This window comes from Micromonospora sp. NBRC 107095 (assembly GCF_030269705.1).
Classification (GTDB): domain Bacteria; phylum Actinomycetota; class Actinomycetes; order Mycobacteriales; family Micromonosporaceae; genus Micromonospora; species Micromonospora parva.
Map to the genome: position 1 here is coordinate 628,653 of NZ_BSTU01000004.1, position 41,380 is coordinate 670,032.

The window sequence follows — 41,380 nt, forward strand, 5'->3', positions numbered from 1 at the left end:
GGGGCGCGGGTGGCGGTACGGCGGGATCGTGCGGGTCCGGTGCGGCGCTCGGCGTTGCGGGTGGTGTCGCGGGCCGCCCTGACCGGGGGGTGGGGGGCGTTGCGGGTGTGGCTGCTTGTGGTGGGCGGGCGTCGACAGGTAGGCGCAGTTCCCAGCCGGGGTAGATGAGGTCGCAGTCGCGCAGGACACCGCCGACGGGAAAGTGGCGGTGCTTGTTCAGGCGGCAGACCTCTGGCCACCGACTCGCGTCGCCGAGCCACTCCTTCGCGACCTTGGACAAGGTGTCGTGTCGCTCGACCGTGTAGAGGTAGCGCTGGTTGGCGACGTGGATGATGGCGGGTCCACGGGCTGCGGCTTGCCGGGGAATATTGGCCCTCTCGGTCGCAGTGACGGGCGTAGACGCCCGATCCGCGTGCACCGCCGCGAGGGAGCCAGCGGGGGTGACAGCGAGCGCGGCGGTGCCGGCCAGACCGAACACGAGCCGGTGCAGCGGGGCCGGCAGCCGGGGTAAGGGGATACGCCACCGGGTCACTGCCGCGAGGATCTCGGCGAGCAGGAGCAGTGTGAATATGCCCCACAGTAGCCACATCGCCCAGAGGGCCGCGCCGATGAGGAAATCCGGGGTGAACCGCCCGCTGGAGCGCGCGAACCAGTCGGGGATCTGCGACCAAGCCGGCAGCCGACGGAGCGGGTTCCCACCTGCGGCCCACAGCAGCGCCGGAACGGCGACCAAGAAGAGGCCCCCGCCGATGACGCCGCGAACAGCCCCGCCGAGGGACGGTCGCTCACGCGGCCGTGAATCTGCTGGGATGCGGACGGTGGCTCGTGCACCGTACTCGGCGAGTTTGTCGTCTCTGCCTCGGTGCGGCTGCGGCACCTGTCCCCCTGCCGTTGATCCCCCGATCTTCTTCAAATACACGATGGTGAGTGTCTTCGACTATCCCATCAGGAGAGATTCTCACCATCCGCGTACAACGAGTCACGTTCTGAGGATCATGGTTGACACCTTGCCCTCAGGGGCGAGACTGCCCCTCATGCCAAGCGGGGGCACTGTGTTGTCGATCGACCTCAGCTCGTCGGCCATCGCGGCCACCGTCAGCCGGCAGGGTCTCAAGGTCCCCATCCTCATCGACGGTCGCCTCGTCATGCCGCCTGGCATCGTTATCGGGCCCGCAGGAGAGATCTACGTCGGTATCGACACCATGACCGTGACGTCGCTGCCGACAGACCACCGGTTCGTCGATAACCCGACGGACCTCCTCGGCCGGCCCATCAACACCGCTGATGAGGCGCGACCCGATCCGGTGGATCTACTCGCCGCCGTGCTGCGGCACGTCACCCATCACGCTGCCGTCCACGTCAACGGACCGATCACCGCGCTCACCGTGACCGTGCCACCGAACTGGGGACCACGCCGCTGCGGACACGTCAGCGAGGCAGCAACCCGCGCGGGATTTCCACCCCCAGCCCTTGTCAGCGCACCCGCCGCCCTCGCTGCCTACGCCACAATGCTCGGCGTCATCGCGCCGGAAGGCTCCTGCATGCTTATCTGCCAGGCAGACCGCGAACCGGCAACCCTCACCGTCTTGCAAACCGCCGCCGACGGCTACCGCGAACTGGCGACACAGCAGATCAGTCTTGCCCATGACCTCGACCACCTCATCGCCCACCACGTCGTCCAGACGGCCACCGCAGACGCCGACCCATCCCACGCGATGATCACTGCGCCCAGTAGCGACCAGGCAGACGTCGGACGTGCGCTCCTGGAATCTGTCCGCACCGCCAGGCAGCTACTCACGACCCAGGACCAAGCCGCGATCCTGCTGCCCGCGCCTCGCCAACCCGCCGTCATCACCCGTCACGACGTCACGGCCGCCGCGCGGCCCCTCCTCGACCAGATCCCTGGCGCAGTCGACGGACTCCTCGATGCGGCCGACGTCGACAAGGCGCACCTCGCTGGCGTCGTCCTCAGACCAGCCCTCGGCGTACCCGCGCTGGCCGAAGCGCTCGCCGTGTCCACCGGCAAACCCCCCACGCTCATCGACCACCCCCGTGCCCTCGCCGACGGCGCCCTCTCGCTCACCACCACGCACCAATCAGGCTCGGCAGCCGTCGCACGGCTACCCCGCGTACGCCTACGTATCAGCGACCTCACCGGTGCCCTGCTCCTCGGTGCCTGTTCCCTGGTCCTGCTCCTGCAAGCCGTCCTCAGCGCCTACATCACCACCTTCAGCACCTGGGTCGTCGGTGTCCGCACCTCCTTACCGCAACTCGGCGCTGCCGGCGCACTCGTGATGCTCACCGCGTTCGCCGTTGCGCACCTCGCACCCACCACCTTGCTCGCCGGGGCACCCACCGCATCAACACCCGAACCCACCACTGGCAGCCTCATTCGACGCGGATACCTCACGACCGCCGTCGGCGGCGCCATCACCGCAGCCCTCTATGGCCTCGCCACCGGCACCGCCGTCGAATACGGCTACACCCCCTATCTCAAATGGACCCTCGGCGCCGCCCTACCGTTGGCCGCCTGCGCCGCCGTCATCGCCGCGACCGCACCCCGCATCCCCGCCGACGCGCTACCCACGTGGCTCGCCCTGACCCGCCCCGCCGTCACCCACGCGATCACCGCCACCGTTGGCATCTACCTCATGCGCGCCGCAGTCACCCTCACCACACCCATCTCCACGAACGCCGTCGCCCCCATCGCTGGCAGCATCGGCGCAGCCCTCGTCGGCATCGCCACCGCCCTCACCATCAGCCGCCGCCGTACGATCCGCGCCATCACCGCACCCGGCCTCGCCATCGGCTACGCCCTCGTCTTCACCGGTGACACCACCGGCGCCCTCATCGTTGGCTACCTCGCCGCCCTCACCTGGTGGGGCATCCGACTCACCGCACACACCCTGCGGCTCGCCTTCCCCCAGCCAGGAACGGCGCTGCGCCGCCTCGCCGACCGGACCGACAACTGAAGGACCGCGAAGCCTCTCGGGCCGCCTCACTGCACCTACAACGCCGATGACAACGACGCCCGTCGCATCCACCCTCCGCGCAGCGTCTCCGTCGGCCAGCAGCAGATCCTCAACCAACTCGACCCGTTACTCGTCCGTGTTTTCCTACCTAATACTCCAGCAGGAGATCCGTTCGGGCCTGCCGCGGTGGTGTGGTTTTGTCCGTGGGCGTGGAGCAGCCACCGCTGAGTCTCGTGGTTGTGTGGACCAAAGATACGGCGGTGGCTGCCGCCTACAGAGTAGACGCCCGGCGATGGTTGGGGCTGTTTGACGAGCTGATGGACGTGGTCGGGTCGCGGTTCGGGCGGCCTGAGCCGCGTCGGCGGGTGCGGGACTTCGTGGCCGGGCTGCTGGCGCCGTTGCCGACGAAGAACTGTTGGACGATCGCGGAGCACGCTGGTGACGATGGCCCGGGTGGGATGCAGGATCTGATCGGTCGGGCCCGGTGGGACGACGCGCAGGTCCGCGCCGATGTGCGGGACTTCGTCGCGGTCAAGCTCGGGCATCCGGACGGGGTGCTGGTCATCGACGAGACTGGGGATCTGAAGAAGGGTGTGCACACCGTCGGGGTGCAACGGCAGTACTGCGGTACCGCCGGGAAGATCGAGAACTGTCAGCTGGCGGTGCACCTGTCGTATGCCTCCCCGGCCGGGCACACCCTGGTCGACGTCGCTCTCTACCTGCCGAAATCGTGGGCCGAGGACCCCGCTCGCCGGGCTGAGGCCGGGGTGCCCGACACGGTTGGGTTCGCCACGAAGCCGCAGCTGGCACGGCGGCTGATCGACACCGCCGTCGCGGGTGGGCTGCCGTGTCGGTGGGTTGCCGGCGACGAGGCCTACGGCGGTGACCCCCTTCTGGCCGCGGCCCTGCGCCACCACGAGCTGGGCTATGTCCTCGCGGTCGCCTGCTCGCACCGGGTCCCCACCGGACTGGGTGTCCAGCGATCAGACCAGATCGCCGCCGGTCTCCCCACCGGGGCGTGGCAGCGGATCTCCGCCGGTCAGGGGGCGAAGGGTCACCGCTACTACGACTGGGCGTTCGTCACCCTGCCCCTGGCCGTCGACGAACACCAGGGCCACCACTGGCTGTTGATCCGCCGCAACCGCAGCACCGGTGAGCTGGCGTTCTACCGCTGCTGGTCACCCGAACCGGTTCCGCTGCACCACCTGGTGGCCGTCGCCGGCCGACGCTGGAGCATCGAGGAATCCTTCCAAGCCACCAAAACCGGCCTCGGCCTGGACCAGCACCAACACCGCCGCTGGCGAGCGTGGCACCGCTGGACCACCCTCGTCATCGCCGCCCACGCCTTCCTCGCCGCCGCCGCAGCCAGCACCACCAGCCCGGACGGCCTGATCCCGATCACCGTCAACGAAGTCCGCCGCCTGTTCCACGCCCTGGTCATCGAACCCGCCCGACGCGTCGGCGACGTCATCGCCTGGTCCATCTTCCGACGCCAACACCAAGCCGCAGCCAAGATCAGCCACTACGCCCGACAAGCCCTCACCGAGCCCTGAAACGGATCTCCTGCTGGAGTACTAACCGCGTCAAGGCAACTGAGCCAGCAGTCCACCAACGTCAACAACCGACCAGAGAACTCCTGACACGCCCGCCGAGAAGGAGGCAGGCGAAATACCACGCCTACATATAGCGATACGTATAGCAGCAGACGAGTGCCGGTTGAGCGAAGGCTCAGCCGGCACTCGCATTTTCGAAAGGAGTTCCAAAAATCGCCAAAGCGCACCAACAGTCCTGGTCATCCAAATCTTGCCACCACGACGGTCGACTGAGCCCGAGACCGAACAACTTCGAGTGACCCAAGCAATACGAGACTTCGAGCCGACCAGTCGTCCCAACGCACGGGCCGGCAATCCGGCCAGCGCACCGATCTCAGGACCTCCAGCTCAGCCGCGCTGGCAGACACGCGAATGCCACTGCACCAACCCACCGAGCGAACGCGCCACCGCACCTCAGCGAAAGGGCACAAACATGGGAACGTTCCAGATTTTCCGGATCCGCATTGATGTCGAGCAGGCCAAGCGGGCGCGCCCTGCAACCTGCTCAACGGGCACGCACCAATCGCCCGCGTCAAGCTTCGAGATCCAGAGCAAGCATCTCCACCGAAACGAGAGGCAATGCCCGGAGCATCTCGCGGTAACAACAATCAACGAGAGGCTTGACACCATACGACCAAAAAGGGTGGATAAACAGCCACAGTCGATAAATCTCACGACCGCCTTTGGCAGTGATAGCGCCAAGGACCCCCGATACCAATCATGCTGGAACCCTGAAAGGACGCCCGATCCATGCCCACCCCACCCCCGCACCGCCGCCGGTTCCTCACCACCCGGTGGCCGGCAGCCTGCCGGCCGCGTCACGCCGCGCCGACTGCCCGGCTCCACCAGCATGTTGGGTCGCCGATGAACGTCTCAGCCGCCCTGGAATGGCGGCCAGACCCTCTCCTGAGCATCGACGACGTCGCCGCCTGGCTGGGCAAGCCCAAGAACACCCTCTACGCCTGGCACAGCCGAGGCAAGGGACCCCGCGCCATCCGCGTCGGCAACACCCTGCGCTACCGACGCAGCGAAGTCGAACGCTGGCTCGACGACCACACCGACGCGGAGCGCTGACCCCATGGCCCGACCTGAACTACCGCTGGGCACCTGGGGCAAGATCCGCACCCAGAAGCTGGGGCCCAGTCGGTTCCGCGCCCGAGCGCGGTTCCGCGATTACGACGGCAAGACCCGCGACATCGAGGCCACTGGCACCACCGGCCCGGCCGCTGAACGGGCGTTGAAGGTCAAGCTACGTGACCGCACGACCCCCAACGACGACGAGATCACCCGGGAGACCCGCGTCAGCAGACTCGCCGACCTGTGGATCGAAGAGATCACCACGGAAGAGCGGATCGCACCACAGACCATCCAGCGATACGAGACCAGCACGCGCAACGCGATCCTGCCCGCCCTGGGCAACCTCCGCATCAGAGAAGCAAGCGTCGGGCGCCTGGATCGGTTCCTGCGCGACATCGCCAAGGACCGTCCCTCGGCAGCCAAAGGCGCGAAAGTCGTCCTGAGCCAGATGTTTGCCCTGGCCGTCCGTCACGGCGCGATCCCCACTAACCCCGTTCGCGACACCGGTCGGCTTCGTAAACCTCGCCGCACGGTCGTCGCCCTCACCGACGAGAACCTCCAGGCCGTCCGGACTGCGATCCGCGACTGGCAGCGACCAGTCCCCGGAAAGCCTGGACCACGGCACAGCGGCGATCTGGCGGACGTCGTCGACCTGATGCTCGCCACCGGTGCCCGTATCGGTGAGATCCTCGCTCTGCGGTGGGAGGACCTCGACCTCGCCGCCGAACGCCCCACCCTGACGATCTGCGGCACGCTCGTCTTCGTCAAAGGCCAGGGCTTCTTCCGCCAACCCTGGACCAAGAGCGACGCCGGCTGGCGGATGGTCGTGCTGCCTCGGTTCGCCGTCGGCATGATCATGGCCCGCAAGCTCGTCGCCGCCGACAACCCCCACAACGCGATCTTCGCCTCCCGACGCGGCACCTGGCTGTCGCCCAACAACGTCCGCCGTCAGTGGCGCGAGGCCCGCGCCGACACCGACCTCGCCTGGGTCACCCCCCACACCTTCCGCAAGACCGTCGCCACCCTCATCAAGGAAGAGACCGACACGAAAAGCGCCGCAGCACAGCTCGGACACTCCAGCGAGGAGGTCACCGCCACTTACTACATCGCCAAACCCGCCCAAGCCCCCGACGTCTCGGACATCCTCGAGCGACTCGGCACCGACAGCAGGCGACGCCCCACACCCGCATTGCCCAACGATGCGCAGGGATGACGAACCTGGTTCCCGACCCCGGTAAATGGGGGGTTTTCGGGGGGCGGTTCAAAACCCCATAGACAAACTTAAAGCCCTGACCAGCGTTTCCGCTGGTCAGGGCTTTTTGTCTGTCGGGACGGCCGGATTCGAACCGACGACCCCTTGACCCCCAGTCAAGTGCGCTACCAAGCTGCGCCACGTCCCGCCCCCGCGTGGTTTCCCCCGCGGCAGCCGGTACAGCTTAGCGCAGCAGTCTCGGGTCCCCCACACAGGCCCCACCAGCGTTGCGGGGCAGGCGAACCACCCCACAACCCCTAAAGCATCCTAGGAGGATGGGGTGATGGGTGGGGCAGAGAGATGCCGGATGGGCGAGGCCCATCCGGCATCTCTTAAAAGAACTCTGGACGGGGTCAGCCGTGCGCCTTGCCTCGGCCGCCGGGGCCGAGCTTCTTTCGCGGGCGGACCGAGATCTCGATCGGGCTGCCCTCGTACCCGAATTCCTCGCGGAGCTTGCGCTCGACGAACCGCTGGTAGCCGGCGTCCAGCGGGCCGGTGGTGAAGAGCACGAACCGTGGCGGCGCCACCCCGGCCTGCGTGGCGAACAGGATCCGCGGCGCCCGTCCACCACGCACCGGGTGGGGGGTGGCCTGCACCAGCGCGGTCAGCCACTGGTTGAGGTGCGCGGTCGGCACGCGGGTTTCCCAGCTGGCCAACGCCTTGTTCAGGGCGGGGGCCAGCTTGTCCACGGCACGGCCGGTCATCGCCGACAGGTTCAGCCGGATCGCCCAGGGGATGCGGCGCAACTCCCGGTCGATCTCCTTGTCCAGGTAGTACCGACGGTCGGCGTCGACCAGGTCCCACTTGTTGAACGCGATGACCAACGCCCGGCCCGACTCGGTCACCATCGACAGGATCCGCTGGTCCTGCTCGCTGATGGGTTCGCTGGAGTCCAGCAGCACCACGGCCACCTCGGCGGCCTCGATCGCGCCGGCGGTACGCAGGCTGGCGTAGTACTCGGTGCCGCTGGCCTTGCCGACCCGCTTGCGCAGCCCGGCGGTGTCGACCAGTTGCCAGGTCTGACCGCCGATCTCGACCAGGCTGTCCACCGGGTCCACAGTGGTGCCCGCCACCGAGTCGACGACCGCCCGCTCCTCACCGGAGAACCGGTTGAGCAGGCTGGACTTGCCCACGTTCGGCCGACCGACCAGCGCCACCCGGCGTGGTCCCCGCGGACGGTTCTCCACGATCGCCGGCGCCTCCGGCAGTGCCGCGAGGATGGCGTCCAGCAGGTCGCCGGAGCCGCGTCCGTGCAGCGCGGACACCGGGAACGGCTCACCGAGACCCAGCGACCACAGCGAGGTGGCCTCCATCTCGATGGAATTGTTGTCGGCCTTGTTGGCCACCAGGATCACCGGCTTGGCGCTGCGTCGCAGCATCTTCACCGCGGCCTCGTCCACGTCGGTGGAGCCCACCATCGCGTCGACCACGAAGAGCACCACGTCGGCGGTGACGACAGCCGTCTCGGCCTGCGCCGCGATGGCCGCCGCCCGGTCCTTGGCGTCCGGCTCCCAGCCGCCGGTGTCCACCACTGTGAACGCCCGGCCGTTCCACTGCGCGTCGTACGGGACCCGGTCGCGGGTCACGCCAGGAACGTCCTCGACGACCGCCTGCCGGCGGCCGATGATCCGGTTGACCAGCGTCGACTTGCCGACGTTGGGGCGGCCGACCACGGCCACCACCGGCTGCGGGCCGCTCGGCTCCTCGACGGCGACGTCGGGCTCGCGCAGCTCCACCCAGGAACCCTCGCTCATGCCGCTCCTCCGCTTCGCTCCGGACCGCCATGAGACACAACCGCGCTACTCATGCCACGCCCCGCTCGGTGAGCAGGTCGCGCATCCGCGCCACGACCTCGTCGATGCCCAGCTCGGTGGTGTCCAGCACCACCGCGTCGGGCGCCTGGGCCAGCGGGTTGACCTTGCGGGTCGAGTCGAGGCGGTCCCGCCGCGCCAGGTCGGCGGCCGTGGCCGCCACGTCGGCGGCGTCCTCGGCGCTGCGCCGGGCCGCACGGGCCGCCTCGGAGGCGGTCAGGAAGACCTTCAGGTCGGCGTCCGGGGCCACTACCGAGCCGATGTCGCGGCCCTCGACCACCATCCGACCGGCGTTGGCGATCATCTCCCGCTGCCGGCCGACGAGCAGTTCACGAACAGCCGGTACGGCGGCGACGGCGGAGACCGCTCCGGTCACCTCGGCGCCACGGATCTCCGCGTCCACGCCGACCCCGTCGACGGTCACGCCGTACCCCTGCGGGTCGGTGCCGATGCGCAGGTCGACCTCGCCGGCGACCTTCGCCACCGACGCGGCGTCGGTGAGGTCCACGCCGGAGCGCAGCACGGCCCACGTGATCGCCCGGTACATCGCCCCGGTGTCCAGGTAGCGGGCACCGAGGGCGGCGGCGAGCCGCCGCGACACGGTTGACTTCCCCGAACCGGACGGCCCGTCCACAGCGACCACACATCGCCCGAACCGTACGTTTTCCTCCACCGTGTCCTCCTCAGCCCGTACCTCACGGATCGCCCGGTGAGCTGGCGCCGCAAGCGGTTGTCAATCGTCATCAATCATGCCCGGGTCGTCTGGCGAACCCGCGCGCGACGTCGCCGGAGGCGATTCACGCCACCCGGGCGACCGCGTCCCGGCCGTCGGTGGAGCCTACCGGCTGCCGTACCCCGAACTCGGGGGTCAGTCACCCACCGCGTGGAACAGGGCCGCGACCTCCGCGTTGGTCAGGCGCCGCAGACGCCCGGTGCGCAGGTCGCCCAACCGGATCGGACCGATGGAGGTACGCACCAGACGGGTGACCGGGTGCCCGACCTCGTCCATCAATCGCCGGACGATGTGCTTGCGCCCTTCGTGCAGGCTCAGCTCCACCTGGGCGCTCTTGCCCAGGGTGCCGACCACCTTGAACGAGTCGACAGTGACCGGCCCGTCCTCCAGCTCGACGCCCGCGAGGAGCCGCTTGCTCAGGTTGCGCGGGATCGGCCCGACCACCTCGGCGAGGTAGGTCTTCAGCACCTGGTACGAGGGGTGCATGAGCTTGTGCGCGAGGGTGCCGTCGTTGGTGAGCAGCAGCAGGCCCTCGCTGTCCGCGTCGAGCCGCCCGACGTGGTACACCCGCTGGTCCAGCCGCCTGCCGATGAAGTCGGCCAGCTCGTTGCGGCCCTTGTCGTCCGCCATGGTGGTGACCACCCCGCGCGGCTTGTTCATCGCCACGTAGACCAGTCGGGTGTCGACCTGGAGGCGCTCTCCGTCGACGTGGATCACGGCCTTGGCCGGGTCGACCTTGTCGCCGAGCTTGGCGACCCGCCCGTCCACCGTGACCCGGCGGCGGAAGATCAGGTCTTCGCAGGCACGCCGGGAACCCACGCCGGCGGCGGCGAGCACCTTCTGCAGGCGCTCAGCCCCCTCGAAGACGGGGGCGTCGGGTTTGGGGACACGGTTATCGGGTCGCATCAGCAAGCTCTTCTACGTCGTCGGGCAGGAAGGGTGCGAGGGGCGGCAGCTCGTCGACGGTGTTCAGCCCGAGCTTCTCCAGGAACAACGTGGTGGTCCGGTAGAGGAACGCCCCGCTGTCCTGTTCGGTGCCGCACTCCTCGACGAGGCCACGGGTGACCAGCGTACGGATGACCCCGTCGCAGTTCACACCCCGGATGGCTGAGATTCGCGAACGGGTCACCGGCTGCTTGTAGGCGACCACGGCGAGCGTCTCCAGCGCCGCCTGGGTCAGCCGCACGGACTGCCCGTCCAGCACGAACCGCTCAACATACGTAGCGTATTCCGGCCGGGTGTACAGCCGCCACCCGCCGGCCGCCCGGCGCAGCTCGAACCCGTGCCCGGCCGTGGTGTAGCCGGCGGCGATCTCGTCGAGCATCGGCCCGACCCGCTCGGCGGGCTGGTCCAGCACCTGGGCCAGCACCAGCTCGCTGACCGGCTCGTCGACGACCAGCAGGATCGCCTCCAACGCGCCGCGCAACTCGGCGTCGGACAGCTCGGGCGCGGGCTCCGGCGCGGCCGTCGCCCGCCGCCGCCCCGCCGACTGCCGCCGGGGTACGTCCCCCGCCGCGCCCGAATTACCGGCCGTGTCCTCCGTCACCGCGCCGAGGTCCGGCCCGGCCGTGGGCGGCGTCACCGCACCCAGGTCCGTCGCCGCAGGGTTCACCTCGTCCGAGGCCACCCCGTCCGGGTCTGGCTCAGCCGGGCCGAGGTCCGGCTCGCCGGGGCCGGCGGCGGATCCGAGGTCCGGTCGGGGCGGTGCCGCTCCGGGTTCGTCGGTGTCCGGTGCCGGCTCGTCCGGCGGCGCGGACGGGTCGGCGGCAGGCGGGCGAGGGCGGGCCCACGGGGGCACCCAGGCGGCGGCCTGGTCGGCCAGCGAGTCCCGGCGTTCCTCGTCACTCATCCCGCGCACCCTCCGTCGTCTCCGTCCCGTCCGGCCCGCTGGCCTCCCCCACCGACCCGAGCCCAACGCCCGCCGGTCCAGGCGCAGCCCGCGCCGCTTCAGGCGCAGCCCGCGCCGCTTCAGGCGCAGCCCGCGCCGCTTCAGGCTCAGCCCGCGCCGGTTCAGGCGCAGCCCGCACCGCTTCAGGTCCACCCGCCGTCGGCGCAACCGCAACCCCCGCCGGCTCCGGGTCGTCGGCAGGGGTGCCGGCGTACTCGTCGACGTGCAGCTCGGTGTCGCCGTCGGCCGGGCCGGTCCAGCGCACCGTCAGCTCCTCCAGGGCCTGCTCCTGCACGAACGTCACCAGGCCCTCCCGGTACAGCTCCAGCAGCGCGAGGAACCGGGCCACCACCTCCAGGGTGGCCTCGCAGTCGGCGCAGAGCAGCGAGAAGGTGGCCGTGCCGGCCCGGCGCAGCCGCGCGGTGAGGATGGCCGCGTGTTCCCGGACGCTGACCCGGACCATGTGCACGTGGGCGATGGACACCTCCGGCACCGGCTTCGGGGTCATCGCCTTCACGGCCAGCTTCAGCAGCCGCTGCGGGCCGATGCCGAGCACCAGGTCGGGCAACGCCTCGGCGTAGCGGGGTTCCAGGCTGACCGCGCGCGGATATCGTCGGCCGCCGACGGCCTCCAGCTCGGCGATGTGCGCCGCCGCCTCCTTGTACGCCTTGTACTGCAACAGTCGGGCGAAGAGCAGGTCCCGGGCTTCCAGCAGGGCGAGGTCGTCCTCGTCCTCGACCTCGGCGGCGGGCAGCAGTCGGGCGGCCTTCAGGTCGAGCAGGGTCGCGGCGATGAGCAGGAACTCGCTGGCCTCGTCCAGGTCCCAGTTGTCGCCCATCGCCCTGATGTAGGCGATGAACTCGTCGGTGACCGTGTGCAGGGCCACCTCGGTGACGTCGAGCTTGTGCTTGCCGATCAGTTGCAGCAGCAGGTCGAACGGGCCGGTGAAGTTGGCCAGCCGCACCGTGAAGCCGGTGGCGGCCGGGTCGGCGGGCTGCCCACCGTCGACCACGGCCGCGGTGGCGGTCTCGGGTGGGTCGATGGGTGGCGCGGTCACCGGACGACCGTAGTCCACGAGGCGGGCACCGGGCGTTCCGGCTACCGCTCCGACTGGGCGGCGATCACCTCGCGGGCCAGCTGACGGTAGTTACGTGCCCCGGAGGAGGCCGGGTCCATCGTCGTGATGGGGGCACCGGCCACGGTGGACTCGGGGAACTTGACCGTCTTGGTGATGACCGTCTGGTAGACCTTGTCGCCGAACGCCTCCACCACCCGCTGCAGGACCTGGCGGCAGTGTGTGGTGCGGCTGTCGTACATCGTGGCGAGGATGCCTTCGAGCTCCAGGTCGAAGTTGAGCCGCTCGCGCACCTTGTCGATGGTGTCCAGCAGCAGTGCCACACCGCGCAGGCTGAAGAACTCGCATTCGAGCGGGATGAGCACACCGTGCGCGACGGTCAGCGCGTTGATCGCCAGCAGGCCGAGCGACGGCTGGCAGTCGATCAGGATGTAGTCGTACTCCTTGCGGACCGTGCGCAGGACCCGGGCCAGGGCCATCTCCCGGGCGACCTCGTTGACGAGCTGGATCTCGGCGGCGGAGAGGTCGATGTTGGCCGGCAGCAGGTGCAGGCCCGCCACGTCGGTCTTGATCAGGACGTCCTCGGCGGTCACGTCGTCCTGCATGAGCAGGTTGTAGACGGACAGGTCGAGGTTGTGCGGGTTGACGCCCAGGCCCACCGAGAGGGCGCCCTGCGGGTCGAAGTCGACCAGCAGGACCTTGCGGCCGTATTCCGCGAGGGCGGCGCCCAGGTTGATGGTGGTGGTCGTCTTGCCGACGCCACCCTTCTGGTTGGCCATCGCGATGATGCGCGCGGGGCCGTGCCGGTCGGTCGGCATCGGCTCGGGGATGGGCTTGCGCATCGTGTAGGCAGCCGGGTCCGCGGGACCGAGGTCCGCGCCGAGCGTGGCCTGCTGCTCGCGGAGCTCCGACGTCCAGGTCTCGGCACGGTCACCGTTGCCAGCCATGTGCTCGTTGCCCCCTCCCGACGACCCACCCGGCGTCGGAGCCGTCCGACGTCCTTCGCGGCGCCGCTGCGCACCCCGGTCGTGTCGCTCCAGGAGGTCCGCGCCGATGCCGACTGTACGCCACCGACCAGCAGGGGGTTCGGCACCGGCCCGGCGTGTCGGCGCCGACCGCGACCGGTTCAGCCCCGGGCGCGGGGATGAGCGGTGGCGTACACCTCGCGCAACCGCTCCACCGTGACCAACGTGTAGACCTGGGTGGTGGTCACCGAGGCGTGACCGAGCAGTTCCTGGACCACCCGAACGTCAGCGCCCCCGTCGAGCAGGTGGGTGGCATACGAGTGGCGCAGGGTGTGCGGGGAGACGGCGGCGGGCCCGTCGACGGGCAGTCCGGCCCGGTCGGCGGCGCGGCGCAGGATGCCCCAGGCGCCCTGGCGCGACAGCGCGCCGCCGCGGGCGTTGAGGAACACCGCCGGGGTGCCCCGGCCGACGGCGGCCAGGCCGGGGCGGGCCCGGACCAGGTAGGCGCGGACCGCGTCGACGGCGTACCCGCCGATGGGCACCAGCCGCACCCGGCCGCCCTTGCCGCGCAGCAGCACCGTGCCCTCGTCGGTGTCGAGGTCGTCCACGGCGGCGCCGACCGCCTCGGAGATGCGCGCGCCGGTGCCGTACAGGAATTCCAGCAGCGCCCTGTCGCGCAGCGCCAGCGGCGCGTCGTCGCCGGTCGCGGTGATCGGGCCGGCGGTCTCCAGCAGCCGGACCACGTCGTCGACAGGTAGCGCCCGGGGCAGCCGCCGGGGCGGCGTGGGCGGGCGGACGTCGCGGCTCGGGTCGACGCCGGTCAGGCCCTCGCGCAGCGCGAAGCGGTGCAGGCCGCGGACCGCGCTGGCCGCGCGGGCGGCGGAGGAGACGGCGAGGGGCGGGTGCGCGTCGTCGCCCGCGCGCAGTCGGGCCAGGTGGGCCTCGACGAGGCCGGCGCCGACCGACGCGAGGTCGGTGACGCCGGCGTCGACCAGGGTGGCGAGATAACGATCCAGATCCCGCCGGTACGAGGCGAGCGTGTTCGCGGAGAGGCCACGTTCGACGGTCAGGTGGTCGAGGTAGCCGCGAACGGCGCGGCGCAGCGCCGACGTGGGTGCGGTGCCCACGCCGGCGCCGGCTAAGTCGTCGGTCAGTGCCATGCTCCTCGGCTCGCTACCGCTCGGCCGCCACCGTTCAGGCCAGCACGTCGGCCAGCGGGAGCACGTCCATGCCGTGCGCCTCGGCGACCGGGCCGTAGGTGACCTGACCGGCGTGGGTGTTCAGGCCCAGCGCGAGGGCCGGGTCGTTGCGCAGCGCCTCGCGCCAGCCCTGGTTGGCCAGTTCCAGGGCGTACGGCAGGGTGACGTTGGTCAGCGCGTACGTGCTGGTGTTCGGCACCGCGCCGGGCATGTTCGCGACGCAGTAGAAGATCGACTCGTGCACCTTGTAGACCGGGTCGGCGTGCGTGGTGGGGCGCGAGTCCTCGAAGCAGCCGCCCTGGTCGATGGCGATGTCGACGAGCACGCTGCCCGGCTTCATCCGGGACACCAGCTCGTTGGAGATCAGCGTCGGGGCCTTCGCGCCGGGCACCAGCACCGCGCCGATGACCAGGTCGGCGTCGAGCACGGCCCGCTCCACCTCGTACGCGTTGGACGCGACGGTCTGCAGGTGGCCCCGGTAGATGGCGTCGGCCTGGCGCAGCCGGGCGACGTTCTTGTCCAGCAGCAGCACCTCGGACTGCAGGCCCAGCGCGATGGCGGCGGCGTTCATGCCGGAGACGCCGGCGCCGATGACGACGGTCTTGGCCGCGTACACGCCGGAGACACCGCCGGGCAGCACGCCGCGCCCACCGCCGGTGCGCATCATGTAGAAGGCGCCCACCTGCGGGGCGAGCCGGCCGGCGACCTCGGACATCGGGGCGAGCAACGGCAGCGACCGGTCGGGCAGCTCGACGGTTTCGTACGCGATGCCGGTGACCCGGCGGTCGATCAGCGCGTCGGTGCACTCCTTGGAGGCGGCCAGGTGCAGGTAGGTGAAGAGCACCTGCCCCTCGCGCATCCGGTGGTACTCCTCGGCGATCGGCTCCTTGACCTTGAGCACCAGCTCGGCGGTCTCCCAGACCTCGTCGGCGGTGGCGAGGATCTTCGCGCCGGCGGCGGCGAACTCCTCGTCGGTGATGCTGGAGCCAACCCCGGCGCCGGACTCGACGAAGACCTGGTGGCCGCTGCGGGTGAACTCGTTGACGCCCGCTGGCGTGATCGCCACGCGGTACTCGTGGTTCTTGACCTCGCGTGGGATTCCGACCTTCACGATGCAGACACCTCTCTTCGGGGCTGCTCTCCCCCGACTGCTCGGTGCCGCGGTGGCCCCTTTGCCATCGCGGTACACCGGTCCCGCGGCGGCAGTCTAGGCGCGCCCGACGCCGCCGAGAGCCAGCACAGTGGCATCCGGTGCCCGGGTGTCCTGACGAAGTGTCAGGGCACCACCCGGATCGAGCGGTCGAGCGTCACCTCAGCCGACAGGACAGTGTTTCACCATTATCGTCCCATCTGCCGGGTGGCGGTGCGGACAGCCGGCGAGTGGATCACTAAGGTGTCCGGCCATGACCACTCCTCCTTATCAGCCCGGCTACCCCCAGCCGGGGTACCCCCAGGGCGTTTCCGACAAGAGCAAGATCGTCGCGGGCGTCCTCGGCATCCTGCTCGGCTTCTTCGGGGCCGGCCGGTTCTACATCGGTGACGTCAAGACCGGCGTGCTGCAGCTCGTCGTGAGCGTGGTGACCTGCGGCGTCGGCAGCATCTGGGGCCTCATCGACGGGATCCTCATCCTGGTCAACGGCGGCACCGACGCGCAGGGTCGTCCGCTGCGCGACTGACGGACCGGACAGCGACAAGGGGCCCCGCGGCTGACCGCGGGGCCCCTTTCGCGCGTACTCCCCCACCGGCTGGACCGGCGGGGACGCCTCAGCGCGGCAGCGGCGCTTCCGCCCGACGCAGCCGCGTGAAGCCGGTGTCCCGGGCGCGGGCGGCGGCCAGCAGCCCGGCCACGGCGGCGGCGTTGGTGACCTCACCGGCCAGGACCATGGCGACCGCCTCGTCCAGGTCGATCCGGACGACCTGGAGGTCGGCCTCCTCGTCGTGGCGCTCGTGCCGCTCGTCGGCCGGCACGTCGGCGAGGTCCCGGGCCAGGAACACCCGGACGATCTCGTTGGTGAACCCCGGCGAGCTGTGCAGGTCGACCAGCACGTCGATCCGCCCGGCGGTCAGGTCGGCCTCCTCGGCCAGCTCCCGCAGCGCCGCCGCCGGCAACTCCTCGCCGGAGACGTCCATCAGCCCGGCCGGCAGCTCCCACAGGTGCCGCCCGATCGGGTGCCGGTACTGGCGGATCAGCACCACCTGCCCGGCGTCGTCGAGCGCCACCACGGCCACCGCCCCGACGTGCCGGACCAGGTCCCGCAGCGCCGTCCCACCGCCCGGCATGCTCACCTCGTCGGTGACCACGTCGAAGATGCGCCCCTGGTACCGCTCCTGCCGGGACCGCACCTCGTAGCGGTGCTCGAGCCCGCTCACGCCGCCGCCCCGCTGCGCGCGGCGCCGGCGTGCGGCACCCGACTGAGCCGGCTGGTTCGCTGGCTGCGCTCCCTCACGACGGGGACGCCGCCTTCGTCGCGGCGCCGTTGCGGGCGGCCTTGCGCGTCGTCGGAGCCTCCGCCGCCACGTCCAGGTCCACCGGCAGCTGATCGGCCTGCGAGTACGCCACCGCGGCCTTGACGAACGAGGCGAACAGCGGGTGCGGGCGGGTCGGGCGGCTCTTCAACTCGGGGTGCGCCTGGGTGGCCACGAAGAACGGGTGCAGGCTGCGGTCCAGCTCGATGAACTCGACCAGTCGGCCGTCCGGCGAGGTGCCGGAGATGTGCAGGCCCGCCTTGGTCAGCGCGTCCCGGTAGGCGTTGTTCACCTCGTAGCGGTGCCGGTGCCGCTCGCTGATCTCGGTGCTGCCGTACGCCTCGGCGACGATCGAACCCTCGGTCAGCGTCGCCGGGTACGCGCCCAGCCGCATGGTGCCGCCCAGGTCACCCCGGCCGGCGACGATGTCCTCCTGGTCGGCCATCGTGGCGATGACCGGGTGGGTCGCCTGCTCGTCGAACTCCAACGAGTTGGCGCCGTCCAGACCGGCCAGGTGCCGGGCCACCTCGATGGTCATGCACTGCAGACCGAGGCAGAGGCCGAGCAGCGGGATGCCGGCCTCCCGGGCGTACCGGGCGGTGCCGATCTTGCCCTCGATGCCGCGGACGCCGAAGCCGCCCGGGATGAGGATGCCGTCCACGCCGGCCAGGGCCGCCGCCGCGCCCGCCGGGGTGACGCACTCGTCGCTGGGCACCCACTTGATCTGCACCCGCGACCGGTTACCGAACCCGGCCGCCCGGATCGCCTCACTCACCGACAGGTACGCGTCGGGCAGGTCGACGTACTTGCCGACCACCGCGACGGTGACCGTGTGGCGGGGGCGGTGCACCCGCTCCAGCAGGTCGTCCCAGCTGGCCCAGTCCACGTCCCGGAACGACAGGCCGAGCCGGCGCACCACGTACGCGTCGAGCCCCTCCCGGTGCAGCACCTTCGGGATGTCGTAGATGCTCGGGGCGTCCGGGGCGGCGACGACCGCCTCGGCGTCCACGTCGCAGTACAGCGACAGCTTCTCCTTGAGCTTCTCCGGGATCTCCCGGTCGCAGCGCAGCACGATGGCGTCCGGCTGGATACCGATGTTGCGCAGCTGCGCCACGGAGTGCTGGGTCGGCTTGGTCTTCAGCTCGCCCGACGGCGCCAGGTACGGCACCAGCGAGACGTGCAGGTAGAAGCAGTTGTCGCGGCCCAGGTCGTGGCGGACCTGGCGGATCGCCTCCAGGAACGGCAGCGACTCGATGTCGCCGACGGTGCCGCCGACCTCGGTGATCACCACATCGGGGAGCTGACCGTCCTCGTCCGGATCACCCATCCCCACGATCCGGGACTTGATCTCGTTGGTGATGTGCGGGATGACCTGGACGGTGTCGCCCAGGTATTCCCCCCGGCGCTCCTTGGCGATCACGTCGGAGTAGATCTGGCCGGTGGTGACGTTCGCCTTGCCGGACAGCGCCCGGTCGAGGAAGCGCTCGTAGTGCCCGACGTCGAGGTCGGTCTCGGCGCCGTCCTCGGTGACGAAGACCTCACCGTGCTGGAACGGGTTCATCGTCCCCGGGTCGACGTTCAGGTAGGGGTCGAGCTTCTGCATCACCACGCGCAGCCCGCGCGCGGTCAGCAGGTTGCCGAGGCTGGAGGCGGTGAGGCCCTTACCCAGCGAGGAGGCGACGCCCCCGGTGACGAAAATGTGCCTGGTCGTCCGTGCTGATGGGGCCAAGGCCTGCTCCCGTGTCGTCTGTCGCGGTCATGCAGACCGCCGTGCTTGATCAGCAAAGTGATCACGCGATCCACGGGATTCGACGGTAACACCTCCCGGGCGGGTACCCGCAGGCCGCACCCCGGCTGCGACACCTGCGGGACATCCGGACGAGGCCCGGCGCTCAGGACGCGGCAACCTCCGTCGATGACCGGGAGACCTGCCGGGGCGGCACGGGCACCGGCGGCGTGCCGCCCGGCGTCGACCCGCTCGCGGCCGGCCCGGCCGGATCGTCGGCGTCCCCACCGTGCTCCCCCGGAGCGTCCGAGCCCGCTCGGGTGACGGTCGCCGGCGCGCCCACCGGCGGGTCGCCGATCGGAGCGGGGTGCGCGGCGCCCAGTGGCCCGCCGCCGCCGGTCGGGCCGTCACCCCCGTCGACCGGGCCCACCCCGCCCGGCCCCGACTCGTCGTCGGCGCCGTTGGCCCGGGAACGGGCCGGTGCCGGGCGGGTCCGGTCCGCGGCGTGCCCGAGCACCCGCAGCGACGCCAGGGCCGCCATCGGCACCACCAGGGCGGCCGCAGCACCCATCACGTCCAGTGCCGCGCCGTCGAGCACACCACCGAGCACCGCGGCGACCACCGTGCCGGCCAGCGCCGCCCGGATCGCCGGGTAGATGCCGAACAGCCGCATCAACCCACCCCACGGCTGCAACAGGGCGAACCACACGAGCAACCCGCCGGCCAGCGCCAGCACCGTCAGTGGGCTGTTGACCAACGTCTCGAAGTTCTCCGTGCTGGACCGGTGCACGGCGAACCCGCCGGTGCCGTCACCGAGCGCGGAGAGGAACCGGCCCAGGCTGCCCCGCTCGCCCGGAGGACGCCGCAGGTCCACCACGGCGAACCCGATACCGACCGCCAGCGCGGCCATGGTGGCCCAGGCCAGCCGGCTGATCGTCAACCAGCCGCCGGCGCTGATCACGGCGGCGACGCTCACCCCGGCGGTGAGCGCGATCGCGCCGACCGGGTCGGCACCCAGGTACGGGCTGCCGACCACCACCCCGGCGAGACCACCCACCGCCACCATCACCGCTGGCCGCCAACCCCGGTGCACCCGTTGGGCGAACCAGCCGCCGGTGACCAACGCGCCGGCGAGGAACACCCCCAGCCCCACCGTGCTCAGCCCGGCGTAGCGGCCACCCTGCAACGCCGAGTAGCCGACCACGCCGTTGAGCTGGAGGCGGGCCCCGGTGAGCACGTCCAGCCCGACCACGAGCGTGGTGAGGCCGGCCACCGCGCCGACCGGCCCGAGGGTGTTCGCGTACCCGGGCGCGAAGCGCACCGCCGCCGTGCCGGCGGCCACCAGCAACGCCGTCACCCCGGCGAAGATCCACCCGGGGTGCCCGCCGCGCCACCAGGGCACCGCGTCGGCCAGCAGCGCCGCCGGCACCGTCAACGCCGCGGCGACCAGCAGCAGCTCCACCACCGCCACGATCCGCCCGGAGACGGGCGTCGGACCGGCCGGGCCGGCATGCGGGCGGGCCCGGCGCAGCAGCGGCAGGATCGCGAGCGCCAGCAGCACCTGCACCCCGGCGAGCAGCGCGAAGAACCCACCGGAGACCGCACGCTGGGCGGCGGCCTCCCGGTCGGCGTTCGCCGGTGCGGCGATGGCCTCGGCTAGGTCGGTCGGACGGTCACCGGTGCTGATCGCCGGGCGGCCGAGGAAGAGCCGCTCCGGCATCGGCCGGCCCAACGCGGCGAGGGCGGTCGGCGCGAGGTCGACAAGTTGCAGGTACCCGTCGCGGCCGGTACTGGCGGAGGTGAGCCACCCCCGCTCCCAGCCCGGCCCGTCGGCGACCGCCACGTGCAGCCGCGACGGCTGGGTGGTGTCGGAGATCCCGGCGACCAGCACCAACGACCGTGGGGGTCGCGCCGCCAGCACCCGGGCCAGCTCGGCGTCCGCCGCGCGGGCCTCCGCGGCGCGGGTCGCCGGGTCGGCACCCCCGACCGTGCCGAGGTCGACGATGCTCAGCACACAGGAACCGAGCAACGGCCGCGGGTCGGCCGGCAGCGCCGACGCGTACCGGTCGACGCGGCCGAACGGTCGGGCGGCGGCCACCGCCGCGCCCGGGCCCACCGCGACGGAACACCGCACCGACTCCGACAACGAGCCGGGCAGCGCACCCCAGGGCAACCGCTGCTGGTTGTACTGGACCACGCTCTCCTGGTCGGGCAGGTTCGCGCCGATGCCGTCCGGTTGTTCCACAGTCACCGCCGTCGCCGGGCAACCACCGGCCGCCCGGCTGCCGTTCCACGCGGCGAAGCTGCCCGCGCCCACCGTCAACCAGCCGTCCACCGGGCAGGTGGGTCGGTGCGCGGAGCGCACCGACAGGGAGCCGATCGACCCGTCCTGGGCCATCCGCCACAACGTCGGGGTGCGCTGGGGATCCACGTCCTCCCAGCGCAGCCCGGCGATCCCGGCGAGCACCACGAAGTCGGCGGTGCGTTGCGGAGTGCCCTGGGGTGGGCGGGCGGCGAGCGCGGTGACGCCCAACGCCACCACGAGCACTGTCAACAGGGCGGGGGCGATTCGGCGCAGCATCACCGGTGTCCCGTTCTCGGGGCGTCGGAGCCCGGGGCGGCCGCCGGGCCACCCGGACTCCCGGCCAGCTCGGCGTAGAGGGCGACGAGCGTGGCGACGGTGTCCGCCTCGGTCGGCCACGTCGCCGCCCGTTCGACGCCACGCCGGCTCAGCTCCGCCCGCGCCGCCGGGTCGTCCAGCAACGCGCGTACGGCCGCGTCGACAGCGTCCACGTCACCGGCGGGGACCAGGGTGGCGGCGTCGCCGACCAGATCCGGCAGTCCACCGACCGCCGTGGCCACCAGCGGAACACCGGCGCGCAGCGCCTCCTGGGCGAAGAGCTGCCGCGCCTCCCAGTCGCTGGTCACCACCGCCAGGTCCGCGCCGGCGAGCAGGTCGGCCACGTCGGTGCGGTGCCCCAGCAGGGTCACCGGCGCGCGGGCGGCGGAGGTCCGTGCCGCGAGCGGCAGGTAGGCCGGCCCGCTGCCCGCGATCACCACGACCGGCGGCGGGGTACGGGTACGCCAGCGGGCCGCCGCGTCGATCAGCACGTCGTAGCGTTTCTGCGGGTGCAGCCGACCGACCGAGACGATCAGCGGCTGGTCCGGGCGGACCCCGAACTCGGCGCGTACCGCCGCCGGGCGCCGACGCGGGGCGGGCAGTGTCGGCGCGGCGACCGGGGCGAGCCGGGCGTCGGCGGCGCCCACCTCGGCGGCCCGTCGCACCAGGTCCTCCGAAGCGCCGAGCGCCACCCGCACGCCCCGGGCCACCACCCGTTCGACGAGCCGGGACACCCCGCCGCGCAGGCCCCCGGCGAGCACCGCGTTGTGCCAGGTGACGACCAGCGGGGCGGTGGAACGGGCCAGCACGGCGACCAAACCGGCCCGCAGGCCGTGCGCGTGCACCACGTCGACGCTGGCGGCGGCGAGCACCCGACGCAGGGCGAGCACCGCCCGGGCGTCGGCCGGAGTCGGACTGGCCGGAATCTCCACCGGCGCGAAACGCGCACCGACACCGGTGAAGTCGAACTGCTCCTGAGTCGCCGCAGGCCCGCAGACCAGCACGCTGGTGCCGCCCGCGACGAGGCCACCGGCCACCGAGCGGACGTGCTGGCCGACGCCACCGGTGCTCGACGCGAGCACCAACGCGACGGTGCCCGACCAGCCGGTAGGCAGAGCTGGCTCAGTCATCGCGTCGCCGTCTCCTTCCCGTCGCCCCGCTCCGCGGCGTCCGCGCCCGGTGTCGGCGCACCGCCGGACGGCCCCCGCCGGCCCAGACGCCGCAGCACCCCGGCGAGCAGTGGCTGTACGTCCCGCCGGTCGACGAACCAGACCACGGCGAGGAACACAACCCCAACCAGAACCCCGGACAGCATGCCCTGACCGAACGCCGCCGCGATCGTCGGGGTGCCGCCGTCCGACGGGGCGAGCCAACCGGTCAGGCCCCACCCGGCGAGCCCGGCGAGCACACCGCCGAGGCCACCGGCCGCCCCGGCCCGCCCCGCGCCGGCGAGGGCGCCACGGCCGGCGCCGCGCAGCACCGCCAGGAGCAGCAGCGCACCGAGCACCAGCATCCCCACCGAGTTCGCCGACGTCACCGCGAGCACCCGGTCCGCGGTGGGCAGCAGTGCCGCCAACGGCAGCGCCACTGCCGGAACGACCAGCCAGCCGAGCGTGATCGCCACCGTCGCCGGCCGGGTGTCGCCGCGCGCGTACAGCGCGCGGGACAGGATCGCGAACACGCCGTAGCCGAGCAGACCCGGCGCGAATCCGATGATGGCCGCCGCGGTGGACGCCGGATTGTCCGGGTAGAAGAGGGAAGCGACCGGCTGCGCGGTACCGATCAACGCCGCGGCGCCCAGGCAGCTGAAGAGCAGCACGCCCCGCACCGCGCTGGACAGGGTCCGCCGGTAGCCGTCCTCGTCGCCGGCGGCGCTGGCGGTGGCCAGGGTGGGGTACGACGCCACCGCCAGCGGCACGGCGAGCACCGCCCACGGCAGCAGGTAGATCGCCTGGGCCAGGTTGAACACCTGCGGGGAGCCGGTGGGGCCGCCGGAGACCCGGTTCAGCACCACCAGCAGCGCCACCTGCTGCGCGGCCACCGTCACCGCGCCGGCCGTGGCGAGCCCGCCGATCCGCGCCCGGGCGTCATCGGTGAAGGCGTACCCGAACCGGGGCCGTAGCCGCAGCCCCCGCAGCGGGATCAGCAGCGAGAGCGACAGCACCACCACCCCCACGGTGGTGCCGCCGGACAGGAGCAGTTCGCCACTGCGGCCGACCTGGGCGACGGACACCCCCCGCCCCTGGGCGGCGCCGAAGGCCACGTAGACGACGACCACGGTGAGGCTGGACAGCAACGGCGCGATGACCGGCCAGGCGAAGCGTCGGTGCGCCTGCAGGACGCCGGTGAGCACGATGCCGATCCCGTACAGCGGCAGCTGCGGGGCGAACACGCGCAACATCCGGGCGCCGGCGGCGAGTTCCGCCGCCGATCGTCCCTCGCTGATCAGCGAGATGATCGGGTCGGCGAACACGGCGACGAGCACGGCGAGGGGAACCAGCAGGCTCACCGTCCAGGTGAGCAGGGCACCGGTGGTCGCCGCCACCGCCCGCCGGTCCTGCGCCGCGACCGCCCCGGCCAGCAGCGGCACGACCAGGCTGGCCAACGCCCCACCCGCGACGATCTCGAAGACGATGTTCGGCACCGTGTTCGCGATGACGTACATGCCGCCGAGGTCGCTCTGCTCGACCACCCAGGTGAACACGGCGGTACGGCCGAAGCCGGCGAGTCGGCTGGCCACGGTGAGGACGGCGATGAGCGCGGCTGCCCCGGCCAGCCGGCCGGCGCCGGCGAGGGGTGCCGGTCTGTTCACGTCAGTCGGCGCGTCGGCCCAGTGCGTCGAGTTCGCGGAGCCCCGGGGTCCGCTGGATCACCGCCGTGAAGCTGACCTTCTCACTGGCGGCGGTCAGCCCGGCGAGGACGGCGAGCAGACCGGCGCGGCCCAGTGGGCCGGTGCGGGCGGCCAGCGCGACGCCGAGCAGCGCCCCGAGCGCGTTGGCGCCGCTGTCGCCGAGCATCACGTCCTCGGCCAGGTCGTCGCGGAGCAGGCCGGCGGCGGCGCCGGCCGCACCGGCGGCGATCCCACCCTGCGGGCCGCCGGTCAGCGGCGCGGCGAGCAGCAGCCCGGACTTGATCGCCCGGCCCGGTCGCAGGTCGAGCAGGTTCAGCAGGTTGGCCGTGCCGGCGATCACGCCGGCGCCGAGCAGCACGTCGACCCCCCGGCCGAACGCCCGGTGCCGCTGCCGGCGCGGGTGCGCGGCGACCCGGGGGTCGGCGGCGAGCAGCGCGGCGGCGCCCAGCCCGGCGGCGCCCACCCCGACGACCTTGACCAGACCGGCGGTGACGCGTCCCTCCCGCAGAGCGGCGAGGTGCCCGGCGAAGCCCTTGGCGGCCTTCTGCTCTGGGCGCGCGCCGACCACGTCGTCGTAGAGCCCGACGCCGCCCGCGCCGAGTCCGGCGACCAGTGCGGCCCCACCGGCGGCACCACCGGTGGCACCGAACGCGCCGGCGGCGGCAGCGCCGGCGGCGAGCGCCGGCCCGGCGGCCAGGCTGACCGTGCGGCCGCGGAAGTTGGTGCGCTCCAACGCGGGCCCGGCCGGTGAGGTACGCGCCTCACGCAGCGCGTACCGGGCGGCGGCGGCGCCCGCACCGGCGATCAGCAGCCGACCCAGTGCGCTCACGCCGCCACCTCGCTCGCTCGGTCACGCGCCGCCTGGTGGGATCCGGACACGGGGGTACGTCGTTCGCTCACTGGGGCAGTCTAGGCAGCAGCGACGGCGCGTTGTCGCCGACGCCGTACTGTCCGGCCTTCTTCTCGGTGAGTTGCTCCACCAGGGCGAGGGTGGTCACCACCTGCCCCTGCACGGTGTTGGCGTTGTCGACCGTGGAGATGGTCTGGGTGAGCACCGGGTCGCCGCGCACCACACCCACCAGGTTGCCTCCGACGGAGCCGTTGCCGGCCACCACGATCGACCCGGTGCGGTCGAACTGCTCGGCGATCTTGACGACCGACTCGTCCCGCTTGTCGGAGTCCTTGTCGACGTACGGCTGGCCGCTGACCACGACGACGGCCTCCGCCGAGGCGGTGACCTTGTTGCTGTCGGTGGTCAGGTAGCCGGCGTTGTTGTACGCGGCGAGCACCGCCCGCCGGTCGGCGTCACTGACCGGCGCGACGCCCTGGGCCCGGTCCAGCAGGACGCTGGCCAGCAGCGCGCTGGAGGTCTCCACGCCGTGCCCGTTGCCCGGCAGGCCGGTGGTCTGCGCGGTCGGTCGGGCCGCGGTGACCGCCAACTCCAGCAGGTTGGAGTTGTTGTCCGGGTTGATGAACTTGTCCTGCAGGTCGACCTGACCGGTGATGGTTGCCCCGGCCTGCTGGAGCTTCTTGAGCACGCCCTCGGTGTGGTCACGGCCGTTGGGCAGGCTGAGCACCACCACCCGACGCCCGGTGAGGGTGCCGGGCAGGACGACCTGGGAGATCTCCTCGGCGAACTCCTCCTCCAGGGCGAGTTGCTTCTCCATGTTGCTGACCGTCTGGCGCCAGTGTTGGTTGTCCTTGCGCAGCCCGGTGACCTGCCCCTCGAGCGAGTCGGCGACCGGGCCGTTGAGGGCGGCCGTGCCGACCACCAGGCCGATCGCCAGAGCCAGGAAGACCGCGGTGAGGGACACCACGTGGTAGCGGAAATTGATCACGCTTGCAGCCTCTTGATCGGTCGGGAACTAGAAGAGCCGGTACAGCTGGAACACGAAATTGTCCCACCACTCGGCGACCACGCCCAGGTACGCCTTCCCGACGGTCGACACGGCCACCGCGGACGCCATCGCCGCGATCGCCGACAGCACCAGCAGCAGCAGCGACGAGCCGGAGATGCTCTGCCGGTAGAGCCGGCTCACCCCCTTGGCGTCGACCAGCTTGCCGCCGACCTTCAGCCGGGTCAGGAACGTCGAGGCCATCCCGCCTCGACCCTTGTCGAGGAACTCGACGAGGGTCGCGTGGGTGCCGACCGCGACGAGCAGCGAGGCGCCCTTCTCGTCGGCGAGCAGCATGGCCAGGTCCTCACTGGTCGCGGCGGCCGGGAAGGTGATCGCCGGCACACCGAGGCCGTTGACCCGGGGCAGGCCGGGCGCCCGCCCGTCCGGGTACGCGTGCACGATCACCTCGGCGCCGCAGCGCAGCACGTCGTCGGTGACCGAATCCATGTCGCCGATGATCATGTCGGGGGTGTAGCCGGCCTCGACGAGCGCGTCCGCGCCACCGTCGACGCCGATCAGCACCGGCTTGAACTCCCGGATGTACGGGCGCAGCACGTCCAGGTCGGCCTTGTAGTCGTAGCCGCGCACCACGATCAGGCAGTGCCGACCCTGGATCTGGGTCTCGATGTCCGGCACCCCGACACCGTCGAGCAGCAGGTCGCGCTCCTGGCGCAGGTAGTCCATCGTGTTGGCGGCGAACGCCTCCAACTGCACCGACAGACCCTCCCGGGCGTCAGCCATCGACTTGGCGACCGTCTCGGCGTCCTGCAGGCTGCCGTGGGCCACCGGCTCGTCACCGGCGAAGACCGTGTTGCCCTCGATGCGCACCTGGTCGCCCTCGCGGATCCGCTCGAAGACACCCTCACCCAGGTCGTCGAGGAGTGGAATGCCGGCGGCGACCAACACCTCCGGGCCGAGGTTCGGGTAGCGGCCGGAGACCGACGGCTTGGCGTTGAGCACCGCCGCGACCCCGACGGCGACCAGCGAATCGGCCGCCACCCGGTCCAGGTCGACGTGGTCGATGACCGCGATGTCACCGGGTCGCAGCCGACCGACCAGGCGTTTCGTCCGGCGATCAAGGCGCGCGGTGCCGAGGACTCTGCCCGGTTCGGCGTTCCGGTTCCGGCGCAACGTGGGTAGACGCATCGTGACCATCCTGGCATGTGAGGCAGGCTTTTCTGTCGCGACATGCCTGAGCAGGGCCGCCTACCCAGGGAAGCACACACCGGCACAAGCCGGTGTGCTTGCGCTCACAATACGCGGCGTCACAACCGCCTTTCCTTGGCGGCCACCGCCAGCAACTCCTCGGCGTGGGCGATACCCAGATCCGAATCGGGCAAACCTGCCAACATGCGCGCCAACTCCCGGGCCCGCTCGGTGTCCTCCACCACCCGCACCCCGCTCGTCGTCACCGCGCCGCCGGTGTCCTTCGCCACCACCAGGTGTCGGTCGGCGAACGCGGCCACCTGCGGCAGGTGCGTGACCACCAGCACCTGGTGGCTGCGGGCCAGCCGCGCCAACCGGCGGCCGATCTCCACCGCCGCCTGACCGCCGACCCCCGCGTCGACCTCGTCGAAGACCAGTGTGGGCGGGCCGCCCGAGCCGGCGAACACGACCTCGATGGCGAGCATCACCCGGGACAGCTCACCGCCGGAGGCGCCGCGCTGCAACGGCAACGACGGCGCACCCGGATGGGCCAGCAACCGCAGCTCCACCTCGTCACCGCCGTCCGGTGTGACACCCACCTCGACACCGTTGACGGCCAACGTCGGCTCCGCGCGACCGGCCGGACGGGGCAGCACCGCCACCTCGATCCGCGCGTGCGGCATGGCCAGCCCGGCAAGCTCGACGGTGACCTGGTCGGCGAAGCGGATCGCCGCCTCCTGCCGGGAGGCGGACACCCGGCCGGCGAGGTCGGCCACCTCGACGGCGAGCCGCTGGCCCTCCCGCTCCAACTCGTCCAGCACGTCGTCGGACATGTCCAGGTCGGACAGTCGGGTGCGCGCCCGGTCAGCCCAGGCGATCACCCCGTCCACGTCGTCGGCGTACTTGCGGGTCAACGCGCGCAGCGCCGCCCGCCGCTCGTAGACGTGCTGCAACCGGGCCGGGTCCGCGTCCAGCGTCGCCAGGTACGTCGACAGCTCCGCGGACACGTCGGTGACCAGGGTGGCCGCCTCCTCCAGGCGGGCCGCCAGCTCACCGAGCGCAGGATCGGTGCCGGACTGCGCCTCCAGGGTCCGCCGGGCGGTGCCCAGCAGCGCCGCCGCGTCCGGGGTCTCGTCGGTGGCCTCCGCGCCGCCGGCCACGCACTGCTGGGCGATCTGCGCGGCCGTCCGCAGGCCCTCGGCGTGCTCCAGGCGCTGCGCCTCGGTCTTCAGCTCGTCGTCCTCACCGGGCTGCGGATCGACCCGGGTGATCTCGTCGAGGCCCAGCCGCAGCAGGTCGGCCTCCTGGTTGCGCTCGCGGGCGTTGCGCCGCCGGTCGGCCAGGTCGTCGACCACCCGACGCCACCCCGTGTACGCCTCCCGCAGCGCGTCGAGCAGCTTCTCGTGCGCGGGGCCGGCGAACCGGTCCAGTGCCGCCCGCTGCTCGGCCGGGCGCAGCAGCCGCAACTGGTCGGACTGGCCGTGCACGGCCACCGCCTGCTCGCCGACCTCACCGAGCATCGACACCGGCATGCTCCGGCCGCCGACGTGGGCCCGCGAGCGCCCCTCCACCGTGACCGTACGACTCAGCAGCACCGTGCCGTCCTCGTCGGGCTCGCCACCGGCCTCGGTGATCCGCGCGTGCACGGCGTCGGCGACCCGCCCGTGCAGCCGCAGCCGCCCCTCCACCACCGCCCGGCCCGGTTGGGCGCGGACCCGCCCGGCGTCGGCCCGGCCACCGAAGAGCAGGCCAAGGCCGGTCACCACCATCGTCTTGCCCGCACCGGTCTCGCCGGTGATGACGTTCATGCCGCCGGTCAACGGCAGCGTGGTGTCCTCGATGACGCCCAGCCCGGTGATGCGCAGCTCTTCCAGCACAGCCACCGACAGTAGACGCGAGGCCCGACACTTGACCAGCCGACGGGCCCGGGCACGGCCCGCACCCGGCCGACGTACAGTTCTGCCCCGTGTTGGACGTGATCGGCCTGACCCCGGCTGAGGAGGAGCTCTACCGCTGCCTGCTCCAGCTCACCACGGCCCGCATCGACGAGTTGGTCCATCGACTGCACCGCCCCCGTGAGCAGGTCGTCGCCCAGGTCGAGGCGCTGCGCGGCAAGGGCCTCGTGCAGCCCACCGACAACGACCCCGACGCCCCGCTGCGCCCGACCGCACCGGACGTCGCCCTCGGCGGAACGCTGCTGCGCCGCCAGGAGGACCTGGAGGCGGCCCGCCGGCTGGTCACCCACCTGGCCGAGGAGTACCGCTCCGGGCTGCGCCGACACCACGTCGACCACCTCGTGGAGGTGATCACCGGCACCCGGGTCCTCCGGGACCGCCTGCGTGACCTGCAGAACTCGGCGCGTACCGAGGTGCTCTGGTTCTGCCGGGCCAACCCCCTGGCCATGGCCGGCCCGGAGAACGTCGAGGAGTTCGACGCGCTGGCCCGTGGGGTGAGCTACCGGGCCATCTACGAGCGTGACCTGCTGCTGGAGCCGGGCGCGTTGGCCGACCTGGCCAAGGGCGTCGCCGCCGGTGAGCAGGCCCGGGTCCTGGACCGGCTGCCGGTCCGACTGGCCATCGTGGACGCCCGCACCGCCATCTGCCCGCTGGTGCCCGACCGTGACGGCGGCGAACCGAGCGCCGCCGTGATCGGGCGCAGTCAACTGCTCGACGCCCTGCTCGCCCTCTTCGAGAGTCACTGGCGGGTGGCCACCCGGCTGCGGCTCGACGACCCGCTCGCCGTCGCGGCCCCCGAGGGTCGACGGCCGGAGCCCGACTGCCATCCGGGCGACGGTTACCAGCCCGACGCCGACGAGGCGCGGCTGCTGTCGCTGTTCGTGGCGGGCGTACCGGACAAGTCCATCGCCTCCCAGCTCGGGGTGAGCCGGCGGACCGTGCAACGGCGCATCGCCGACCTGATGGCCGCCGCCGGCGTGGACACCCGGCCCGGGTTGGCGTTCCAGGTCGCCCGCCGCGGCTGGCTCTGACGCCGCAAGGGTCCGCCGTCGACCGACGGCGGACCCCGGCAGACCGGGCGGGACGGCCAGGCCGCCCCGCCCTCGCCGTATCAGCGCAGCCCGTACGCCTGGAGCACGGTCTGGTCGACGGTGTTCCCGGCCCGGTCGGCGGCGTGCACCCGTAGCGAGACCGTTCCGCGCCCCGCCGGCACGGTCGCGGTGTACCGGGTGCCCGACCCCTTCGTCGGCGCGTTGCGCCAGGTGACGCCCCCGTCGAAGGAGACCTGCACCCGGACGCTGGTGCCAGTCGGCGCCGGCACCCCGGCCGGCTGCCGCAGGGTCAGCCCCACCTGGTGCGACCGGTTGCCGCGGACCGTGCCGGACAGGTCGGCCGGCACCCGGTAGTCCACCTGCAACAGCGACAACGGCGTGGTGGCGTCGCCCGCCGGTCGGGCCGAGGTGAACTCCCAGGCGGTGTCGGTCCGCGTGCCGTAGCGCCACTCGTCCGAGGATCGCTGCGTGGTCAGGTCCAGCCGGTAGCGGGCCGACTTCTCGGTGGTGGGCACCGCCGCCCAGCCGCCGGAGAGGTCGGCGATCTGCTGCCCGTCGCGGCTGACCCGGATCGCGACGGTGTCCGACTCCTCGCTGCCGCCGGCTTCCCTGAAGTTCCCGTCAGCGTCGACGAACTCGGCCACCCGCAGGTTCAGGGTGTCCCCGGTACGCGTCGGTACGGGGACGCCGCCGCCGGCCGGCACTGCCGGTCGGATCACCGGCGCGTGCCAGGTCTCGGCGACCCGGTCGTCGGCGGCGTACTGCCGGGGCTGCTGGGTGAGCCCGCCGAGCAGCCGCCCCCAGGACCAGGTGACCTTGTGCAGGACCTGGTGCTGCCACCAGTTGTCCCCGGCGCTGACGAACTCCTGCCGGGTGGTGCCGGTACGCACCGGGCGCTGGTCGTCGTTCCAGGAGGTCTCCTGCCACGGACGCCAGCCGAACCGCTGCTCGCTGGCCCACGGCGTACCGCCCACGTCGCCGTACCTGGCGGTCACCTCGGCCGTGTTCTTCCCGGTGACCGTGTGCGTGATCCGCTCCGGCACGCGACCCTTCGACACCTGCCACACGTCGTACAGGTACGGGCTGTCCACCGTCAACGTCAGGTCCAGCGTCGCCCGGCCCTTCCGGGCCGCCGCGATCAGCCGCTGCCCGTCGTCGTAGGCCACCACCATCGACGGGATCGGCAGCCGCTCCCCGAGCGGTTGCCACACCGTCCACGCGCTGAAGTCCGCCGGCCGGACGATCAACACCACGGCAGCGCCGGCGGCGGCCGCCGCCGCGATCTGCTCCTCCTCCGAGGCGTCCGGGCTGCCGGTGAGCAGCGCCGCCGCGCCGCGAACCCGGGTCAGCTCGGCGGGAGTGCCGGTGCCGGCCCAGACCAGCGGCAGCTTGCGTCGGTCGGCCGGCGCCGGCGAGTAGCCCATCAGGTTGATGTCCAGCGGACCGGACACCCCACTAATCTTCGCGTCCACCATCGGAGCGACCAGTTGCCATCGGGACGCGAACTCGAACTCGCCCTGGCGTACCGGGCGGGTCGGCGTGACGTTGACCTGCTGGATGGTGCTGTAGGTCATCACCCCGTGGTCGACCTGCCGGCCGTTGCCGAAGACCCGGTGCTCGTAGAAGCTGATCGTCGACCGCTGCTCGGTCGGCTTCGGCGTCTCGATCCGTACCGGGGTGCCCTTGCGCGGGTCGAGCACGACGGTGAGGTCCCGGTCGACCAGCAGCTCCGGGTCGGTGACCAGGGTGATCTGCTCGTCCAGGGGGGCACCGTGCTCGATCAACGCCTCGACCAGGTAGGGGCCCTCCTCGACCTGGAGTTGCACCTCGCCGCCGACCCAGCCGAGCCAGTCGGATTCGGGCTGCTCACCGAAGAGGGTGAGCACCGACGCGAGACCCGGCTGCCCCTTCATGTCCAGCGCCTTCACGGTAACGGTGTGCAGCGGGCCGCTGAGGGTCAGCGCGACGGCGGTACGCACCGCGACGCCGTCCGCGCCGGTGGCCACCAGCCACCCGCCGTGCACCCCCCGGTCCAGCTTCGCCGGGTCCGCCCGCAGCGGCACGGCGACGCTACCGCCGGCCGGCACTGTCACCTCGGTACCGCCGACCGCCACCCCGTCGGTCTCGGCCGCGCGGGTGTCCAGGTTGCGCAACTCCAGGGCCAGCCGCAGGGTCTGCGGGGTCGTGCCGCCGTTGGTGTACGTCACGGTCCGCTCGACCGTCGCGCCACCGGTGCTGAGCCGACCGAAGTCGGCGGTGGCGGAGGAGTACACCCGCTGGGCGAGCGCGCGGGCCACGTCGACCCGGCCGGCGCCCTGCTCGAAGACGGTCAACGCCGGGTTCGCCTTCGTGGTGCTGACCAGCGCGTCCTTGAGCTTCACGGCGGACCAGTCAGGGTGTTCCTGGGCAAGGATCGCCGCCGCTCCGGCCACGTGCGGGGTGGCCATCGAGGTGCCCGACGCGGTCGTGTAGGCGTCGTCCACCGGCGTACCCATGGCGGTTCCGGCGGCCCGGGCGGCGACGATGCCGACACCCGGCGCGGTGATCTCGGGCTTGAGGCCGTTGTCGCCGAGGCGTGGGCCCCGGCTGGAGAACTCCGCCAGGTTGTCGGCGCGGTCCACCGCGCCGACGGTGAGCGCCGCCGTGGCCGCGCCGGGCGCGCCGACGGTACGCGCGGCACCCGAGTTGCCGGCGGCGACCACGAAGAGCGCGCCGGTCTCGGCGGTCAGGTCGTTCACCGCCTGGCTCATCGGGTCGGTGCCGTCGGTCGGGTCGCCGCCGAGGCTCATGCTGACCACCTTCGCGCCGGAGTGGGCGGCCCACTCCATACCCGCGATGATGGACGAGCTGTAGCCGGAGCCCGCGTCGTCGAGCACCTTGCCGACCAGCAACCGCGCGCCCGGGGCGACGCCCTTGCGTCGCCCGTCGGACGCCGCCCCGCTGCCGGCGATGGTGGCGGCCACGTGCGTGCCGTGCCCGTGGCCGTCGCGGGCGCTACCACTGTCGGAGAAGTCCTGCGCCTCGGCGATCCGACCGGCCAGGTCGGGGTGGGTGGCGTCGACGCCGGTGTCGAGCACCGCCACCGTCACCCCGGCACCGTCGCGGCCGGCGGCCCAGGCGGCCGGGGCGCCGATCTGCGGCACGCTGTGCTCCAGCGTCGGGCGGACCTTCCCGTCCAGCCAGATCCGGGCGACACCCGCGCCGAGCCGGGCCGGTGAGCCGGCGGTGACCCGCTGCCCGGGCACGCCGCGCAGCGACGTCCACAGACCACCGAGCTCGCCCTTGCCGACCCGCATCGCGGCGCCGTTGATGCTCTCCAGGGGACGCGCGTCGGTGGCGCCGGCCAGCGGCCTGACCCGTCCGGCGGCCGGCTCCTGGTAGCGCACGATCAGCGGCAACGTGGCCTGCGCGGCGTCGCCGTACCCGTCGGCCGCCAACTCCTGGACGTCGAACAGGTCGGGGTCGAGCACCCCGGCGGAGAGGTACGGCACGACGTCGCTGGGCAGCACCCGCAACCCGCCGTCGGCCTCGACGGTCTGGAAGGTGATCCGGTTGCGCCCCGGGCCGGGGCGGACGGTGGCGGCGACCCGACCGGGTGCCGCCTGGACCAGATCGACCTGATCGCCGGTGATCAGGGTGATGCGGACGGGTGCGTGCTGGGCGGGCGTGCCCGACGTCGGGCCGGTGGGCCGGGCGGGCGGGTCGGCGGACGCCGGTGCGGCGACGCCGACCACCAACGCGCCGACCGCGCCGACGGCGAGCCAGCGGGGGGACCAGTGCATGCGATGCGCTCCTCTACTCCTCCAGGCCCACCATCCGTAGATGAGGGCCGATCGGAGTCTGCGACGGCGCGCGTCACCAGGTCACTAGTCGCCAGCCGCCGCAGCGGCGACATGTCGTCAGGTGGACACCGCACATCCACCGACAGTGTGTGCCACGGTCACCGGCGGCTGCCGCGCCACCCGTGCACGGGAAGGTCGAACTTGGCCACCAACCGGTCGGTGAACGGGCGGGGGCGCAGCCGCACGATGCGCACCGGCAGGGCGCCGCGGCGCACCGTCACCCGCGCGCCGGGTGGCAGGTCGTAGACCCGCCGGCCGTCGCAGGAGAGCACGGCGAGGGTGGTGAACGGGTCGACGGTGATCACGAAGGTGGACGTCGGGGCCGTGACCAGCGGGCGGCTGAACAACGCATGTGCGCTGATCGGCACCAGCAGCAGCGCCTCCACCTCCGGCCAGACCACCGGACCGCCACCGGAGAACGCGTACGCGGTGGAGCCGGTGGGCGTGGCGCAGACGACACCGTCGCAGCCGTAGCGGGACAGCGGCCGGCCGTCCACGTCGACGAGCAGCTCCAGCATCTGCGCCCGCTCGCCCTTCTCGATGCTGATCTCGTTGAGCGCCCACGACTCGATGGTCGGCCCGCCGTCGAACTCGGCGGTGACATCCAGGGTCAGCCGCTCGTCGACCGTGTAGTTGCGGCCGACGACGTCCCGGACAGCGGTGTCCAGGTCGTCGATCTCCGCCTCTGCCAGGAAGCCCACCTTGCCGAGATTGATGCCGAGCAGCGGCGCCTTCGCCGGCCGGGCCAGCTCGGCGGCGCGCAGGAAGGTGCCGTCCCCACCGAGCGCGAAGACGATCTCGGCGCCCTCGGCGGCCTGCGGGCCGGCGACCGGCACCACGCCGGGCAGGTCGAGGTCGTCGGCCTCGTCGGCGACCACCCGTACCTCGAAACCCGCGTCGATCAGGTCGGCGGCGACCGACCGGGCGTGCTCGGTGCTGCGCCGACGACCGGTATGGGTCACCAGCAGCGCGGTCCGGCTCATCGGGTCGCCCGCCCGTCCTGGACCGGGCGGCACCCCGACACCGTCGCCCCGCCAGCACCGCGCGTCGTCGCGGTGCCCTCGCTACGCGCGTTCACCCTGCGACCTCCTCCGCCGCCACGTCCGGCACGTCACCGGTCGTCGTCGAGCCGTCCGGCCCGGCCGCCACCACGTCCCGCACCCGCTGCGGGTCGGCCGGTGGTGCGCCCCGGCGCAACCATACGAAGAACTCCACGTTGCCGCTCGGCCCGGGCAGCGGGCTGGCCGCCACGTCCGCCAGGCCGAGGCCGAGCCGCGCGGCCGTCGCGGCCACGTCCAGCACCGCTTCGGCGCGCAGCTCCGGATCGCGGACCACACCGCCGGCGCCGACCCGCTCCTTGCCGACCTCGAACTGCGGCTTGACCATCAGCGCCAGGTCACCGTCGTCGCGGGTGCAGCCGGCCAGCGCCGGCAGCACCAACCGCAGCGAGATGAACGACAGGTCGGCCACCGTGAGATCGACCTGGCCGCCGATCGTGTCCGCGTCGAGGGTACGAACGTTGGTGCGCTCCAGAACGCGGACCCGCTCGTTCGTGCGCAGCGGCCAGGCGAGCTGCCCGTACCCGACGTCCACCGCCACCACCTCTGCCGCGCCGGCGCGCAGCAGCACGTCGGTGAACCCACCGGTCGACGCGCCCGCGTCCAGGCAGCGCCGCCCGGAGATGCGCAACCCACCGGGGGCGAACGCGGCCAGCGCCCCGGCGAGCTTGTGCCCGCCCCGGGAGACGTACTCCTCGGCGGGGTCCGCACCGGTCACGAGGAGCGGGTCGGCGGGGTCGACCATCGCGGCCGCCTTGCGGGCGACCACGCCCCGCAGTTGGACCCGGCCGGCCTCCACCAACGCGGCGGCCTGCTCACGGGAGCGGGCCAGACCGCGCCGGACGAGTTCGGCGTCCAGCCGGTTACGACGTGCCATGGGTGGTTCTCCGGTCTGCTCAGGCCTGGTCGTTCCGCTCAGGTCTGGTCGATGGTGGCGAGGGTTTCCCGCAGCGTCTCGTAGGCCGCCTCGTACTGGGCGATCTGGTCGGCCGGGGCGAGCGTTGCCGCGTTCGCGAGGGACTGCACGGCGGCGTCCACCGCCGGGTGTCGCGTCTCGTCATCCCCGAACTCCGGCGGCGGCCCGGGGCGGGCACCCGCCGGCGGGCCGGGCCGGGCTGGAAAGGAGCCGCCTGTGGGCGGGCCGGGCCGGGCCGGGAAGGACCCGCCGGGCGGTGGGACGGGCCGGGTCATTCGGCGTCGTCCGGCCGCTGCTTGCGGACCGCCTTCTTGGCGGGCATCGCCGCGGGCGTCGGAACGTCCTCGTCGGCGCTCCGGCTGACCGCCGCCGGCGGCTTCTTCGCGATGGCCTTCTTGGCGACCGCCTTCTTCGCGACCGCCTTTTTCGCGACCGCCTTCTTCGCCACCGGCGCGGAGACCGGCGCACCGGCCGGGGCGTCGGACGGCACGAGGCCGGTGCCGGGCCGCGCGGCGGCAGTCGGGTCGGGCGGTGCCGTCGGGCCGGCGGTCGACGCGTCGACGGACCGCGCCTGCCGTAGCTGCCGCTCCAGGTCGTGCACCCGTCGGGTCAGCTCGGCCACCTCGTCGGCGGTGGCCAGACCGACCGCGCCGAGGGCCCGGTCGACCTCGAAGCGGACCAGCTTGGTCAACGCCTCCCGGTTGGCGGCGCTGGTGGTGAGCAGTTCCTCGCCGAGGGCCTGGAGTTGGGCGGCGGTCGCGCCGCCGGAGCCGACGAGGCGACGTGCCACGTCCTGGGCCTTCTTCCGAGGCGCCTCCGCAAGGCCCATGGCCAGCTCGAGGTAGGCGCGCCACGCGTCCTGCATGCCTGAGTCCTTCCACGGGGCGGGGTGTGCAGGTGTCACGCTACCGGGCACCCCGGACGGGTCCGTGCGGTACGGTGCCGAGGACGGCGTGGCGATCAGCGAGGGGGAGATGTGGCCAGCGTGGACGAGTGCCGCCAGGCGTTGCAGGAGCTGGCCGCCCGGTTGGATCGCAACGCCGAGACGGTCCGCGAACGGATCGACCTGGACCGGACGCTGGCCTGCCGGATCACCGACCTGGACACCGCGTTCCACGGCCGGATCACCGGTGGTCGGCTGGTCGAGCTGACCGACGGCGACGATCCCAAGGCCAAGATCGCGCTGAGCACGTCCAGCGACGACCTGCTCGCCCTGGTCCGCGGCGACCTGGACGTCACCAACGCGGTGACCTCCCGCCGGGTGTCGATCAAGGCCAATCCGTTCGACCTGCTGAAGCTGCGCAAGCTGCTCTGACGACTCACGCCGTCGCGGTCAGACCGAAGCTCTCCATCGCTTGGGCCGCGTCCGGGCCCACCGGACGGATCTTCGGCAGCGCCGGCGCCGGCGCCGACCAGGCCACCGCGCAGAGCGCCGCCAGGGCGTCCAGCTGTCGACCGGCCCCCGCCAGCTCCAGCGTGCCGTCCCGGTCGGTCACGGACCAGCCGCCAGCGTCCGCCGGGCCCGGGACCCGCACGGCGGCAGCCGGGTCGAACAACCCCGCCAGGTCCCTCGCGACGTACGTGGGACGCCGCTGCGGCTTGGCGGCCAGCAGCTCTGGTACGCCGCTGACCCCGGTGAGCACGAGCAGGCTGTCCAGCCCTGCCCGGCGGGCACCCTCGATGTCGGTGTCCAACCGGTCACCCACCACCAGGCTCTGCCCGCCACCACTGCGCTTGGCGGCAGTCTCGAACAGCGCCGGCTCCGGCTTGCCGACCACCACGTCGGGGTCCCGTTCCAGGGCCGTCCGCAGCACCGCGACCAGCGAACCGTTGCCGGGCAGCGGACCCCGCCCACTGGGCAGGGTCCGATCGGTGTTGGTGGCGATCCAGATGGCACCCGCCCGCACCGCGATCGACGCTTCGGCCAACTCGGCCCAGCCGACCTGCGGGCCGTACCCCTGCACCACCGCCGCCGGCTTCTCGTCGGCCTGGGTGACGGGGGTCAGACCGACCGCCCGCAGTTCCGCGCGCAGCGCCTCCGCGCCGACCACCAGCACCGACGCGCCGGCGGGCAGCCGGTCACGCAGCAACTCGGCCGAGGCCGCGGCGGAGGTGAGGACCTCCTCCGGCCGGGCCGGCACACCCATTCCGGTCAGCAGGTCCGCGACCTCGCTGGAGCGGCGGGACGCGTTGTTGGTCGCGTACGCCACCGCCCGTCCCTCGGCGTGCAGCCGGGCCACCGCCTCGACGGCGCCGGGGATCGGCCGGTCGATCAGGTAGATCACGCCGTCCAAGTCGAAAACGACCAGGGTGTACCCGTCGACCAGCCGCTCCCCCACGCCCGCGCTCACCGCTGCGTCGACCCTGACTCGTCGCCCCCGGCCGGCACGGTCCCGGCGGCGTTCGCCGTGTCCCCGTTCGCCGCGTCGCCGGACGTCACACCGCTGTCGCCAGCGGTGCCCGGGTCGGCGTTACCGCCTCCGCTCGGGTGACGGTCCTCGTCCTCGTCGTCGAAGCCCTCGTCGTCGCCGGGACGGCCGACAGCGGCGTCCTCCTCGTCGTCGTCGAAGTCCGCGTCGTCTTCGTCTTCGTCGTCGTCTTCGTCACCGGTCAGGTCGGCGTCGGGTCGGGTCGGCACCGCGCCCGGAGCGCCCGGGCCGGCCGCGATCTCCTCGGCGGCCTCGTCCTCGTCGTCGCCCTCGATGACCACGCCGTCGAGTTCGAGCAGCCGCTCGGCGGCGTCGGTCTCGCCCTCGGTGTCCACGTCAGCGGCGCGGGAGAACCATTCGCGGGCCTCGTCGCGCCGACCCACCGCGAGCAGCGCATCGGCGTACGCGTACCGCAGCCGGGCCGTCCACGGCACGGTGGCCTCGCTGGTGAGGTCCGGCACCTGGAGCATCGCGACCGCGGCGTCCTTCTGCCCGAGATCGCCCCGTGCCCCAGCGGCGACGATCAACAGTTCGATCGCCACGGCCTGGTCCAGCTTCTCCCGGTCCGCGCCACGGAACAGGTCGATGGCCCGCTCCGGCCGGCCGAGAGCCCGCTCGCAGTCCGCGAGCACGGCCAGGTGACTCTGCAACCCACTCATCCGGTGGTACGTGCGCAGTTCGGCGATCGCCGACTGCCACTCCCCCGCGTGGTACGCGGCCAGACCGACCGCCTCACGGACGGCGGAGATGCGCGACGCCAACCGCCGGGCGGCCAGCGCGTGCGCCAACGCCTCGGCGGGATCCTCGTCGATCAGCTGCCCGGTCGCGACCAGGTGCCGGGCCACCGTCTCGGCGACCGGCTTGTTCAGCGAGAGCAACTCGGCGCGGACGTCCTTGTCGAGGTCGGTCGCGACGATGTCGTCCGGCAACGCCGGGGCCGAACTCCGCCCACCCTCGAACGACTCGGAGCCACCCGCGCGGTCGTCCCGACGGAACTCCCCCTCGCGACGTGGCCGCTCGTCGGCCCGGGAACCGCCGGTACGCTCTCCGCCCCGGTAGCCGCCCTCACGGTCGCCGCCCCGGAAACCGCCCTCACGACGGTCACCACCACGGAAACCACCGTCGCGGTCACCGCCACGGAAGCCACCCTCGCGCGGCGGGCCGGAGCGGGTGCGGTCGCCGCCCTGGTACCCGCCCTCACGACGGTCACCGCCGCGGTAGCCACCTTCACGCGGGGCGCTGGAACGCGAACCGTCCCGATCACCGCCACGGAAACCACCCTCACGACGGTCACCACCACGGAAACCGCTGTCGCGGTCACCACCGCGGAAGCCGCCCTCACGGTCGCCGCCACGGAAGCCACCCTCGCGCGGCGGGCCGGAGCGGGTGCGGTCGCCGCCCTGGTACCCGCCCTCACGACGGTCACCACCGCGGAAACCACCCTCACGGCGGTCACCGCCACGGAAACCGCTGTCGCGGTCGCCACCGCGGTAGCCACCTTCACGCGGGGCGCTGGAACGCGAACCGTCCCGATCACCGCCACGGAAACCACCCTCACGACGGTCACCACCACGGAAACCACCGTCGCGGTCACCACCGCGGAAGCCGCCCTCACGGCGATCACCACCGCGGAAGCCGCCCTCACGGTCACCGCCACGGAAACCGCCCTCACGACGGTCACCACCGCGGAAACCACCGTCGCGGTCACCGCCACGGAAGCCACCCTCGCGCGGCGGGCCGGAGCGGGTGCGGTCGCCGCCCTGGTACCCGCCCTCACGACGGTCACCACCGCGGAAACCACCCTCACGGCGGTCACCGCCACGGAAACCGCTGTCGCGGTCGCCACCGCGGTAGCCACCTTCACGCGGGGCGCTGGAACGCGAACCGTCCCGATCACCGCCACGGAAACCACCCTCACGACGGTCACCACCACGGAAACCACCGTCGCGGTCACCGCCACGGAAACCACCTTCACGCGGGGCGCTGGAACGCGAACCATCCCGATCACCGCCACGGAAACCACCCTCACGACGGTCACCACCACGGAAACCACCGTCGCGGTCACCACCACGGAAACCACCGTCGCGGTCACCGCCACGGAAACCACCCTCGCGCGGCGGGCCGGAGCGGGTGCGGTCACCACCCTGGTACCCACCCTCACGGCGGTCACCGCCACGGAAACCGCTGTCGCGGTCGCCACCGCGGTAGCCACCTTCACGCGGGGCGCTGGAACGCGAACCATCCCGGTCACCGCCACGGAAACCACCCTCGCGGGGAGGTCCGGAGCGGAACCCACCCTCACGGGGAGCACCCGAGCGCGACCCGTCCCGGTCGCCGCCGCGGTAGCCGCCCTCACGGGGGGCGCTGGAACGCGAACCGTCCCGGTCACCGCCGCGGAAGCCGCCGTCACGGCGATCGCCGCCGCGGAAGCCGCCGTCACGCGGGGTGCTGGAGCGCGAGCTGTCCCGGTCACCACCACGGGAGCCGGAGTCGCGGCCGCCGGCGTATCCGCCTCGGGCGCCGCCGCTGTCGCGGTCTCCCCGGTATGGAGGCCGGTCTCGGTCATCGCGGCGCGGGCCGCGGTCGCGTCCGCCCGCACCGTCAGTACGGTCTTCGTAACGACGGGGACGGTCTCCGCCCTGCGGTCCTGAACTCACAGGTACATCCTTCCTGATTGCGCCACCAATGGCGCTACGCAGTCGAGGGCCGACCCTCATGGGGCGGCCCTCGACTGGAAGTTTGTCCGGCGGCGTCCTACTCTCCCACACCCTCACGAGTGCAGTACCATCGGCGCTGGAGGGCTTAGCTTCCGGGTTCGGAATGTAACCGGGCGTTTCCCCTCCGCCATGACCGCCGT

General features: G+C 72.5%; 33 protein-coding genes, 1 tRNA gene and 1 rRNA gene (1 of these 35 running past the window's edge). 8 read left to right on the forward strand and 27 right to left on the reverse strand.

Annotated elements, in window-relative coordinates; all coding sequences use genetic code 11:
- Positions 1 to 733, reverse strand: partial view of an AfsR/SARP family transcriptional regulator gene (locus QSK15_RS22650; RefSeq protein WP_285796169.1) — the beginning only. 1,859 nt of this gene lie to the left of the window's left edge; only the first 733 of its 2,592 coding nucleotides appear in the window; the start codon lies at positions 731 to 733; its stop codon lies off the left edge, out of view.
- 187 nt (positions 734 to 920) lie between these two features.
- Between QSK15_RS22650 and QSK15_RS22655 the strand changes: the two genes are divergently transcribed.
- The 4 genes from QSK15_RS22655 to QSK15_RS22670 all read left to right on the forward strand — a co-directional run bounded on the left by QSK15_RS22655 (position 921) and on the right by QSK15_RS22670 (position 6,854).
- A complete protein-coding gene (locus QSK15_RS22655; protein ID WP_285796170.1) occupies positions 921 to 2,972 on the forward strand; it encodes an Hsp70 family protein in 2,052 nt (683 codons plus the stop codon).
- Positions 2,973 to 3,289: 317 nt separating this feature from the next.
- Entirely contained in the window at positions 3,290 to 4,525 is a 1,236-nt protein-coding gene (locus QSK15_RS22660) for an IS701 family transposase (RefSeq protein ID WP_285796201.1), read from the forward strand.
- A gap of 903 nt (positions 4,526 to 5,428) precedes the next feature.
- Positions 5,429 to 5,638: a helix-turn-helix transcriptional regulator gene (locus QSK15_RS22665; protein WP_285796171.1), complete on the forward strand. Its 210-nt coding sequence runs from the start codon at positions 5,429 to 5,431 to the stop codon at positions 5,636 to 5,638.
- Between the two features lie 4 nt (positions 5,639 to 5,642).
- Positions 5,643 to 6,854, forward strand: coding sequence for a tyrosine-type recombinase/integrase (locus QSK15_RS22670; protein ID WP_285796172.1), 1,212 nt, complete (start codon positions 5,643 to 5,645; stop codon positions 6,852 to 6,854).
- Positions 6,855 to 6,967: 113 nt separating this feature from the next.
- Here the strand turns inward: QSK15_RS22670 and QSK15_RS22675 are convergent.
- The 9 genes from QSK15_RS22675 to ald form a co-directional block, all read right to left on the reverse strand.
- Positions 6,968 to 7,041: transfer RNA gene (locus QSK15_RS22675), tRNA-Pro, on the reverse strand.
- Positions 7,042 to 7,246: 205 nt separating this feature from the next.
- A complete protein-coding gene (gene der, locus QSK15_RS22680; RefSeq protein ID WP_030334870.1) occupies positions 7,247 to 8,647 on the reverse strand; it encodes a ribosome biogenesis GTPase Der in 1,401 nt (466 codons plus the stop codon).
- 49 nt (positions 8,648 to 8,696) lie between these two features.
- Positions 8,697 to 9,377, reverse strand: coding sequence for a (d)CMP kinase (gene cmk / locus QSK15_RS22685; RefSeq protein ID WP_030334872.1), 681 nt, complete (start codon positions 9,375 to 9,377; stop codon positions 8,697 to 8,699).
- A 195-nt stretch (positions 9,378 to 9,572) separates the two neighbouring features.
- Positions 9,573 to 10,343: a pseudouridine synthase gene (locus QSK15_RS22690; RefSeq protein ID WP_030334874.1), complete on the reverse strand. Its 771-nt coding sequence runs from the start codon at positions 10,341 to 10,343 to the stop codon at positions 9,573 to 9,575.
- On the reverse strand, positions 10,330 to 11,286 hold the full coding sequence (gene scpB / locus QSK15_RS22695; RefSeq protein ID WP_285796173.1) for an SMC-Scp complex subunit ScpB: 957 nt from the start codon (positions 11,284 to 11,286) through the stop codon (positions 10,330 to 10,332). The genes QSK15_RS22690 and scpB overlap by 14 nt, the downstream gene beginning before the upstream one ends.
- Entirely contained in the window at positions 11,279 to 12,382 is a 1,104-nt protein-coding gene (locus QSK15_RS22700; RefSeq protein WP_502889638.1) for a segregation and condensation protein A, read from the reverse strand. The genes scpB and QSK15_RS22700 overlap by 8 nt, the downstream gene beginning before the upstream one ends.
- 41 nt (positions 12,383 to 12,423) lie before the next feature.
- On the reverse strand, positions 12,424 to 13,347 hold the full coding sequence (locus QSK15_RS22705; protein WP_030334877.1) for a ParA family protein: 924 nt from the start codon (positions 13,345 to 13,347) through the stop codon (positions 12,424 to 12,426).
- A gap of 179 nt (positions 13,348 to 13,526) precedes the next feature.
- Positions 13,527 to 14,525 (reverse strand): site-specific tyrosine recombinase XerD, encoded by a 999-nt coding sequence (locus tag QSK15_RS22710; protein ID WP_285796175.1) that lies wholly within the window; start codon positions 14,523 to 14,525, stop codon positions 13,527 to 13,529.
- A gap of 34 nt (positions 14,526 to 14,559) precedes the next feature.
- Complete coding sequence (gene ald, locus QSK15_RS22715; RefSeq protein WP_279519840.1) at positions 14,560 to 15,675, reverse strand: alanine dehydrogenase; 1,116 nt, start codon at positions 15,673 to 15,675, stop codon at positions 14,560 to 14,562.
- Positions 15,676 to 15,901: 226 nt separating this feature from the next.
- On the opposite strand from ald, the gene QSK15_RS22720 reads away from it, so the two are divergent.
- Complete coding sequence (locus QSK15_RS22720) at positions 15,902 to 16,240, forward strand: TM2 domain-containing protein (protein WP_051708703.1); 339 nt, start codon at positions 15,902 to 15,904, stop codon at positions 16,238 to 16,240.
- 88 nt (positions 16,241 to 16,328) lie between these two features.
- Here QSK15_RS22720 and QSK15_RS22725 read toward each other — a convergent pair whose 3' ends face one another.
- The 9 genes from QSK15_RS22725 to recN all read right to left on the reverse strand — a co-directional run bounded on the left by QSK15_RS22725 (position 16,329) and on the right by recN (position 29,148).
- Positions 16,329 to 16,934 carry an NUDIX domain-containing protein gene (locus QSK15_RS22725; protein ID WP_285796176.1) on the reverse strand — a complete coding sequence of 202 codons (606 nt, stop codon included), beginning with the start codon at positions 16,932 to 16,934 and terminating at the stop codon, positions 16,329 to 16,331.
- Between the two features lie 73 nt (positions 16,935 to 17,007).
- The gene (gene pyrG / locus QSK15_RS22730; protein WP_285796177.1) at positions 17,008 to 18,759 is read right to left on the reverse strand and encodes a CTP synthase; all 1,752 of its coding nucleotides are present in this window, start codon (positions 18,757 to 18,759) and stop codon (positions 17,008 to 17,010) included.
- Positions 18,760 to 18,922: 163 nt separating this feature from the next.
- Positions 18,923 to 21,337 carry a hypothetical protein gene (locus QSK15_RS22735; RefSeq protein ID WP_285796178.1) on the reverse strand — a complete coding sequence of 805 codons (2,415 nt, stop codon included), beginning with the start codon at positions 21,335 to 21,337 and terminating at the stop codon, positions 18,923 to 18,925.
- Positions 21,337 to 22,506 (reverse strand): glycosyltransferase family 4 protein, encoded by a 1,170-nt coding sequence (locus tag QSK15_RS22740; RefSeq protein WP_285796179.1) that lies wholly within the window; start codon positions 22,504 to 22,506, stop codon positions 21,337 to 21,339. Before QSK15_RS22740 ends, QSK15_RS22735 begins: the two co-directional genes overlap by 1 nt.
- Positions 22,503 to 24,188, reverse strand: coding sequence for a murein biosynthesis integral membrane protein MurJ (murJ, locus tag QSK15_RS22745; RefSeq protein WP_285796180.1), 1,686 nt, complete (start codon positions 24,186 to 24,188; stop codon positions 22,503 to 22,505). Before murJ ends, QSK15_RS22740 begins: the two co-directional genes overlap by 4 nt.
- A 1-nt stretch (position 24,189) precedes the next feature.
- Entirely contained in the window at positions 24,190 to 25,056 is an 867-nt protein-coding gene (locus QSK15_RS22750) for a hypothetical protein (RefSeq protein WP_285796181.1), read from the reverse strand.
- A 67-nt stretch (positions 25,057 to 25,123) separates the two neighbouring features.
- Entirely contained in the window at positions 25,124 to 26,065 is a 942-nt protein-coding gene (locus QSK15_RS22755) for a copper transporter (protein ID WP_030334897.1), read from the reverse strand.
- Positions 26,066 to 26,092: 27 nt separating this feature from the next.
- On the reverse strand, positions 26,093 to 27,271 hold the full coding sequence (gene steA / locus QSK15_RS22760) for a putative cytokinetic ring protein SteA (RefSeq protein WP_285796182.1): 1,179 nt from the start codon (positions 27,269 to 27,271) through the stop codon (positions 26,093 to 26,095).
- 119 nt (positions 27,272 to 27,390) lie between these two features.
- Entirely contained in the window at positions 27,391 to 29,148 is a 1,758-nt protein-coding gene (gene recN, locus QSK15_RS22765) for a DNA repair protein RecN (protein WP_030334901.1), read from the reverse strand.
- An 89-nt stretch (positions 29,149 to 29,237) separates the two neighbouring features.
- Here recN and QSK15_RS22770 point away from each other — a divergent pair, with 89 nt between their 5' ends.
- Positions 29,238 to 30,257, forward strand: a complete 1,020-nt coding sequence (locus tag QSK15_RS22770; protein WP_285796183.1) for a helix-turn-helix domain-containing protein — start codon at positions 29,238 to 29,240, stop codon at positions 30,255 to 30,257.
- Between the two features lie 80 nt (positions 30,258 to 30,337).
- Here QSK15_RS22770 and QSK15_RS22775 read toward each other — a convergent pair whose 3' ends face one another.
- From QSK15_RS22775 to QSK15_RS22795, 5 genes are all read right to left on the reverse strand, one after another.
- Positions 30,338 to 34,060: a S8 family serine peptidase gene (locus QSK15_RS22775; protein ID WP_285796184.1), complete on the reverse strand. Its 3,723-nt coding sequence runs from the start codon at positions 34,058 to 34,060 to the stop codon at positions 30,338 to 30,340.
- 158 nt (positions 34,061 to 34,218) lie between these two features.
- Complete coding sequence (locus tag QSK15_RS22780; protein WP_279519850.1) at positions 34,219 to 35,103, reverse strand: NAD kinase; 885 nt, start codon at positions 35,101 to 35,103, stop codon at positions 34,219 to 34,221.
- Between the two features lie 91 nt (positions 35,104 to 35,194).
- On the reverse strand, positions 35,195 to 36,055 hold the full coding sequence (locus QSK15_RS22785; protein WP_285796185.1) for a TlyA family RNA methyltransferase: 861 nt from the start codon (positions 36,053 to 36,055) through the stop codon (positions 35,195 to 35,197).
- A 38-nt stretch (positions 36,056 to 36,093) separates the two neighbouring features.
- Entirely contained in the window at positions 36,094 to 36,369 is a 276-nt protein-coding gene (locus QSK15_RS22790) for a hypothetical protein (RefSeq protein ID WP_285796186.1), read from the reverse strand.
- Positions 36,366 to 36,959: a phasin family protein gene (locus tag QSK15_RS22795; protein WP_285796187.1), complete on the reverse strand. Its 594-nt coding sequence runs from the start codon at positions 36,957 to 36,959 to the stop codon at positions 36,366 to 36,368. The genes QSK15_RS22790 and QSK15_RS22795 overlap by 4 nt, the downstream gene beginning before the upstream one ends.
- 111 nt (positions 36,960 to 37,070) lie before the next feature.
- On the opposite strand from QSK15_RS22795, the gene QSK15_RS22800 reads away from it, so the two are divergent.
- Positions 37,071 to 37,409, forward strand: coding sequence for an SCP2 sterol-binding domain-containing protein (locus QSK15_RS22800; RefSeq protein WP_030334914.1), 339 nt, complete (start codon positions 37,071 to 37,073; stop codon positions 37,407 to 37,409).
- Positions 37,410 to 37,413: 4 nt separating this feature from the next.
- On the opposite strand, the gene QSK15_RS22805 is transcribed toward QSK15_RS22800, so the two are convergent.
- Positions 37,414 to 38,445: an HAD-IIA family hydrolase gene (locus QSK15_RS22805; protein WP_285796188.1), complete on the reverse strand. Its 1,032-nt coding sequence runs from the start codon at positions 38,443 to 38,445 to the stop codon at positions 37,414 to 37,416.
- A complete protein-coding gene (locus QSK15_RS22810; RefSeq protein ID WP_285796202.1) occupies positions 38,442 to 39,368 on the reverse strand; it encodes a tetratricopeptide repeat protein in 927 nt (308 codons plus the stop codon). Before QSK15_RS22810 ends, QSK15_RS22805 begins: the two co-directional genes overlap by 4 nt.
- On the opposite strand from QSK15_RS22810, the gene QSK15_RS22815 reads away from it, so the two are divergent.
- Positions 39,357 to 41,174 carry a hypothetical protein gene (locus QSK15_RS22815; RefSeq protein ID WP_285796189.1) on the forward strand — a complete coding sequence of 606 codons (1,818 nt, stop codon included), beginning with the start codon at positions 39,357 to 39,359 and terminating at the stop codon, positions 41,172 to 41,174. The genes QSK15_RS22810 and QSK15_RS22815 overlap by 12 nt on opposite strands.
- A gap of 90 nt (positions 41,175 to 41,264) precedes the next feature.
- On the opposite strand, the gene rrf is transcribed toward QSK15_RS22815, so the two are convergent.
- A 5S ribosomal RNA gene (gene rrf, locus QSK15_RS22820) occupies positions 41,265 to 41,380 on the reverse strand.

Coding starts and splice junctions, on each gene's coding strand:
- QSK15_RS22740 (WP_285796179.1), bottom strand. CDS start 22,506: ATGACTGAGCCAGCTCTGCCTACCGGCTGGTCGGGCACCGTCGCGTTG.
- QSK15_RS22655 (WP_285796170.1), top strand. CDS start 921: ATGGTGAGTGTCTTCGACTATCCCATCAGGAGAGATTCTCACCATCCG.
- scpB (WP_285796173.1), bottom strand. CDS start 11,286: ATGAGTGACGAGGAACGCCGGGACTCGCTGGCCGACCAGGCCGCCGCC.
- QSK15_RS22705 (WP_030334877.1), bottom strand. CDS start 13,347: ATGGCTGGCAACGGTGACCGTGCCGAGACCTGGACGTCGGAGCTCCGC.
- QSK15_RS22735 (WP_285796178.1), bottom strand. CDS start 21,337: ATGCTGCGCCGAATCGCCCCCGCCCTGTTGACAGTGCTCGTGGTGGCG.
- QSK15_RS22785 (WP_285796185.1), bottom strand. CDS start 36,055: ATGGCACGTCGTAACCGGCTGGACGCCGAACTCGTCCGGCGCGGTCTG.
- QSK15_RS22795 (WP_285796187.1), bottom strand. CDS start 36,959: ATGCAGGACGCGTGGCGCGCCTACCTCGAGCTGGCCATGGGCCTTGCG.
- QSK15_RS22775 (WP_285796184.1), bottom strand. CDS start 34,060: ATGCACTGGTCCCCCCGCTGGCTCGCCGTCGGCGCGGTCGGCGCGTTG.
- QSK15_RS22665 (WP_285796171.1), top strand. CDS start 5,429: ATGAACGTCTCAGCCGCCCTGGAATGGCGGCCAGACCCTCTCCTGAGC.
- QSK15_RS22660 (WP_285796201.1), top strand. CDS start 3,290: ATGGACGTGGTCGGGTCGCGGTTCGGGCGGCCTGAGCCGCGTCGGCGG.
- QSK15_RS22780 (WP_279519850.1), bottom strand. CDS start 35,103: ATGAGCCGGACCGCGCTGCTGGTGACCCATACCGGTCGTCGGCGCAGC.
- QSK15_RS22690 (WP_030334874.1), bottom strand. CDS start 10,343: ATGCGACCCGATAACCGTGTCCCCAAACCCGACGCCCCCGTCTTCGAG.
- QSK15_RS22670 (WP_285796172.1), top strand. CDS start 5,643: ATGGCCCGACCTGAACTACCGCTGGGCACCTGGGGCAAGATCCGCACC.
- der (WP_030334870.1), bottom strand. CDS start 8,647: ATGAGCGAGGGTTCCTGGGTGGAGCTGCGCGAGCCCGACGTCGCCGTC.
- QSK15_RS22790 (WP_285796186.1), bottom strand. CDS start 36,369: ATGACCCGGCCCGTCCCACCGCCCGGCGGGTCCTTCCCGGCCCGGCCC.
- steA (WP_285796182.1), bottom strand. CDS start 27,271: ATGCGTCTACCCACGTTGCGCCGGAACCGGAACGCCGAACCGGGCAGA.
- QSK15_RS22710 (WP_285796175.1), bottom strand. CDS start 14,525: ATGGCACTGACCGACGACTTAGCCGGCGCCGGCGTGGGCACCGCACCC.